Below are 57,671 nucleotides of genomic sequence, written 5' to 3' on the forward strand. Positions count from 1 at the left end.
AGCGGGTGCATGTGTACGCGTCGGGATCGGTGCCGGTGCCGGACGCGCGGGTGCGCTGCTGGCAAAACTGCCCACGCTGGAAGGCGCAGGCGTCGGCGCTGGCGCAGCGGCAGGCGTCGGAGCGCTGAAGTGACTGACACGACGATTACTGCGCGAGATGCTGAGAATCTTCTCGCACAGCAGCTGTTTGACCTTCTCGGGGTTGCGCGAGATGTCTTCGAAATTCTTCGGCAGGAAATCCACCGCACCGGCATCCAGCGCATCGAGGGTGACCCGGGCGCCTTCATGGGTCAGCGAGGAGAACATCAGGACCGGGGTCGGGCAGCGTTGCATGATGTGCCGTACGGCCGTGATGCCGTCCATCATCGGCATCTCGTAATCCATGGTGATCACGTCGGGCTTGAGGGCCAGCGCCTGATCGATCGCCTCTTTGCCGTTGGTCGCCGTGCCGACGACCTGGATATTCGAATCCGCTGAAAGAATTTCCGAGACGCGGCGGCGGAAAAACCCCGAATCGTCCACCACCAGGACTTTGACTGCCATAAACACTCCATTAGATGGAGCGAGGCCAGGCGCCCCGCTCCACCAGAATCAAATACGCCGTGTGGCGTAACGCTTGAGCATGCTCGGAACATCGAGAATCAGCGCGATGCGGCCGTCACCGGTGATGGTGGCGCCGGACATGCCCGGAGTTCCCTGGAGCATTTTGCCCAATGGCTTGATAACCACTTCTTCCTGGCCCACCAGTTGATCGACGACAAAGCCGATCCGCTGCGTGCCCACCGAAAGGATCACCACATGGCCCTCGCGCTGCTCTTCGTGAGCGGCGGAGCTGACCAGCCAGCGTTTGAGGTAGAACAATGGCAGCGCCTTGTCCCGCACGATCACCACTTCCTGGCCGTCCACGACGTTGGTGGTCGACAGGTCGAGGTGGAAGATTTCGTTGACGTTCACCAGCGGGAACGCAAACGCCTGGTTACCGAGCATGACCATCAGCGTCGGCATGATCGCCAGGGTCAGCGGCACCTTGATGACGATCTTCGAACCCTGGCCCTTGGCCGAGTAGATGTTGATCGAACCATTGAGCTGGGAAATCTTGGTTTTCACCACGTCCATGCCCACGCCGCGACCCGACACGTCGGAGATCTCGGTCTTGGTCGAGAAACCCGGGGCGAAGATCAGGTTGTAGCACTCGGTGTCGCTCAGTCGATCGGCCGCATCCTTGTCCATCACGCCGCGTTTCACCGCGATGGAACGCAGGACATTCGGGTCCATGCCTTTACCGTCATCGGAGATCGACAGCAGGATGTGATCGCCTTCCTGCTCGGCCGCCAGGATCACCTTGCCGCCACGGGCCTTACCCGAGGCTTCGCGCTCTTCCGGCGACTCGATGCCGTGGTCGACCGCGTTGCGCACCAAGTGGACCAGCGGGTCGGCCAGGGCCTCGACGAGGTTCTTGTCGAGGTCGGTTTCTTCGCCGACCAGTTCCAGGTTGATCTCTTTCTTGAGCTGGCGAGCCAGGTCGCGAACCAGGCGCGGGAAGCGCCCGAAGACTTTCTTGATCGGTTGCATCCGGGTCTTCATGACCGCGGTTTGCAGGTCGGCGGTGACCACGTCGAGGTTCGACACGGCCTTGGACATGGCTTCGTCGCCACTGTTGAGACCCAGGCGGACCAGGCGGTTACGCACCAGCACCAGCTCGCCGACCATGTTCATGATCTCGTCCAGGCGCGCGGTATCGACGCGTACGGTGGTCTCGGCTTCGCTCGCCGGTTTTTCCGCCGGCGGCGCGGCCGGGGCGCGGGCGGCAGCCGGTGCAGCGGCTGCCGGGGCTTCGGCTTTTGGCTCGGGGGCCTTGGCCACAGGTTTCGGCGCCGCCTTGGCTGCCGGTGCCGGTGTCGCAACCGCAGCGTTCGAACCGTTGGCCGCTGTCGCGGTGCCGACCTCGCTGAACTTGCCTTTGCCGTGCAATTCGTCGAGCAGCGCTTCGAACTCGTGATCGGAAATCAGATCGCTGCCAGCCGCCGCCGCGCTTGGGGCCGCAGGTGCAGGCACCGACGCAATGGCCGACTCCAGGGCCTCGACAGCAAAGTTGCCCTTGCCATGCAACTGGTCGAGCAGTGCTTCAAATTCGTCGTCAGTAATATCGGAACTGTCGCCCGGCGCTTTCGGTGCTTCTGGCGCAGCCGGAGCCTGCGCAATCGCATCGACGGCAAACTGGCCTTTACCGTGTAACTGATCGAGCAACGACTCGAACTCGGCATCGGTGATTTCGTCGCTTGCAGGTGCATCGCTTGCAGGTGCGTGGGCAACCGCCGGCGCCTCGGCCTGTGCCTTGACGGCATTGAGCGAGTCCAGCAATTGCTCGAATTCGTTATCGGTAATATCGCCTGAATCGACTTCGGCCACCGGCGCTTCAACCTCGACGGCAACAGGCGCAGCAACCCCTTCGTCAGCCGATTGCGGCTCGGCCAGACGAGCCAGCGCCGCCAGCAGCTCAGGTGTCGCCGCCGTGATCGGGCTGCGCTCGCGGACTTCGCTGAACATGCTGTTCACCGCGTCCAGCGCTTCGAGAACCACGTCCATCAGTTCCGAATCGACGCGACGCTCACCCTTGCGCAGAATGTCGAACACGTTCTCGGCGATGTGGCAGCACTCCACCAGCTCGTTGAGCTGGAGGAAGCCGGCGCCCCCTTTTACAGTGTGAAAACCGCGAAAAATTGCATTGAGCAAATCCGCATCATCCGGACGGCTTTCCAGCTCGACCAGTTGCTCGGACAGTTGCTCTAGAATCTCGCCGGCCTCAACCAGGAAATCCTGAAGGATCTCTTCATCGGCGCCGAAGCTCATCAGGGGGGGTGCTCCTAAAGGTCTAAAAACCCAAAAAACCTAAAACTCTAAAATCCCAGGCTGGATAGCAAATCGTCCACATCGTCCTGACCGGACACAACGTCTTCTCTTTTATCGGCATGAATCTGCGGACCTTCACCCTGAGAGAGATGTTTTTGTGGATCTTTTTCAGCAAGCATCGCTTCACGGTCATGCTCGATGCCCGCAAAGCGGTCCACCTGACTGGCCATCAACACGAGCTTGAGCAGGTTGCTTTCGACTTCGGTGACCAACTGGGTCACACGCTTGATCACTTGCCCCGTGAGGTCCTGATAATCCTGGGCGAGCAGGATGTCGTTGAGGTTGCCCGACACCGCGCGATTGTCCGTGCCGCTGCGCACAAGGAAACCGTCGACCCGCCGGGCCAGTTCACGAAACTCTTCAGCGCCGACTTCACGACGCATGAAGCGCCCCCAGTCCGTACTCAAGGCCTGGGCTTCATCCGCCAGGCTGTTGACCAGCGGCGTGGCATTCTCCACCAGATCCATGGTGCGGTTGGCCGCGGCCTCGGTCAGTTTGACCACATAACCGAGACGCTCAGTGGCGTCGGTGATCTGCGACACTTCTTCGGCTTGCGGCATGTGCGGGTCAATCTGGAAATTGACGATCGCGCTATGCAGTTCGCGTGTGAGCTTGCCCACTTCCTGATACAGGCCGCGGTCACGGGTCTGGTTGAGCTCATGGATCAATTGCACCGCGTCGCCGAACTTGCCTTTTTCAAGGCTCTCGACCAATTCGACGGCGTGTTTTTTCAGGGTCGACTCAAAATCGCCCAATGAAGTTTCGTTATTGCCCATAGCTCCCCCGTGGCGCAGTCATCAACCAATGCGTTCGAAAATCTTCTCGATTTTTTCTTTCAACGCCTGGGCCGTGAAGGGTTTGACCACATAGCCGTTAACGCCGGCCTGGGCCGCTTCGATGATCTGCTCACGCTTGGCTTCAGCGGTCACCATCAGCACCGGCAGGTGCTTGAGCTTTTCATCGGCACGCACGTGGCGCAGCAGATCGATACCGGTCATGCCCGGCATGTTCCAGTCCGTTACCAGAAAGTCGATGCTTCCGCTGTTGAGCACCGGAATGGCGGTAGTGCCATCGTCGGCCTCGACGGTGTTGGTGAACCCAAGGTCACGCAGCAGGTTCTTGATGATCCGCCGCATCGTTGAGAAGTCATCAACGATGAGGATTTTCATGTTCTTGTCCAATTCGACCTCCAAGCAGTCTTAAACGCGTCCAGCACCTGGACGCGCCATTTCAATCAATCCGGCAAAGCACTCAATGACTGTCTGGAGCACAACAGACCGGGACCGGCGCAGTTCAACACCACACCAGCCTCGTTCGCAGTGTCCCCCACACTGCCTTCAGCGCGCTCGCCACTCCCCCAAACGCCCCCGCAAGCGGGCCGCGCACTGGCTGTGTAACTGGCTGACCCGCGATTCGCTGACCCCCAGGACCTCACCGATTTCCTTGAGGTTCAACTCTTCGTCGTAGTACAGCGCCAACACCAGTCGCTCACGCTCCGGCAAATTGGCAATCGCATCCGCCAGCGCAGCCTGGAAGCGTTCATCTTCCAGATCGCGTGACGGCTCGGTATGAGCACTCGCGCCATCCTCGTGCAGCCCTTCGTGTTCGCCGTCCTGCAACAGATCGTCGAAACTGAATAACCGGCTGCCCAGGGTGTCGTTCAAAATTCCGTAGTAATCGTCGAGACTCAATTGGAGTTCGGCCGCAACTTCGTGATCTTTAGCGTCACGGCCGGTTTTCGCTTCAATCGAGCGAATGGCGTCGCTGACCATGCGCGTATTGCGGTGAACCGAACGTGGCGCCCAGTCCCCCTTGCGCACTTCATCGAGCATGGCGCCGCGGATTCGAATGCCCGCGTACGTCTCGAAACTGGCGCCTTTGCTGGCGTCATATTTGGTCGATACCTCAAGCAGGCCGATCATCCCGGCCTGGATCAGGTCTTCGACCTGGACACTGGCCGGCAAACGCGCCAGCAAGTGGTAAGCAATGCGTTTAACCAGCGGCGCGTAACGCTCGATCAGTTCGTACTGCGCATCACGAGCCGATTTTTTGTAGAGGTTGTAACCGCTGGCTGTCATAGCACAGGTCCTGCTGTTTGCTGCACGAGGCGCTCGACGAAAAACTCCAGGTGCCCGCGCGGGTTGGCAGGCAGCGGCCAGGTATCGACCTTCTGCGCAATGGCCTTGAACGCCAGCGAGCACTTGGAACGCGGGAAGGCCTCGTAGACGGCGCGCTGCTTCTGTACAGCCTTGCGCACGCTTTCGTCGTAGGGCACCGCGCCGACGTATTGTAGGGCGACGTCGAGGAAGCGATCCGTGACCTTGGTCAACTTGGCGAACAGGTTGCGCCCTTCCTGCGGGCTCTGGGCCATGTTGGCCAGGACGCGGAAGCGGTTCATGCCGTAGTCGCGATTGAGCAACTTGATCAAGGCGTAGGCATCGGTAATCGAGGTCGGCTCGTCGCACACCACCAGCAGCACTTCCTGGGCTGCACGAACGAAGCTGACGACCGACTCACCAATGCCTGCAGCGGTGTCGATCACCAATACGTCGAGGTTGTCGCCGATATCACTGAAGGCCTGGATCAGGCCTGCGTGTTGCGCCGGGCTCAGATGCACCATGCTCTGTGTGCCGGATGCGGCCGGAACGATTCGGATGCCGCCTGGCCCCTGCAGCAGTACATCGCGCAGTTCGCAGCGGCCCTCGATCACGTCGGCCAGGGTACGTTTGGGTGTCAGCCCCAGCAGAACGTCGACGTTCGCCAGTCCCAGGTCGGCGTCCAGCAGCATGACGCGCCGGCCAAGCTCAGCCAAAGCCAGGGACAAGTTCACTGACACGTTAGTTTTCCCGACGCCACCTTTGCCGCCGGTCACCGCGATCACCTGTACGGGATGCATGCTGCCCATGTTATTTCTTTACCTTGTCTTGCATAGACGGAGGCCACATTACTGGCTGCGCGTTCACAAACGGAACAATGCATGGCAGACCATCGATGTAGGTACAAAAACGATTCATTATTACCTTAGCCGACCTGCTTGGTCGGGCTGTGGTAGATGTCAGCGAACATGTCAGCCATGGCTTCTTCGCTGGGTTCTTCCTGCATTTGCACGCTGACGGCGCGGCTGACCAACTGATGACGGCGCGGCAGATGGAGATCATCCGGAATCCGCGGGCCATCGGTCAGGTACGCCACTGGCAGCTCATGACTGATGGCCAGGCTCAACACCTCGCCCAGGCTTGCCGTTTCATCCAGTTTAGTCAGGATGCAGCCGGCGAGCCCGCAACGCTTGTAACTGTGATAAGCGGCGGTTAGAACCTGTTTCTGGCTGGTGGTTGCCAGCACCAGATAATTTTTTGAGCGGATGCCACGACCGGCCAGGCTTTCGAGCTGCATGCGCAGGGCCGGGTCGCTGGCCTGCAGGCCGGCGGTATCGATCAGCACCACGCGCTTGCGCAGCAATGGGTCCAGCGCCTGCACCAGGGACTGGCCCGGATCGACGTGGGTCACCGGCACATTGAGAATGCGCCCCAGGGTCTTGAGCTGTTCCTGGGCACCGATGCGGAAGCTGTCCATGCTCACCAGCGCAATGTTCTGCGCGCCGTACTTGAGCACATAACGGGCAGCCAGCTTGGCCAGGGTCGTGGTCTTGCCCATGCCGGCAGGGCCGACCATGGCGATGACTCCACCCTCTTCCAGCGGTTCGACTTCCGGGGTAACGATCATGCGCGCCAGGTGCGCCAGCAGCATGCGCCAGGCCTGACGAGGCTCCTGGATTTCGGTTATCAGTGCCAGCAGGTCGCGCGACAGCGGGCCGGACAGGCCAATGCGTTGCAGGCGACGCCAGAGGTTGGCCTGGTCCGGACGGCTGCCTTGCAGCTGGTTCCAGGCCAGGGACCCGAGTTGTACTTCCATGAGTTCGCGCAGGCTGTTGAGCTCGAAGCGCATCGAGTCGAAAGCACGCGGGTCCACGCCACCGGACGCAGGCGCAGCAGCCGGTGCGGGGCGACGGGGTTCGGCGTAGGTCGGTTCGATCAGCGGCTCGGCGGCGGTCAACGGCAGGCCGGCGAACAACTGGCGGTTGGTCGCATTGTCGCTCTCGCCATCGCTGCGCAGGCTCAATTCGGCCTGGGCGGTGACGATCCGCGACTGAGTCTTGCGCAGCTCGTCTTCGAGCTCCATGTTCGGAACACGCGGTGCCAGCGCCGACAACTTGTAATCCAGCGCAGCCGTCAGTTCGACGCCCCCGGCAATCCGGCGGTTGCCGATAATGGCTGCATCAGCGCCCAGCTCATCGCGAACCAGCTTCATGGCCTGACGCATATCGGCGGCGAAAAAACGCTTAACTTGCATAAACCACTACCTCAGCCGTTGGGCCCTACTGTCGCAACGATGGTCACTTGCTTGTTGTCAGGGATTTCCTGGTAAGACAACACGTGCAAACCCGGGACTGCGAGCCGACCGAATCGCGAGAGCATCGCGCGAACCGGACCGGCCACCAGCAGAATCACCGGTTGACCTTGCATCTCCTGGCGCTGCGCCGCGTCGATCAGCGAGCGCTGCAGTTTCTCAGCCATGCTTGGCTCCAGCAGAACGCCCTCTTCCGAGCCTTGTCCTGCCTTTTGCAGACTATTGAGCAATATCTGTTCCAACCTTGGCTCCAGCGTGATAACTGGCAGCTCCGACTCAGTCCCTACAATGCTTTGGACGATTGCACGGGAGACGCCAACCCGCACGGCAGCCACCAGCGCGGCGGTATCTTGACTCTTGGCGGCATTGTTGGCGATGGCCTCGGCAATGCTGCGGATATCGCGAACAGGTACTTGCTCGGCCAACAGCGCTTGCAACACCTTGAGCAGTTGCGACAGCGAAACCACGCCCGGCACCAGCTCTTCCGCCAGTTTCGGCGAGCTTTTGGCCAGCAATTGCATGAGTTGCTGCACTTCTTCGTGACCGATCAGTTCACTGGAATGCTTGTAGAGTATCTGGTTCAAGTGGGTGGCCACCACTGTGCTGGCATCGACCACCGTGTAACCGAGGGACTGCGCCTGGGCACGCTGGCTGATTTCGATCCAGACCGCCTCCAGGCCGAAAGCCGGATCTTTGGCGGTAATGCCGTTGAGCGTACCGTAGACCTGCCCTGGGTTGATCGCCAGCTCGCGATCCGGGTAAATCTCCGCCTCCGCCAGGATCACCCCCATCAGGGTCAGGCGATAGGCACTCGGCGCCAGGTCGAGGTTGTCACGGATATGCACGGTCGGCATCAGGAAGCCCAGATCCTGAGACAGCTTCTTGCGCACACCCTTGATCCGCGCCAGCAACTGACCGCCCTGGTTGCGGTCCACCAGCGGAATCAGGCGATAGCCCACTTCCAGGCCGATCATGTCGATGGGCGTCACGTCATCCCAGCCAAGCTCCTTGGTTTCCTGGGCCCGGGCTGGCGACGGCAGCAGCTCCTGCTGGCGCTTGACCTCTTGCAGGGCCTGCACCTTGACGAGGTTTTGCTTTCTCCAGAACAGGTACGCACCACCCGCCGCCAGTGCAGCCATGGTCAGGAAGGAAAAATGCGGCATGCCGGGCACCAGACCCATCACCGCCATCAGGCCGGCCGAAACGGCCAAGGCTTTAGGCGAGGCGAACATCTGGCGATTGATTTGCTTGCCCATGTCTTCCGAACCGGAAGCACGGGTCACCATGATCGCCGCTGCTGTCGATAACAACAGTGATGGCAATTGCGCCACCAAACCGTCACCGATGGTCAACAGCGCGTACACCTTGCCGGCGTCGGCAAAGGTCATGTTGTGCTGGAAGATACCGACCGCCATGCCGCCGATCAGGTTGATGAACAGGATCAACAGGCCGGCAATCGCGTCACCACGGACGAATTTGCTGGCACCGTCCATGGAACCGTAGAACTCGGCTTCCTGGGCGACTTCCGAGCGGCGGGCCTTGGCCTGGGCCTGATCGATCAGGCCGGCGTTGAGGTCGGCGTCGATCGCCATTTGCTTGCCGGGCATCGCATCGAGGGTGAAACGCGCGCTCACCTCGGAAATCCGCCCCGCACCCTTGGTCACCACGACGAAGTTGATGATCATCAGGATCGCGAAGACCACGATACCCACTACGTAGTTACCGCCGATCACCACCTCGCCGAACGCCTGGATCACCTTGCCGGCGGCCGCGTGACCGTCCTGGCCGTGGAGCATCACCACCCGCGTGGAGGCCACGTTCAATGCCAGGCGCAACAGCGTCGCCACCAGCAGGATGGTCGGAAACACCGCGAAATCCAGCGGGCGCAAGGCGTAGACGCACACCAGCAGCACGACGATGGACAGGGCAATGTTGAAGGTGAAGAACACGTCGAGCAGGAACGGCGGCACCGGCAACATCATCATCGCCAGCATGACCAGCAGCAACAGCGGCACGCCCAGATTGCCTCGACTGAGGTCGGCAATGTTGCTGCGGGCACTGTTGATTAACTGAGAGCGATCCACCGGTTTTCCCCGTTCCTTTAAAGCAAACTTTTGACGCCTGAAGCAGGCGCAGGGCGGCTACTGCAAGAAGCTTTCCAACTTTTGCAAAGGCTTGGAATAGAGGTTTTCGCTGGTAAAAAAGATCGCAGCCTTCGGCAGCTCCTACAGGAGATCGGCCTGAACCTGCAGGAGCTGCCGAAGGCTGCGATCAGGCACAGGGCGGCTACGGCAAGAAGCTTTCCAACTTTTGCAAAGGCCTGGAATAGAGGTTTTCGCTGGTAAAAAAGATCGCAGCCTTCGGCAGCTCCTACAGGAGATCGGTGTGGACCTGTAGGAGCTGCCGAAGGCTGCGATCTTTTGATTCTCAAGAATCGCGGCGCAAATCCGGTGGAATCGGCAGGTCATCCTTGAGCGGATCAGGCCGCTTGCCCTTGCCCGCCCGGTACTGTCGAATCTGATAGACGTAGGCCAGTACCTGCGCAACCGCCAGATAGAGCCCGCCGGGGATTTCCTGCTCCAATTCGGTGGAGTAATAAATCGAACGCGCCAGCGCCGGCGACTCCAGCAACAGGATCTCGTTGGCCGCGGCGATCTCGCGGATCTTCAGGGCCAGGAAGTCACTGCCCTTGGCCAGCAACACCGGCGCATTGCCCTTCTCCGGATCGTACTTGAGCGCCACGGCGTAGTGGGTCGGGTTGGTGATGACCACATCCGCCTCGGGAATCGCCGCCATCATCCGCCGCTGGGACATCTCACGCTGCAGCTGTCGAATCCGCTGCTTGACCTCCGGCCGTCCTTCCTGATCCTTGTGCTCGTCACGCACTTCCTGCTTGGTCATCTTCAGTTTCTTGATGCTTTCCCACAGCTGTATCGGCACATCCACGGCGGCGATAATGACCAGCCCGCAGGCCATCCACAGCGTGCTCCAGCCAACCACTTGCAGGCTGTGGGTGATTGCCCGGTCCAGTGGCTCATGAGCGATACGCAACAGATCGTCGATATCCGCCGACAACACCACAAGGGCCACGAACAGGACGATGAAGAACTTCGCCAGCGCCTTGAGCAGTTCGGCCACAGCCTTGCCCGAGAACATGCGCTTGAGGCCGGCACCAGGGTTCATACGGCTGAACTTCGGCGCCATGGTGCCGGCGGAGAACAGCCAGCCGCCGAGGGAGATCGGCCCGATCAACGCCGCCAGGAGCAAGGTGATCATCACCGGCTGAATCGCCAGCAAGGCAATCTGTCCCGAGTGCAGCAGATAGGTTCCCATCGCACGCTGATCCAGCACCACGTCGCGCGACAGGGAAAAGTTCAGGCGCATCAGGTCCATCATCTCCTGGGCAAGTGCCCCACCGAAGACCAGCAGCGCACCGGCACCGGCGAGCATGATCGCCAGGGTGTTGAGCTCCTTGGAGCGGGCAATCTCACCCTTTTCACGGGCGTCCTTTTTCTTTTTATCCGTGGGGTCTTCTGTTTTGTCCTGACCGCTTTCGCTCTCAGCCATGACTCAGCGCGCCTTTGCCAGTTCGCGTAAAAACTGCAGGGCCTCGGTGGCCAGCGGTTGATACTGATTAACGATGTCCGCCAGCCCGACCCAGACGATGAACAGCCCGAGCACCAGGGTCAGGGGGAAGCCGATGGAGAAGATGTTCAACTGCGGTGCGGCGCGGGTCATCACGCCAAACGCGATGTTGACCACCAGCAGCGCGGTGATCGCCGGCAGCACCAGCAACAGCGCCGCGCCGAGCACCCAGCCGAGTTTGCCGGCCAGCTCCCAGAAATGATTGACCATCAAGCCGCTGCCGACAGGCAGCGTAGTGAAGCTTTCGGTGAGCACCTCGAACACCACCAGATGACCGTTCATGGCCAGGAACATCAGTGTCACCAGCATGGTGAAAAACTGCCCGATCACCGCCACCGACACACCGTTGGTAGGGTCAACCATCGAGGCAAAGCCCATGCCCATCTGGATCGCGACAATCTGCCCCGCCACCACGAAAGCCTGGAAAAACAGCAGCAGGGAGAAGCCCAGTATCGCGCCGACAAGGATCTGCTCGGCAATCAGCAGCAGCGCGCTCAAATCCAGCGCGTTCACTGGCGGCATCGGTGGCAGCCCCGGCGCGATGACCACGGTGATGGCAAGGGCGAAATACAGTCGGATGCGCCGGGGTACCAGGGAGGTGCCGAACACCGGCATGACCATCAGCAAGGTACCGATGCGGAACAGCGGCAACATGAACGTCGCGACCCAAGTGCTGATCTGGGTATCCGTCAACTGCAGCAGCGATGACATGGCTTAGCCGATGACCTGCGGAATACTGCCGTACAGCTGCTGGATGTATTCCATGAAGGTCTGCACCAGCCACGGGCCGGCGACGATCAGCGTCACCAGCATCACCAACAGACGCGGCAGGAAACTGAGAGTCTGTTCGTTGATCTGGGTGGCCGCCTGGAACATGGCCACCAACAGCCCCACCAGCAAACTTGGAATCACCAGCACGGCCACCATCAACGTGGTCAGCCACAGCGCTTCACGAAAGATGTCGACCGCAACTTCCGGCGTCATGGCGAGACACCGCCGAAGCTGCTGGCCAAGGTGCCGATGATCAATGCCCAGCCATCCACCAGCACGAACAACATGATCTTGAACGGCAGGGAAATGATCAGCGGCGAGAGCATCATCATACCCATGGCCATCAGCACACTGGCCACGACCAGGTCGATGATCAGGAACGGAATGAAGATCATGAAGCCGATCTGGAACGCCGTTTTCAGTTCGGAAGTCACGAAGGCCGGCACCAGGATGGTCAACGGCGCCTGATCCGGTGTCGCGATGTCAGTGCGCTTGGACAGGCGCATGAACAGCTCCAGGTCGCTGGTGCGGGTCTGGGCGAGCATGAAATCCTTGATCGGCACCTGCGCCTTGGCGACCGCATCCTGGGCCGTCAGTTTTTCCGCCAGATACGGTTGCAAGGCATCCTGGTTCACCCGATCGAACACCGGCGCCATGATGAACAGGGTCAGGAACAGCGCCATGCCGGTGAGGATCTGGTTCGACGGCGTCTGCTGCAGGCCCAGCGCCTGGCGCAGGATCGAGAAGACAATGATGATCCGGGTGAAGCTGGTCATCAGCATGACAAACGCCGGGATAAAACTCAGCGCGGTCATGATCAGCAGGATTTGCAGGCTGACCGAGTATTCCTGCGCACCCTGCGCATTGGTGCCCAGGGTGATGGCCGGGATCGACAGCGGATCGGCGGCGAATGCCAGCGGCGCGGCCAGCATCAGGGCCAGCGTCAAGACGATGCGTAGCGCACCCATTACTTCTTATCCTTCTGATCTTTACCCAGCATCTCCAGCAGGCGCTGCGCAAACTCCGGCGTCGGCTTCTCGGTGCTCGGCACCTGCACCGGCTCCTTGAGGACGTGCAGCGCAGTGATGCTGCCAGGGCTCAGGCCGAGCAGAATCTGCTCATTGCCGACCTGCACCAGCATCAGACGGTCGCGAGGCCCCAGCGCGCGGGAGCCGACAATCTCGATCACCTGTCCCTTGCCGGCCGGACCGGCCTGCTGGACCCGACGCAGCAACCAGGCGAGGAGAAAGATCAGCCCGAGCACCAGCAGCAGGCCGAACACCAGTTGCGTCAACTGGCCACCCACCCCGCTGCTCACCGCCGGCGCGGCAGCCGTGGCCGCCGTTGCAACCGGTTCGGCCGCCAGCACGCTGAACGACATGGTCAGCGCGCCCCCCAGCACAGCCCCGAGAAACTTTTTCACTCAGCGCAGCTTCTTGATGCGTTCGCTTGGGCTGATCACGTCCGTCAGGCGGATGCCGAACTTCTCGTTGACCACCACCACTTCGCCGTGGGCGATGAGCGTGCCGTTGACCAGCACGTCCAGCGGCTCGCCGGCCAGGCGATCCAGCTCGATCACCGAACCCTGGTTCAGTTGCAGCAGGTTGCGGATGTTGATGTCGGTGCTGCCCACTTCCATGGAAATCGACACTGGGATATCGAGGATCACGTCCAGGTTCGGGCCTTCGAGGCTCACCGGATCGTTGTTTTTCGGCACGCTGCCGAACTCTTCCATTGGCAGGCGGTTGGACGCGGAGTTGCCGGAATCGGCGGCGAGCAATGCGTCGATGTCGGCCTGCCCGGCATCACCGGTTTCTTCCAGGGCCGCGGCCCACTCATCGGCCAGGGCCTGGTCGTCTTGCGTGTTCATAGTGTCAGTGTCCTCGGCGAGCAAAAGTTCAGAATTCGGTTAATCGCGAATGGGGTAGGAGCGCCGGTCAACGGCGCTCGATCGGCTCGATCACTTGCAACGCCAGGTTGCCCTTGTGCGAACCCATCTTGACCTTGAAGGCCGGCACGCCGTTGGCGCGCATGATCATTTCTTCCGGCATGTCGACCGGAATCACATCCCCCGGCTGCATGTGCAGGATGTCGCGCAGGCGCAGTTGACGACGGGCCACCGTCGCACCGATCGGCACGTCGACGTCGAGCACGTCCTGGCGCAGGGCGTTGACCCAGCGCTCGTCCTGGTCGTCGAGGTCCGACTGGAAGCCGGCGTCGAGCATCTCGCGCACCGGCTCGATCATCGAGTACGGCATGGTCACGTGCAGGTCGCCGCCACCACCATCGAGTTCGATGTGGAAGGTCGACACCACAATGGCTTCGCTCGGGCCGACGATGTTGGCCATGGCCGGGTTCACTTCGGAGTTGATGTACTCGAAGTTGACTTCCATAATCGCCTGCCAGGCTTCCTTCAGGTCGACGAACGCCTGTTCCAGCACCATGCGTACCACACGCAGTTCGGTCGGGGTGAATTCACGCCCTTCGATCTTGGCGTGCCGGCCGTCGCCACCGAAGAAGTTGTCCACCAGCTTGAACACCAGCTTGGCGTCGAGAATGAACAACGCGGTGCCACGCAAGGGTTTGATCTTGACCAGGTTGAGACTGGTCGGCACGTACAGCGAGTGCACGTATTCACCAAACTTCATCACCTGCACGCCGCCGACCGCCACGTCTGCTGAACGACGCAGCATGTTGAACATACTGATGCGGGTATAGCGGGCGAAACGCTCGTTGATCATTTCCAGGGTCGGCATGCGTCCACGGACGATGCGATCCTGGCTGGTCAGGTCGTAGCTTTTGACGGTGCCGGGTTCGGCAGCGTTTTCGGTCTGTACCAGACCATCGTCGACGCCATGCAGCAGCGCGTCGATCTCATCCTGGGACAGCAGGTCCTGCACGGCCATGTCGTGTTCCTACTGCAGTACGAAATTAGTGAAAAGCAACTGTTCGACCACCACTTTGCCGAGCTCTTTCTGCGCCACTTCCTGGACGCTGGCGGTGGCCTTCTGACGCAGCATTTCCTGACCGACCGGCGACGCGAGGGTTGCAAAGTCCTGCCCGGAGAACAGCATGACCAGGTTGTTGCGGATCACCGGCATATGGACCTTGAGTGCATCCACATCTGCCTGGTTGCGGCCGAGCATGGTGATGCTCACCTGCATATAGCGCTGGCGGCCGTTCTGGTTGAAGTTGGCCACGAAAGCCGGCGCCATCGACTCGAAAATCGCCGGCTGTTTGCCGACGGGAGCGGTTTGCGCTACGTCGGCGGCAGGCTTGCTCTGAGCGCTGTGCATGAAGTACCAGGTCGCGCCCACGGACACACCGATCGCCAGCAGCAGGGCCACCACGATCAGGATGATCAGCTTGAGTTTGCCTTTCGATGCGGGGTCTTTTACTGCTGCGTCGCTCTTCGCCATGCCAATAATCCGTCACTATTCGGGGTTTCACAGTCGCACGGCAAGGCAAGAGCAAGTGTTATGCCAGAACGGCTGGAGGAGAAATGGGCTGCGGCTGGCTGAAGCCGGAAATCAAAAGATCGCAGCCTTCGGCAGCTCCTACAGGATGTACACATTCCAATGTAGGAGCTGCCGAAGGCTGCGATCTTTCAGAGGGCGCCGCAAATGATCAGGCGTAATAATCGACTGCGCTTGAACCAATAACGCTGGTCACGCTGGTCGCCACCTCAGCGACGCCCGCGGTCAGGTCGTCATCCATTGAATCGACGCGGCCGCCGCTGGCGCTGGTCCGTCCGGTCTGGCTTTGCCGGGCTTGTTCCTGCCCTTGTTGCGAACCACGGGACTGGTCCGAAACGTTGACATCGACCTGCCCCATGCCCTGCTGCGCAAACATGTCGCGCAAGCGATGGACCTGGCTATCCAGCGCCTCACGGACGCCCGGATGCGCACTCATGAACGTGACCTGGGTCTGCTGATCGGGAACCATGTTCACCCGAATGTCCAGACGCCCCAGCTCAGCGGGCTGCAACTGGATGTCCGCGGCCTTGAGGTTGGCACTGGAGAGGTACATGACCCGGTTCACCACATCTTCGGTCCAGCCGCTCTGGTGCATAGCGATCGGCTGGTTCACCGGCAAGGCATTGGCTGTCTTCGGTGTGGCCGCCTGGGTCAGCGCGGCCAGACGGTTGGCGAAATCATCGACACGGGTATCGCTGACGGCAGACTTGAGATCTTTCAGACCGTCGTCGATCAAGCCGCTGAAAGCCTTGTCGTCACCTTTGCCGGCACTGTCCTTGTCGGCCTGAACATCCAGTAGGGTCGACATGCCAGCGGCAAAGTTTTGCGCCGACGTCAGCTCACCGTCAGCCTGGACTTGCGCCTGTGTCGGTGCGGCCTTTGGCTGCGCCTGACTGGAAGCCGACACGTGACCGCTTTGCTCCATCGCCAAGCGTAACGCCGGCAGGGCGTCGAGTGGATCGGCCTCGGGATCGAAGTCGCCGTCAGCGCGGGTCGGCGCCGAAACGCTGGTAGCCGTGATCGCCGCAGCAACCGGCGCTTCAACCGTTGGCGGCACCGCATCGGCCACGGCAGGCGCTGTTGGCGCTGGCGTTACTGGCGCGGACACCACCGGCTGTATGGCTTGCTGCCATGTGGGATCAAGCGCCGGATCGATCGGCGCGGCATCGACGACCTGAGCCGGGTCGACCTCTGCCGTATCATCGCCGGCGGTCTTGTCGCCAGCCTGCACCGATTGGTCGGCAGGCAAGGATTTGCCGCCATCGGCAACCACCGGCTCCCCGGCGGCAGACTTGTCGTCGCCAGCGTCTTTCTTTGCGCCGACAGCGGAGGTCTTGTCACGATCAGGTTTGATCGGAGCATCTGCCGTCGCAGCGGGCTTGTTTTGGGCCTGATTGGCGTAGACATGGGCGAAGCTTGCGGCCTTGTCCCCGGGCTCTGCGGCCACTGCCGGGGGATTGGCGGAGGCAGCCTGAGTCTTGGCCTGGCTGGAGGCCTGAAGCAGGATATTGGGGGTAACGGGCATGAAACGGTCTCCGCTGCACAGGGCTCGAAAGTACAGTTGGGTTAGATAACTGCAAAGGTCGAGCCAGTTTCACTCGATAGAGACCAAAAGCAGCGTTTGCTCAGATTTTCGCCGGGCAACGCTGTCGTTCAGCTTCGTACAGAGGGCGGATACCGGCGAATTCGCGGTCAATTTTGCCGACCAGCTCCAGAACGGCCGCGCATGGCAAACTGGCGGCCTGCTGTTCAAGCTGGTGGCAGAGTTCGGTCAGCTTGAGGGCCCCCATGTTACTGCTGCTGCCCTTGAAGCTATGGGCGGTTTCAACGACCAGTGCAGCACTGTCAGCCGCTCTCAAGACTTTCAGGCGCTCTTCGGAGTCCGCAAGAAAGATATCCAGCAGATCCGGATAAGCCTCTTCCATCACTTCCCGCAATGCACTCAGCACGCTGCGATCCACATGTGTGTCGTCGTCCACTTGCTCACTCCTTGATCAAGAATGCGCGGATTATGCCAGAGCCTCCCAGATAAACTCCACGCGTGCACTTCGACCATTGTCGGTCCAGCGGGCATTACGCCCCAACTGGCGGATCAGACTGATCCCGCGTCCCGACAGGCGGATGGCGTCCAAAGGCCTTTCCATCACCCGCTCGACATCGAACCCTTCACCGCTGTCTTCGACCTGAATCGTCAGGCAACCGCCGTCGTCTGTCGGCACCACCTGCAAATGGACCCGCACATAGCCTTCCTGCAGTTCGCCGAGCCGGGCATTGCGCTCTTGATAATATCGTGCAAAACCCGAGGCATTGCGCTTGAGACTCGAATCCAGCCCCAGCACGCCGTGCTCCAGCGCGTTGCAATAGAGCTCCGCCAGCACACTATAGAGCGCACCGCTCTGAGCCCGCAGACCATGCACCTCAAGCAGCAACTGCAACAGATAGGGCAAGGGATTGAATCGCTTGAGCGTGGCGGCGCGGAACTCGAAGCTCACCGACCAGTCCAGCGGGCACGACTGGCCGCTGTCGGAGTAGACCAATGCCGGTGGCGTGATCTGTTCCGGCTCCAGCAGGCTGATTTCGACCATGCTGACATCGTCGCGCGCCTCACCACCGAAATCGCGCAGCGCCTGCTCGATCTCTTCGAACAGCGCATCCGGCTGACGATTGGCGGCAAACACCTGCTGCAATCGCTGCACGCCAAACAACTGTTCATTGGCGCCGCAGGTATCGATCACCCCATCGGACAATAGGAACACCCGATCCTCGAGCGCCATGGGAAACACTTCGGTGCGCTCATCGAAGGATTCCGGGCTCAGCACCCCCAAAGGCAGGTGCCGAGCCGGCAGAGGCGTACGCTCGCCACTGGCAATGCGATGCAGGTAACCGTCGGGCATTCCACCGTTCCAGACCTCCACCGCACGACGCTGAAAACTCAGGCACAGCATCGTGGCACAGCAGAACATGTCCACCGGCAGGATGCGCTTGAGCTTGGCATTCATTTCGCGCAGGGTTTCCGCCAGGCCATAACCTTTAGCGGTCATCCCGTAGAAGACTTCGGCCAGTGGCATGGCACCCACGGCCGCCGGCAGACCGTGGCCGGTGAAGTCACCCAGCAATACGTGCATGTCGCCGGCCGGGGTGAACGCGGCCAGCAACAGGTCGCCATTGAACAGCGCATAGGGTGATTGCAGATAACGGATATTTGGCGCGGCGTTCAGGCAGCCGGCGTGCGCCACCTTGTCGAAAACCGCCTTGGCCACGCGCTGCTCGTTGAGCAGGTAGTCGTGGTGCCTGGCGATCTGGTCACGCTGCTGCAGAACGGTGTCCTGCAAGCGCCGCAAGCGATCCATCGCCTTGATCTTGGCCGCGAGAATCACCTGGTTATAGGGTTTCGCCAGAAAGTCGTCACCGCCGACCTCCAGGCAACGGGCCAGCGCCTCGCTTTCGGACAAGGACGTGAGGAAGATGATCGGCACCAGGGTTTCCCCGGCCAGGGCCTTGATTTGCCGGGCCGCCTCGAAGCCGTCCATGACCGGCATCATCGCATCCATCAACACCAGGTGCGGTTGTTGCTCGCGAAACGCGTCGACCGCTTCGGCGCCGTTGGCCGCCGTCAGCACTTCGTGCCCCTGGCGGCGCAGGATGCTCGCCAACAGCAGGCGATCGGCGGCGCTGTCCTCGGCAATCAGGATCGTCAGCGGCTCCAGTGGCTGCATGGCAATCAACTGATGTCGAACAGTTTGTCGAAGTTAGAGATGGCGAGGATTTTGCGCACGTCGGTATTGCTGTTGACCACGCGGATGTCGGAGTCATCGCCACCGGCGTGATCGCGCAGTAAAAGCAGCATGCCCAGGGCTGAGCTGTCGAGGTAAGTGGCGTCTTTCAGATCAACCACAACCGCCGATAGCGCCTTATCTTCGTAGGACTGACGAAATTCCTGATGTTTGGCGAAATCGAAACGCCCCTTGACCGAGATCGTCAGCTTTCGCCCATCGGGTGAGACTTCTGTAACAACTGGCATGTCATGGCTTCCTTGTCATTTGTAAACCTGCTTGTACAAGGTTTAGCAGTTGGTAGAGGTTGGGGCAAGGCTGGAAATGGCGCAGATCCTGTGGGAGCGTGGCTTGCCCGCGATGAACGATAACGCGGCCCACCCGATTCAATACTGATCCTGCCGCGGCAAGCGCTGTGATAATTCGTCCAACAACTTTTGCTCGCGCCGGTCTTCGAGCGCCCGCGCCTCATCGGCATAGCGCTGAACCAGCTTGCGCAGACCTTCGACTCGGGCAAATGCCTGCTGCCAGGTTTCCCGGGCCTTGTTCAGGTTGTTTTGATGCCAGGCCAGGCTTTGCCGCTGCTGGTCGATGGCCGTGCCCAGTTGCGCCAGGAAGCCCTGATACCCCAGCAACCATTGGCCCGAGACGCCGCCGCTGCCGCGTACGATCCATTGTTCCTGATAGTCGAGGCGGAAGGCTTCGAGGTCGGCGAGCTTGCTTTCCGCCAGGCGAACCTGCCCTTGAAAGTGCCCCAGGCGCTGGACCGCGGTTTTCTCGGCCTTTTCGGCCATTTCCACCACCGGCGCCAGCCTGCCTGCCCGACTCTGGGCCATGACCGCTTACCCGCCCGCCGCGGGCGCGAAGATCGAGGCGAGATACGCTTCGCTTTCGCCCAGGCTGATGCTGTCGTTGAGGCCCTGCCGCAGGTATTTGACCAGTTGCGGTTGCAGTGAAATCGCCAGGTCGGTCTCGCGATCGCCGCCGGCGACATAGGCGCCGACGCTGATCAGGTCGCGACTCTGTTGATAACGCGACCACAGCTGCTTGAAATACTGCGCACGAACCATGTGCTCCGGCGACACCACCGCCGGCATGACCCGGCTGATGGATGCTTCAATATCGATGGCCGGGTAATGTCCTTCCTCGGCCAGGCGCCGGGACAACACGATATGCCCGTCGAGTACACCCCGTGCCGAGTCGGCAATCGGGTCCTGCTGGTCGTCGCCTTCGGACAGCACGGTGTAGAACGCGGTGATCGAACCACCGCCCTTCTCCGCGTTACCGGCCCGCTCCACCAGTTTCGGCAGTTTGGCGAACACCGATGGCGGATAGCCCTTGGTCGCCGGTGGCTCGCCGATGGCCAGGGCGATTTCCCGCTGGGCCTGGGCAAAACGGGTCAGGGAATCCATCAGCAACAGGACATTCTTGCCCTTGTCGCGGAAATATTCGGCGATGCGCGTGCAGTACATGGCGGCGCGCAGTCGCATCAGCGGCGCATCGTCCGCCGGGGACGCCACCACCACTGAACGCTTGAGTCCTTCTTCACCGAGGATGTGCTCGATGAATTCCTTGACCTCACGACCCCGCTCACCGATCAGTCCGACGACGATAATGTCGGCCTCGGTAAAGCGCGTCATCATCCCCAGCAACACCGATTTACCGACACCGGTACCAGCAAACAGGCCGAGCCGCTGACCACGACCGACCGTCAACATGCCGTTGATGCAACGGATGCCCACGTCCAGCGGCTCGCTGATCGGCTCGCGCTTGAGCGGGTTGATGGTCGGGCCGTCCATCGGCACCCAGTCTTCGGCCTTCATCCCGCCCTTGCCGTCCAGTGCGCGACCGGCACCGTCGAGCACCCGTCCGAGCATGCTCATGCCCATGGGCAGGCGACCGGTATCCGCCAGGGGCACCACTCGGGCGCCGGGGGCGATGCCGGCGACACTGCCGACCGGCATCAGAAAGACTTTGCTGCCAGAGAAACCCATGACCTCGGCTTCCACCTGCACCGGGTGATAGCTGTCGTCATTGATGACCATGCAGCGGCTGCCCATGGCGGCGCGCAGGCCTTCGGCTTCGAGGGTCAGGCCGACCATGCGCAGCAGGCGGCCTTCGAGGATCGGTGCGCCCTCCAGTCCCGTGGCCTCGGCGTAGCTGCCCAGGCGTTTGGCGAAACTGGTGCGTTCAAGGCGCATCGGGGACATCCGGAGCCGGAGCGCCCGCAGGCTTGCCTTCGATCGGCAGTTCCAGGCTCAGGTCCGGCGCAGCCGGGTGCAAGGCCTGCTCGTGCAGCTGATCGAACAGCTTGTCCATCACCCGCGCGACGCGGGTTTCCACCGTGGCATCGATACGGCTGTGTTCTGTCTCGACCCGGCAACCGCCGGGCAACAACGACTCGTCTTCGACGATGCGCCAGGTTTCTTCATGGCGTTCGCGCAGGGCTTTGACCTGTTCGAAATCCTGCGGGTTGATGTACAGCCGCACATTGCCCACGCCCAGCGGCAAGAGCTTCAGTGCATCGCGCATGACGTGTTCGATCTGCGTCGAGTCGATGGCCAGTTCGCGCTGGATCACCTGTCTGGTGATGTGTTGCACGAGGTCGACCAGGGACTTTTCGATCTGGGTGTCCTGTTCGGCGATGGGCTCGAACAGGTGGGTCATCAATTGCTCCAGCGCCGCGATCTTGGCGGTCAGGGCCACTTCGGCTTCCTGGCGGACCTTGAGCGTGGTGCTGTGGAAACCTTCCTTCTCACCCACCGCGAAACCTTCGTTGTAGGCTTCCTGGCGAATGCTTTCGAGTTCTTCGAGGGTCAGTGGCTGGACTTCCTCCAGCGGCACTTCCTCCATTTCCGGCGGCTCAGGTTCCGGTTCAGGCTCCGGCTCGGGTTCCGGCGGGTCGAAACTGGGCAGCGCCCAGGTATCGAAGCCACTGACATCCCTGGCCCGGATCAGGTCAGTGGGTGCATCATCATTCTTGACCATGGTGTTAGATCATTTCCTCGCCGCCCTTGCCGCCGAGAACGATTTCTCCGGCTTCGGCCATACGGCGGGCGATGGTGAGGATTTCCTTCTGCGCGGTTTCCACATCGCTGACGCGCACCGGGCCCTTGGCTTCCAGGTCGTCGCGCAACAGTTCGGCGGCACGTTTGGACATGTTCTTGAAGATCTTCTCCTTGACGCCTTCGTCCGACCCCTTGAGGGCCAGCACCAGTACATCGGAGGACACCTCGCGGAGCAGCGCCTGGATGCCGCGGTCGTCGACATCGGCCAGGTTGTTGAACACGAACATGAGGTCTTCGATCTGACCGGACAGGTCTTCGTCGACTTCGCGGATCGAATCCATGAGCTGGCCTTCGATCGAGCTGTCGAGGAAGTTCATGATGTCCGCCGCCCGCTTGATGCCACCCAGGGTGGTGCGCGAGGCATTCGAGTTGCCGGAGAACTGCTTCTCGAGAATCTGGTTGAGTTCTTTCAGGGCTGCCGGTTGCACGGTGTTCAGCGAGGACACGCGCAGGATGATGTCCAGTCGCACCTTGTGGTCGAAGTTGCCGAGTACTTCACCGGCCTGGTCCGGATCGAGGTAGGCCACCACGATCGCCTGGATCTGCGGGTGCTCATAACGGATCACGTCGGCGACGGCGCGCGGCTCCATCCACTTCAGGCTGTCGAGGCCGCTGGTGTTGCCACCCAGCAGGATGCGGTCGATCAGGCCGTTGGCCTTGTCTTCGCCCAGGGCCTGGGTGAGCATTTTGCGCACATAGTCGTCGGAGCCGACGCCCAGGCTGGTCTGGTCGCCGACGATATCGACGAACTCGCTCATCACCTGCTCGACCTGCTCACGGTGCACATTACCCATCTGGGCCATGGCCACGCCCACGCGCTGAACCTCTTTGGGGCCCATGTGGCGCAGTACCTGGGCCGCATCGGTGGAGCCCAGGGACAGCAACAGGATTGCGGCTTTGTCGACCTTGGACAGTTTGGCGGCAACGGCTCGGTTATCACTCATCTGCGTTAATCCACTCTTTCACGACCTGGGCCACACGACCCGGGTCTTCGGCCACCAGACTCTTGATTGCGTTCAACTGAGCGTCATAACCCTCGCTCGGGCTCGGCAGCAGAATGCTGGTCGGACCACCGAGGCTGACACGGTCGTTGGCCAGCTCACCATCCAGACCGCCCATGCCACCCAACTCGACGTCGCTGCCGATACCGGCCAGCTGCTTGCCTTTGCCGCCACCGGTGATGTTGTTGAGCACCGGACGCAGGACACCGAACACCAGCACCAGAATGAACAGCACACCCAGCACTTGCTTGACGATGTCCCAGAACCACGGCTGGGAGTAGAACGGAATATCGGCAATCACCTCGCCGCGCTCGGCGGAGAACGGCATGTTGATCACACTGACGCTGTCGCCACGGCTGGCATCGAAGCCGACCGCATCCTGCACCAGACGGGTGAAGCGCGCCAATTCATCGGCGGTCCACGGCGCACGGCTGGTTTCGCCGTTGGCCGGGTTGATCTTGACCTGATCATCGACCACCACCGACACCGACAGGCGATTCAACCGGCCCTGCTGCTGCTTGGTGTGGCTGATGGAACGGTCGAGTTCGAAGTTCTTGGTCGATTGTTGACGCTTGTCCGCAGGGTACGGAGCAAGCATCGGCTGGCCGGTGGCCGGGTCCATGATTTGCTGGCCGTTGGCGTCGATCAGAGGCTGCCCTGGCTGCACCATGCCGGCCGACGCAGTCGCGCCACCGGTGGTTTGCGGCGCGGAGGCCGGCGATGGCGGCTGGTTGCTCAAGGCACCCGGCACGCCTTGCGGGCCGTTGCTGGCGGTACGTTGTTCGTTGACCGACTGCTCGCTGCGTAACGCCGGTTGATCCGGATTGAACTGCTCGGACGTCGACTCGACCGCACTGAAGTCCACATCGGCGGACACTTCGGCTTTGTAGCGATCGTTGCCCAGCACCGGCTGCAGGATGTTGTGCACGCGCTGGGTGAGCATGCTTTCCATGCGACGGCTGTAGTCGAACTGCTTGCCGGCCATGGTCAGCTCGGAGTTCTCCGCCTGATCCGAGAGCAGGTTGCCCTTCTGGTCGACGACGGTGATCTGCGACTTGCTGAGTTCGGGAACGCTGGTCGCCACCAGGTTGATGATCGCCACGACCTGGCCTGGCTCGAGGGAGCGACCGGAATAGAGTTCAACCAGCACCGATGCACTCGGCTTGCGCTCGTCGCGCACGAACACCGAACTCTTCGGGATCGCCAGGTGCACGCGGGCTCCCTTGACGTTGTTCAGGCTGGAAATGGTGCGGGCCAGTTCGCCTTCGAGGCCGCGACGATAGCGGGTCGCTTCCATGAACTGACTGGTACCCAGCCCTTGTTCCTTGTCGAGGATTTCAAAACCGATGTTGCCGTCGCTGGGAGTGACACCAGCGCCCGCGAGTTTGAGCCGCGCACGGGACAGGTCATCGGCCTTGACCAGCAAGGCACCGGAATTGGGTTCGACGGTGTACGGAATATCGGCGGAGGCCAGGGTATCCATGACCTGCTTGGCGTCCATACCGGCAAGGCTGCCGTACAGAGGCCGGTAGTCCGGCTGTTGAGACCACAACACCACGGCAAAACCAATCGCCACGCTCGCCGCCAGACCGACCAACAGGCCCACCTGACGCAACATGGTCATCTCGGAGAGGTTTTCCAGGAAGGACAACCCGAACAGCGGCGGTTTGCCGTCTATTGGAGTGGCCTTGGCCGGAACATTATCGGCGACTGCTTCTGCCATGACTCAATCTCGTCCTTTAAACCGGCATCTGCATGATGTCTTGGTAGGCCTGTACCAGCTTGTTGCGCACCTGGGTCAACGCCTGGAATGACACACTGGCCTTCTGCGAGGAAATCATCACGTCTGTCAGGTCGACGCCGCTTTTGCCGATTTCGAAGGCGCTGGCCAACTGAGTGGAAGCCTGTTGGGTGTCGTTCACTTTATTGACGGCCTGGCCGAGCATGTCGGAAAAGCTGCTGCCCGACACTTCAGGGACAGCAGTCGCTTTCGGCGCAGACATGGCATCCATTTGCATGGCGCGCATATCCAGCATCAACCGATTGAATTCAATACCTTGGCTCATGGTCTCTCTCTTTGACGACCCGCAATTTTTTGACACTCACTCGGCGGGTTATGAGGTGTTAGCAACAAGGGTGCCAGCTCCATGGCTGCTCCAAACAAAAGCTCTTTGCCCCGCAAATCACTGCAAAAACTGTGGGAGCGAGCCTGCTCGCGAAGAGGGAGCGTCAGTCGACATTCATGTACCTGACACACCGCCTTCGCGAGCAGGCTCGCTCCCACAGTTTTAGATCGGCGTTGTGTGCATCTACTTTCAGGTGGCGAATAAATACGCTTCCACATCCATGCCGGCATCGCGCATCTGCGCCAGCTTGTAGCGCAGGGTTCGCGGGCTGATCCCCAGGCGCTCGGCTGCCTCTTTGCGCCGACCGCGCTCGGCGCGCAGGGTATCGATGATCATCTGGAACTCACGGCGACGCAGGTCATCACCCAGCGCACCGGCCGACTCGGACTCGACCTCCACAGGCCGCACCGGGGCCGCAACCGACACTGGCAACGGAGCGCAGGCCACCGGCCCGGCCAGGCAGAAGTCCTGCGGCTGGATCACACCGCCCTGTTGCAAAATCAGCGCGCGTTGAATCGCGTTGTCCAGTTCACGCACGTTACCTGGCCACGGATAACCGATCAGGCACGCCTGAGCCTCGGGCGACAGCCTGGCAGCCGAATGCTTCATCTTATTGACGTGTTTGGCCAAAAGACGCTCGGCCAACGGCAGAATGTCAGCGGTACGCTCGCGCAGCGGACGCCAGGCCAGCGGAAACACCGACAGGCGATAATAGAGATCTTCGCGAAAGCGCCCCGCCGCCACTTCACCCGCCAGGTCGCGGTTGGTGGTTGCGACCACGCGAATATCCAGCGCGATCGGTTTACGCGCCCCAACCCTCTCGACCTCGCGCTCCTGCAGTACACGCAGCAATTTGGCCTGGAGCCCCAGGGGCATTTCGGAAATTTCGTCGAGCAGCAGGGTGCCGCCGTCGGCCTGCTCGAACTTGCCGGCTTGCGCGGCAATGGCGCCGGTAAAGGAACCCTTCTCGTGACCGAACAACGTCGCTTCGAGCATGTTGTCCGGGATCGCGGCGCAGTTGATCGCAATGAACGGCTGACTGGCTCGATGAGAATGCTGATGGATGTAACGCGCCAGCACCTCCTTGCCCGTGCCCGACTCACCCGAGATCAATACCGTGGAATCACTGCGCGCAACACGCGCCGCCAGCTCGAGCAACTGCGCGCTCGCCGGCTCGAACGCTACCGGCCCCTCACCCTCGGCCAGGCCAAGACTGCCCAGGGCATGGCGCGCCACCAGATCGAGCAACGCCTTGGGTTCGAATGGCTTGACCAGGTAGTCCGCCGCCCCCTGGCGCATCGCATCGACCGCACGCTCGACCGCACCGTGAGCCGTCATCAGCAACACCGGCAACTGCGGCTGCCGCGCTCGCAGCATGCCCAGCAACTGGTGACCGTCCATGCCTGGCATGTTGACGTCGCTGATCACCAGGCTGAAGGCCTCGCCGTCGACAACCGCCAGTGCCTCTTGCGCCGAACCCACCGCCTTGTATTCGTGCCCCGCGAGCAACAGCGTATCAGCCAGTGCCTCGCGCAACGCACGGTCGTCCTCGACCAACAGAACCTTGATGCCCATCTCTGTCACTCCGCTCCCTGAGCGTTGCTGAACAGCGGCAGGATCACCTGCGCGCAAGTGCCGCGACCGAGCCGCGAACGCAGCTGCAATTCTCCCTGATGCGCACGGGCCACCGCCTTGACCACGGTCAGGCCAAGGCCGGTTCCGGTGGTCTTGGTGGTAAAAAAGGGTTCGCCCAATCGCGCCAGAACCGCAGCATCGATACCCGAACCACTGTCACTGACACACAGGCGCAGGGTGTTGCCGCGGGTGTAGAGGTGAATCTTCAGGCGCAGTTGACCGGCACCGGCCTGAATGGCGTTCTCGATCAGGTTGAGGATCGCGCCGACCAGGGTGTCGCGATTGCACAGCAACTCCCCCGAATGACTGTCGCACTGCCAGCGGATCGGCAGGTCCTGCACGTGGGTCAGTGCGGCCGCCTGTAGCGATTGCATCAGTTGGCCAGGGGTTACGCGGTCGGTCAGCGGCAACTCACCGCGAGCAAACACCAGCATGTCGCGCACCTGGTGTTCGAGCTCGTGCAGGCGCTCCTTGAGACGCCCGGCAAAACGCTGCTGGGTAGCGACCGGCAACGCTTGCTCGGTCAAATGACTGGCGTACAGCAACGCGGCGGACAACGGCGTGCGTATCTGATGAGCCAAGGAAGCGACCATGCGCCCCAACGACGACAGACGCTCATGACGAGCCAATTGATCCTGCAGATGGCGGGTTTCAGTCAGGTCATTGAGCAACACCAACTGGCCAGGCTCGGCGTCCAGCGAGCGCGTGGCAATCGACAGACGCCGGCCATCCTTGAGGGAGACCTCATGGCCATCGTCTTCGCGAGGTGCAAAACAGCGGGCAATGACGTGGCGCCACAATTCACCTTCCAGCGGCAGGCCCAGCAACTCGCACGCCGCCGGATTGGCTTCGCGCACGATGCCCTGGGCGTCGATGACGATGACACCGCCGGGTAACAGATCAAGGAGGTTTTGCAGACGGTTCGCCAGGCGTTCTTTTTCCGCCAGCTCCTGCATGCGCTGGGCGCTGACCACCGCCAGTTCACCCTTGAGCTCGGTGACCCGGGCTTCAAGCATGCTGTAGGAATCGGTCAACTGACTGGACATCTGATTGAACAGCGCGAATGTCTGCTCAAGGCCCAGCCGGCTCGCCTGCTCTACGGACGACGGTTGCCGCGAAGCATCCCCAAAAGCATCTGAGGCAGGCGATATCTGGGCGGATGGGGGCATGGTGCTCTCTCGCTTGGCTGACCGTCAGTGAAACGGAACGTTGCGAGGGACAAAGCAATACCCATGCCTAAAAAAAACTTCTTATAAATGAATGGATTGAAAAACAGGCGTCAATCATCCGCCTGTTCGTCTCCATCACGACGGCTCATGCCGTACTTGCGCATCTTTTCCACCAGCGTGGTACGACGAATACGCAGGCGCTCGGCTGCGCGAGCCACGATGCCGTTGGCATCATCCAGCGCCTGCTGGATCAACCCTTGCTCCAGGCCACCGAGGTAGTCCTTCAGGTCCAGGCCCTCCGGCGGCAACATGGCGTTGGCCGTGAAGTCTTGCGTATGACCGTTGATGGCCACGCGCTCTTCCAGATCGGTGCGCAGGCTGTCGACCATTTGCTCGTCTTCATCGTCGACGTAGCGGAATTTCTTCGGCAGCTCGACCACGCCGATCACGCCGTAGGGATGCATGATCGCCATGCGCTCCACCAGGTTGGCCAGTTCACGGACGTTGCCCGGCCAGCCATGGCGGCACAGCGACATGATCGCCGCCGAGTTGAAACGGATCGAACCGCGCTTCTCGTGCTCCATGCGCGAGATCAGTTCGTTCATCAGCAGCGGAATGTCCTCGACGCGCTCTCGCAGCGGCGCCATCTCGATCGGGAATACATTCAAGCGGTAGTACAGGTCTTCGCGGAAAGTGCCGATCTCGATCATGCTTTCGAGATTCTTGTGGGTCGCGGCAATGATGCGCACGTCGACGCTCTGGGTCTTGTTGCTGCCCACGCGCTCGAAGGTGCGCTCCTGCAATACGCGCAGCAGCTTGACCTGCATCGGCAGCGGCATGTCGCCGATTTCATCGAGGAACAGGGTGCCGCCATTGGCCAGCTCGAATCGACCGGCACGGCTGGTGATTGCTCCGGTGAAGGCGCCCTTCTCATGACCGAACAATTCGCTTTCCAGCAACTCGGCCGGGATCGCACCGCAGTTGACCGGCACGAACGGCGCTTCGCGGCGCTTGGAATGGTAATGCAGGTTGCGCGCAACCACTTCCTTGCCGGTGCCGGACTCACCGAGGATCAGCACGCTGGCATCGGTATCGGCGACTTGTTGCATCATCTGGCGGACGTGCTGGATCGCCCGGCTGGTGCCGACAAGACTGCGGAAAAGATTGGGCTCGCGATGACGACCACGCTCGCGGGCCTGGTCGTACATCTCGCGATAGACCTGGGCACGGTGCAGCGAATCGAGCAGCTTGCTGTAGCTGGGCGGCATTTCGAGGGTCGAAAGTACCCGGCGACGCTGGTCTTCTGGCAGGTCAATGGAAGAATTATCGCCCATTAACAAAACCGGAAGGAACTCATCCCAGGTCGAGAGTGTCTTAAGCAAGCCCAGAAGTGCACCAGGAGCGTTGACCGTCCCGATCAGGACACAGATTACTTCACGACTTGACGACAAAGAGCCGACAGCCTGCTGCCAGTCATGGCTACCGCAGGGTAAATTTTCTTCGCCGAGAAAATTTAAAATCACCGCCAGATCGCGGCGGCGGACGCTATCGTCATCAATCAGCAGAATTTTGGTTTCACGCCACATGCAATAGCAACTTCCCTAGTCAACTCAATGCCCAAAATGCTGGGGCAAGCTAAACGCTTGCAGGCCTGATATGCCTGAAGACGACTGAATTCTGGAACCAGCCACTAGTTAAGTCAAAAAACCGCGCACAGTCAAATTTATGGCGCATTATGTTTGGATTAACTGGCGTCAATTAACCAAACAGATGGTAAACCTTTGATGCCTTTTGTGCTTGGTTGATCTGCGACATCTCGTCGACTATCGCCTGACGCTCGCCCATCGTCGCCGTCAGCAACTCTTTGTACACCGCCAACAACCCTTCCAGATTGCTCCGCACCGCGTCTTCGTCGATCGGCGCCTCACTGAGCACCTCGTCGACGCATTCACGACAGGTCGAATCCAGTTCGCCGATCGCGTCCCAGTTACGCGCCGCCAGGGCGTCGATCAGGGCTTCGCGGGTTTCTTCTATGCGCCGCAGTGCTTGACTCATGACGTCTTCCTCAGACCCTCGGGCCTATTGATTGGCAATTGCATCCCAACCGCTTTTCAGGGTTTCAAGCAAACCCGATACCTCGTCGATGATCGCCGCGTTGTTATCGCGATTGGCTTCCATCAGACGGGTCATCATGTAGGCGTACAAATTGTCGAGCTGTTGCAGCGACGCCGGATCTTCGGTCTTTTCCGGGTTCAAGCCGTCACGCAGGCCGATGATGATGTCCACGGCCTTGCCCATCATCAACCCCTTGAGTGCGGTATCGCCCCGCTCCATGGCGCCCTTGGCCTGGGCCATGCGGTCCAGCCCGCCCTCCATCAGCATCTGCACCAGGCGATGGGGGCTGGCTTCAGAGATCTGGGCATGGGAATTGACCTTCTGATATTGGCGAAGGGCTCTCATGGGGTTCATGTTTCTACCTCGTGACAGACAACAGCTTGAAATTGGGAAGGCTCTGATCTTTATGTCGACTGGTCGACACAAAACTTTAATGCAGGCCCGCTCCCGTGAAAAAACCCTGGCGCTGCCTTTGCAGGCGGCCCGGGTTTTTCATGCCTGATCCAAATCAGCTGTCTTTGGGATTGTTCAGCGCATTGAGCGTGGTCATGATGCTGTCGCTCTGGGCGCGCAGCCTGGCCACCAGGGAGTCCATCGCGGTGTACTTGGCGGTCAGACTTGTTTGCAGGCTGGCCATCCGTGCATCGAGGGAGTCCTGCTGCTTCTTCAGGTCATTCAGGCTATCGCTCAAGCTCGCCGAACGCGCGGCAAAGACCCCGGTGGTTTTCTGCGCGAAGGTGTCGGTAGCGGACTTCATGCGCGCAAGCAAACCGGTATCGCCCGAAAAAATCCCGTTGATATCGGCGGCATTGGTCTGTGCCGCAGCACCAAACACTTTGTCGTCGATCGACAGCAATCCGGTCTTCTGATCGGTCTCGACACCAAACTGGGCGAGAGACTTCATCTGACCGGTGCCACCCATGGCGTTCAATTCGGTACGTACCGACGATAGCAACGAACGCAGCGACGCGTCGCCCGTGAGCGCGCCCGTCGTCAACGAACCATCGGCATTGGTCGTGACCTGGGTCTCGGTGTTGGCAGCCTTGATCAGCGCGTTGTAGGTGTCGACAAAACCCTTGACCGAAGACTTCAGCGTCGCCGTGTCGGCCGACACGGTGATAGTGGCCGGCGTTGCCGCACCGCCGCCAGAGGGCACCGGAGAAACCCCTGTCAATTTCAGCGTGATACCGCTCACGGCGTCGGCAATGGTGTTGCTCTTCGATTCCATCGCCACGCCGTCAAGCGTGTATTTGGCATTCTGCGGCGTGGCGAGGATCGAGGTGCCGGTTTCCAGACCGGAGTTGCCCGACAGGGTCAGGTCCGAACCGACCCCGGTTTTATTGGACGTCAGCACCATTCGAGAGCCGTTGGCATCGGTCAGGATGTTGGCGCTCAAGCCCTGATTCGCGTACTGGGAGTTGATCGAGTCGCGCACCTGCTGCAACGTCGCACCGGCAGGAATGCTGACGTCGAAGGTGTCGGCGCCCTGCTTGATGCTCAGCGTGGACGGCACCGCCCCGGCATTGACCACCGAGGAAGCGCCGCCGGCGAAGACCTTGGAGGAAATTTTCGATGCGGTTGCCAACTGGGTGACCAGCAGCGAGAAATTGCCCGCCGCTGCACCGTTTCCGGTGGTCACCGTGGCTACTTTTTCATCGGAGGACGTACCGCTCAACCCGCTGAAGCTGGACGCGGTTTTCATGTTGTCCAACGCGCCACGGAAAGCATCCAGCGCCGCCTGGATTTTGCCGATCGACGACAGCGAGGTGGTTGCTTTCAGCGTCTGATTGTTGATTTGCGTCTGTTTTGGCGCTCTTTCGGAGTCCACCAAAGACTTAACAATCGCCTGGGTATCGATGTTCGAACCAATACCGCTGACCGTTGTACCCGCCATCATCTCTCTCCTTATCCAGTGGCTGCCGTTTTCTTGACCGGGATCGTCTTAAACAGCGACAGCAACAAAATTCATGCCAGTTCAGACTTTGCCATCAAACAACAAACTACTGGCATCCGACAGGCTCTGGGCCAGCTTTAGTGCAGCTTCCGACGGAATCTGACGAATCACCAGACCCGTTTCGGTGGCAATGACCTTGACCACGACCCGGCCAGTGGAGTCATCAATGGAAAAATCCAGATTGCGCTGGGCAGCCTGGACAAATTCCTGAATATCGGTAACCGCTTTTTCCAGCTCGTCACGCTTTGGCTCGGGGTTCGAGGCCTTCAGCGTTTCAGTCTTGGGCTGCTCCGGCTTTACAGTGACATTCGGCGTTACGCCCTGATGGGCGACCGCGGGATAGGACTGGTTCAATTTGACGCTCATGTCCATGCCTTATCTCCTCATCATGAAAAAAACAAAAGGGCGCGTAAACGCGCCCTTCCGTCAGTTACCAAGCGCTGGAATCAACCCAGCAGCTTCAGTACAGCCGATGGCAGCTGGTTGGCTTGCGACAGGATCGCAGTGGAAGCTTGTTGCAGGGTTTGTTGCTTGGTCAGTTGAGCAGTTTCTGCTGCGAAGTCAACGTCCTGGATCACGCCACGAGCAGAAGTGGAGTTGTCCGAGATGCTGCGCAGGTTGGCTACGGTGCTGTCGAAACGGTTTTGTACCGCACCGAGGTCAGCACGCTGGGAGTCGATAGCCGAGATCGCCTGGCTGATCACGTCGATAGCGTTCTGAGCGTTGGCTGCAGTGGTAACGTCAGTGGCCGCAACAGTGGTTTTAACCGAGCTGGCAGCAGTACCGGCGTTGAACAGGTTGGTCACGCCCGCGCCGCTCATCGAGTAGCTGTTGGCGGAGTTCAGGGAAACAGCGCCAGTGATCTGCAGAGGGCCGGCCAGGGCGTTGACTGGCGCACCATAGACACCGGAACCATCTTTGGCTGCAACCGAGATACCGGCGATTGCATCGGCGTCACCGCTGTCCAGAGTGATGTTCTCACCGGTATCGGATTTAACCGACAGGGTACCAGCCTTGGCATCGTAGTTAACGCTGATGCCCAGTTTGGCAGCGTTGGATTTCAGTTGGTCAGCCAGTTCACCGGTGTTGGTCACACCCACCATGCTCACCGCGGCACCCGTGCCTACTTTGATGGTGAAGTTGGCGCTGGTAGTGATTGCAGCACTGTTGACAGTGAATTGTGCTTCAGTGCTGGCAGTCGCGGTCACGCCACCCACAGCGGCTTTGTTGATCTGCGAAGCGGTAGTCTTGGCCGAATCACCCGCTGTGATGGTGAAGTTTGCGGTCTGGCCACCACCAACGAGAGTCACAGCACCACCAGCTACACCGGTTGCGCTCGGCGCGATCGCCAGGCTTTTCAGCTGCTGGGAGCCGATGTTGTTGGCCGATACGTCGCCCAGAGTCATGTTGATGGTCTGGTTGGCGTTGGCGCCTACCTGGAATTGGGTAGTACCGAAAGAGCCGTCCAGCAGGTTACGACCACCGAAGGTAGTGGTGGTAGCAATACGAGTCAGTTCAGCGGTCAGTGCAGAGTATTCGGCGTTGTTCGACTTACGGTCGTCATCGCTTGGCGAGCCGTTCGCGGAAGCCAGAGCCAGGGTACGCATTTTCTGCAGGATGTTGGTGGATTCCTGCATTGCGCCTTCAGCTGTTTGCGCGATGGAGATACCGTCACCGGCGTTCTTGATAGCCGCGCCCAGGCCGTTGATCTGGCTGGTCAAGCGGTTGGAAATTTGCAGGCCGGCAGCGTCGTCTTTAGCGCTGTTGATACGCAGGCCGGAGGACAGGCGCTGCATGGAGGTTTGCAGATTACCGGAAGCTTTGTTCAGGTTGTTCTGAACGGTCAAGGAAGCAAGGTTGGTATTTACGGTTAAAGCCATGACGAAATCCTCGTTGGATGGATACTGCGGCTTCCGGCCCTGGCAACCGCCTGGTGTGGCCTAGAGAACCTACGTAATAGTTATCGTCGTGAAGAGGCTTTGCTTGAGAGGTTTTTTCGAATTTTTTAGTGGCAGCTTGCCAGCCCTTTATTTTCAAGGCTTTAGAGCCAGAAAGTCGGCGTCAGAAAAAACGCAAAACGCCCGGAAGTTTAAATTTCCGGGCGTTGTTTTTGAAGCGTCGAATCCGTCAATCAACCGCGATAGAGAATGGCCGAACCCCACGAGAGGCCCACGCCAAAGCCGCTGATGGCAACTCGGGTCCACTTGGAGTCGAAGACGTGGTTCTGCAACAACAGCGGAATGCTCGAGGAGACCGTGTTTCCGGTTTCGAGCATGTCCTTGACGAACTTCTCCGGTTCACCTTCTTCGAAGCGGCGCGCCACGGCATCGACAATGGCCGCACTGCCCTGGTGAATGCAGAAGGCATCGATGTCGCTCGCTTGCAAATTGGACTCATCCAACAACTCATGCAAATGCGCAGGAACTTTCAACAAAGCAAAGTTGAACACCTGGCGACCATTCATGAAGAACACACCGTCGCTGACCTTAAGGTGCGGCGCGCCGGAACCGTCGGTACCGAACTTCGACTTGCCCAGTTGCCAGACAGCGTTTTCGCCCATCCAGGTGGCGGTAGCGGCATCACCGAACAGCATCGTGGTGTTGCGGTCTTCCGGGTCGACGATCTTCGAATAAGGATCGGCAGTGATCAGCAGGCCATTTTTCAGCCCTGCCGCTTCCATGAAGCCTTTGATCGCATAGATGCCGTAGACGTAACCGGAACAGCCCAGGGAAATATCGAAAGCAGCGACATGGGTCGGCAAGCCCAGCTTGTCCTGAACAATCGCAGCGGTGTGCGGCAATCCTTCTTCATCACCGTTCTGGGTGACGACGATCAAGCAGTCAATGGATTCACGCTTGAGTTCTGGACTGGCGGCGAACAGCGCATTGGCTGCTTCGACACACAGATCGGACGTTTCCTGATCGGCATCCATGCGCGGTAAAAACGCAGAACCGATTTTGCCAAGGATAAAGGTTTCGTCCTTGTCGAACTTTGCACCCTGGGCGTAATTATCAATCCCGGCTGCCGGCACGTAACTCGCTATATTTTTTATGCCAATCATTATGGCTTCCCAATAATAAACAGCTGAACATCGCCGCTCGCTGAATCGAGGGCGTCTACAGTCAGGGCCTGGGCCCCAGAGGAGGCAACATCGGGGCTCAAGAACAACACCTTGAACAGCCCGCCACCTTCACCGCCCGCAGACAGGATACAGTGAAGATGCGCGTTTTGACTGACGGGTCACTCAGACATCGCTGCTTTATTTGATTTTGTGGTCCGGATCCCGCCCTGTCCGGCCTCGCCCTACCCCCAAAAAAAGCAAAAAAAAGCCAGCCCCCTGTGACAGGGGCTGGCCGCGAGCGGTCAAGACCGACTCAAAGCTTATTGAACAGGCTCAACTGGGAAACCCTGGCGAAGGCCAGTTGCGCGGCCTGCAGCATGGTTTGCTGCAGGGTCAAACGTGTCAGTACTTCTGCCGGGTCGGCGTTCTTGATCGAGTTGCCCGTCGATTCGTTGATCAGGCCCGCGCTGGAGTTCTGGTCCGTCTGCATGTCCATCACGTTACCCCGGGCACCGATCGCGCCACGCGCCAGGTCAACCTGGTTCTTGCCGTTGTTCAGGTTGGCAATGGACGAGGCTACCGTGTTCTCCAGAAAACGCTGGGCGGTCGGGTTGCCCTGGGTCGGTGCGTCGAGCGCCGAACGCAGCTGACTGATGGTGTCGAGTACGTTCTGGGTCTGGTGCGTATTGACCGCGATATCGAACTGATCACCCGGATTGAGCACGCCGGGAGGAGTGCCGCCACTCAGGGTAAAGTCGACACCGGCCGCTGTCGCCACGCCGGCTACCACAGTCCCGGAGGTTACCGGCGTGCTGCCGCTGGTCAACGGACGGGCGTACAGATCGAAGGTCCCGGGACCGGTGAACTTCAGGACCGCCCCGCCTTCAGGGAAAAAGCTGTTGTAATCAGCGGCGTTGCTCACCGCTGCATTACTCACGACAACCGTCGATACGTTGCTCGGGGCACGGTTGCTGACGAAGCTGTCCGGCTTGGCCGACAACTCGAAACTGTGCGTGGCGATGAAGCCATCGATGTTGGTGGCGTTATCGCCAGCCTGTGGGGTGATGTCCAGCTTGAACGTCACGCCGCGGAAGTTGATGTCGGAGCCGCCCTTGGCATTCGGGTCGAACACCCCGCCGCCAGTCGCCTCGGCGGTCCTGTCGGCGCCGGTGGCATCGGTGATTACGAATTGGGTGCTGCTGGTGAACTGCAACTTGTAAGGCTCGCCGCCGCGGAAGTTCGCATCGAAGGCCGGACCGGAGTTCACCAGGCCTGGCGACAGCCTGACGCGTCCGTCATCGACGGGTGGCGTGAGCATGGTGGTCGAGCTACGAGCGGCGTTGATTGCCTGCTGGAAAACGTCCCAGCCGGTATCGTTAAGGCCCAGCGACATCGAGTCACCGATCTTCAGCTCCAGCTGAGTCTGGTCACCCTGATAGCTGTAGGTGCCGTCACTGTTGCGCACAAACGGCTGGGTATTGTTGCTGGCGCCAGAGAAGATGTACTTGCCATTGGCGTCCTTGCTGTTCATCAAGCTCAGCAATTGCTCTTCGGACTGCTTGAGTTCTGCGGAAATGGATTTGCGGTCATCGTCGTTCAACGAACCGCCACCGGCACGTACCGCCAACTCGCTGACTTTCTGCAGCACGTTGTTGATGCTGTCCAGCACGCTCTCTTCCTGCGCTTGAGCCGTGTTCAACGAATTGATGTTGGTGGTGTACTGACCCAACATGGCTTTTTGCTGCTCAAGTTGCAGAAGGCGAGCCGCGCCGACCGGATCATCCGCTGCGGTCTCAAGCTTGACGCCGCTGCTGGCCTGCTCGGCGGTCTTCATCACGTTATTGAGGTTGCGAGAGTAGTTGGCAGCCGTCGTGGCGTAATACTGTGCTGTAGAAATGCGCATGTTCTACGGCTCCTTAAAGGGCATTGATCAGAGTGCTGAAAATTTCCTGCGCAGTCTTGATGATCTGCGAAGACGCCGTGTAGTACTGCTGATACTTGGTCAGGTTACCGGCCTCTTCATCGAGATCGACCCCCGACAGCGAGTCACGGGCGTTTCGCGCCCCGGTCAGGATGGTGTCAGTGGCTGTGCCGTCCAGTTGAGCCTGCTTGGCCTGGGAGCCGACGCTCGACACCAGGCCACCATAAGCCTCGGTAAAACTCACACCCGGGCTCGTGGCAGTGGCCCCCACCGTTGCCTTGGTTTGCAGACCGAGCAAGGCCGAAGCATTGCGGTTGTCGGTGCTGCCGGCCGCGGTCATGGCAATGTTGAAACTGTCACCCGAAGCCGGGCTGCCGCTGACGGTCATCCCCACGCTGAAGGTTTTGGCATTGCCACCGGCATCGGTGTAAGGCACGGCAATGTTCAGGTCGTTGTTCTGGCCTGGCACGATGTTGCCGGTACCGATGCTGTTGCCCTTGGCGTCGAACACTTCATAGGCCGTGGCGCTGGTCATGAGCATGCGAACCGGCATCGATGCCTTGACCGCCGTCTGCACTTCCAGACGCTGGACCGGATCGTAGATATCCAGGGCCGTGTTCAGTGTCGGCTGACTGACAGCACCGGTGCCGTCATTGCCCGAGGCCTTGGAAGAGGTTAGCGGAGCGGCCGTGGCCAGGGTTTTGGCGTCGGTCATGACCGCGGTCATGTCCGCGGCGGAGCTGCGCGTCGGGGTAATCTTGAAGCTGTCGCCAGCGGTGACCGAACCTGCGCTCAGGCTCAGGCTGAAGCCATCGATGACCGGCTCGGCAGCAGGAGGTGTAGCGAAAGCGAAGTTGCCCATGTCGGTGTTATCCGACAAGCGACGCACGTTGTAGCCCGTGGCCGTGACGGTCACCTGATAGTCACTGGCCTGCAGCTTGCTGGTGTCCTTGATGGTGACGTTCAGGTTGCCGGAGGCCGGGTTGTTGTTCGCATTGGCGATGCTGCGCTGACTGATGGCCGCCGCGCTGTTGATGTTGTTGAACAGAGCGGCGCCGAAGTTGCCGTTCTGGTCCAGGCCCTGCCCCAACTGCTTGTTGACCTGATCCGCCACAACCATGGCGATGCGACCCAGGCTATTGACCGCCGGCGTCAGCACTTCAGAGCGATAGCGCAACAGTCCACCCATCTGGCCGCCGCTCATCACACCGGTGATGTCGATCGACGAACTGCCACGATCCATGATGATCGAGGAACGGGTCGGGTCGGTCGGGTCTGCCGCCATGCGCAATTTATTGACCGTGTCGCCGACAACCAACGGCTGGCCGCTACCCAGGTAGATATCCAGTCGACCTTCGGTTTCGGTGACCTGAGTGCCGACCAGCTCGTTGAGCTGGCGAATGGTTTCGTTGCGCTGGTCCAGCAGTTCGTTGGGCGTGCCACTCGAACTGCTGACTTCACTGATTCTCTTGTTGTACGCCGCGACAGTCGACGCCAGCTTGTTGACCTGTTCGGCCATCGAGCCCAACTGATCGTTGATGTATGTGTTCTGCTGCGTCAACTGCTGGGACATGGCATTGAAGCGGCTGCTCAAACCCTGGGCATTGGTCAACAGCGCCTGGCGTGCAGCGTTGTCGTTGGAGTTCGCGGACAGCGTCTGCAACGACGAGAAGAAGGACTGCAGTGTTTTGGTGATGCCGGTGCCACTGTCGGACAGCAGTTTGTCCACCTGAGTGGCCTGCCCCAGATAAGCCTGCGCATCACCGTTGAGCGAGGTAGTGGTCTGCAACTGCGCATCGAGGTAGCTGTTGTACACCCGACGCACATCGGCCAGCGTCGTGCCGGTGCCGATGAACACATTGCCGTACTGAATAGAGCCTTTGGTGCCCTGTACAGTTTGTTGGCGCGAGTACCCGACGGTATCGACGTTGGAAATGTTGTTACCGGTAGTCACCAACGAAGCGTGGCTAGCAGAGAGCCCCGACATCCCGATATTGAGCAAACTCATGGTTCAGACCTTATTCCTTGTGCCTATAAAGGCGTAGTGGAAACGCCCGCCGCAGCGTAGTTCTGGTAACTCGTCATCTGCTTGGCTATCTGCGAAATCTTGCTCGCGTAGTCCGGGTCGGTTGCGTAACCGGCCTTCTGCAACTCGCGTACAAACTGTTCCGGGTTATCGGCCGACTTCACGACATCTTGATAGCGATTATTGGTCTGCAGCAAAGTCACAAGGTCATGGAAACTGTCCTTGTAGGAGTCGTAGGAACGGAACTCGGCCGTCTCCTTGACCATCTGCCCGTTCCTGAATTCGCTGGTGATCGCCCGCGCCGAATTTCCCTGCCAACTATTGCCGGCCTTGATGCCGAACAGGTTGTGGCTGCTGCTGCCGTCCTGCTGGCGCATGACCGATTTGCCCCAGCCGGTTTCCAGCGCCGCCTGGGCCACCAGGTAACGCGGATCGACACCAATCCGCGCCGCCGCCTCCTTGGCCATCGGCAACATGGTGTTGACGAACTGGTCGGCGGAACTGAAGGCTTTCTTCGGGGGCGCCAGCGGAATCTGCGCCATGGCGCGACCGTAGATCTGCATGCCGCCCGAGGAGGATTGCTGCGCGGTCGCCAGCCAGTCGCCGTTGTACAGCGGTCCCGTGCCGGTGCTTGTCGCGCGCTCAGGCAACGGTGTCTTGTTGATCGTCGTGGCAGCGGGCGTCGCCGAAGGCACCAGCCCGGCCAACAGACGATCAGCCAGCTTCGGCGGCAATGCCAGACGTCGCTGATTGATCAGCGCCATGTCATTGCGATGACCACCCTCACCCGCCTCTTGCGGCGCATGGACCGAGCGCGAAGCCCACAACGGACGCTGCCCATTGACCCGCGACAGCGGTCCGTTGATTGCCGTTGTGCCGGCTGCCACCGGCGTTTGCACGGCGACTTTCGCGGCCTCTTGCTTGGCCAGAGACGCTGCGGCGGCTTCACCCGGCGCCAGCGGTTTGTTCTTCGACATCTGGCGCATCAGCACGTCAGCCAGGCCGATACCACCGCCCTCGCGGGACATGGAAACGGCCAGTTGCTGGTCGTACATTTCCTGATATTGCTTGGCTGCCGGGGTGTTCATCGGATTGTCCTGGCCCAGCGCTTCAGTGGCCGAACGCATGGACTTGAGCATTTCCCCGAGGAACAGCGACTCGAATTCCTGCGCCACCTTGCGCAGGTTGCCGTCGCTATTCTTGTCGCCGACCTTGAGCTGATTCAGACGATTGAGGTCCGAGTAGGAACCCGAATCGCTGCTGCTGACCAGACCGCTCTTGCGCATATCCACGATGGCCGTCCTCAGATCACGATCAGGTCGGCTTGCAGGGCGCCGGCCTGCTTCAGCGCTTCGAGGATGGCCATCAGGTCACCCGGTGCCGCGCCGACCTGGTTCACCGCCCGCACGATCTCGTCGAGGGTGGTGCCAGGGCCGAACTTGAACATCGGCTTGGCTTCCTGCTGGGCATTGACCTTCGAACGCGGCACCACCGCCGTCGTGCCATTGGACAGAGGGCCGGGCTGGCTGACGATCGGGTCTTCGGTGATGGTCACGGTCAGGCTGCCGTGGGTCACGGCGGCCGGAGAAACCTTGACGTTCTGGCCGATCACGATGGTGCCGGTACGGGAGTTGATGATGACTTTCGCCACCGCCTGGCCCGGATCGATCTCGAGGTTTTCCAGGATCGACAGGTAGTCGACCCGCTGGCTTGGATCGAGCGGCGCGGTGACGCGAACCGAACCACCGTCGATGGCCTGGGCCACGCCAGGGCCGAGCATGTTGTTGATCTTGTCGACGATGCGCTTGGCCGTGGTGAAGTCGGAACGGTTGAGGTTCAGCGTCAGGCTGTTGCCCTGGTTGAAACCGCTCGGCACCGCGCGCTCCACCGATGCACCACCGGGGATGCGGCCGGCCGACGGAACGTTGACGGTGATCTTCGAGCCGTCACGCCCTTCCGCATCGAAACCGCCGACCACCAGGTTGCCCTGGGCCACCGCATAGACGTTGCCGTCGATCCCCTTGAGTGGCGTCAGCAGCAAGGTGCCGCCGCGCAAGCTCTTGGAGTTGCCGATAGAGGAAACAGTGATATCGACCTGCTGCCCCGGCTTGGCAAACGCCGGCAGATCGGCGCTGATCGACACGGCCGCCACGTTCTTCAACTGCACGTTGCCCGACCCCGGCGGCACCTTGATGCCGAACTGCGAGAGCATGTTGTTGAAGGTCTGCAGGGTGAACGGGGTCTGCGTCGTCTGGTCGCCGGTGCCGTTAAGCCCGACCACCAGGCCGTAACCGATCAACTGGTTGGAACGTACGCCGGAAATGCTGGCGATGTCCTTCAGGCGCTCGGCTTGAGCATTGAAGGCTGCCGACAGCATCAGGGCGGCCACCATAAGGTGTTTGAAGTTCAACATGCTCAACTGGAAAGCCACCTAGAAAGGGAACAGCGGGCTGAGGAAGAAACGGTCGAACCAGCCTGGCTGACTCGCATCGGCAAACGAGCCGGTACCCGAGTAGGTGATGCGCGCATCGGCGACACGGGTCGACGACACGGTGTTGTCGGTCGAGATGTCATCGGCGCGAACCAGGCCGGCGATCCGCACCAGCTCATCGCCGGTGTTGAGCGTCATCCACTTCTCGCCGCGCACCGCGATGATGCCGTTGGGCAACACATCGGCGACGGTCACGGTGATCGAACCGGTCAGGGTGTTGCCCTGCGCCGCCTTGCTGTCACCCTTGGTCGCGCGGTCACCTTCGTAGCTGGCACTCAGGCTCAGGTCGCCATCGCCGAACGGGTTGTTAGTGGTGGCGCTGCTGCCGAACAGCGAACTCAGGCCGATGTTGGCCTTGCTGTTCTTGCCAATTTGCGAGTTGGCGTTTTTGCTGGCCTGGGTCCTTTCGTTCAGGGTGATGGTGATGATGTCACCGACCCGGAACGCCTTGCGGTCGCTGTAGAGGTTCTGTTCGAAACCGGCCTGATAGATCGAGCCGTTGTTCGCGGCCGCCGGCAGCGGCGTGCGCGGCAACACCGGAGCGTAGTAAGGGTCATTAGGCTTGGGCGTCGAAGGGACGCAGCCTGCGAGTGCAGTGATACCACTCAGTGCCAGAACAGTTGCATAGCGATTCATGACCCTACCTCACGGTGTTGCAGGCAGCCTCATGGCCACCCCATAGACTTGATTACAGATTCTGCGTTACGAACGAGAGCATCTGGTCGGCGGTGGAGATCACCTTGGAGTTCATCTCGTAGGCGCGCTGGGTGGTGATCATGTTGACCATCTCCTCAACGGTGCTGACGTTGGACGTTTCCAGGGTGTTCTGCAGCGTGGTGCCGAAACCGTTCAGACCCGGTGTGCCGACTTGCGGCGCGCCACTGGCGGCGGTTTCCAGGAACAGGTTGTTGCCCACTGCCTGCAGGCCGGCCGGGTTGATGAAGTCGGCGGTCTGCAGGTTGCCGATCACCTGGGCAGCCGGGTTGCCGGCAATGGTGATGGACACGGTGCCGTCGCGGCCGACGGTGAAGGTCTGCGCGTCGTTCGGAATGACAATCGCCGGCTCCAGGGCAAAGCCGCTGGCATTGACGATCTGGCCGTTGGAGTCCAGGTGGAAAGTACCGTCACGGGTGTAGGACGTGGTGCCGTCCGGTTGCAGGATCTGGAAGAAACCGCGACCGTCGATGGCCATGTCCAGCGGCTGCTCGGTGGTTTGCAGGCTGCCGGCGGTGAAGTTCTTCTGGGTGCCGACGATGCGCACACCGGTACCCAGTTGCAGACCCGACGGCAGTTCGCTGTCCTGGGTCGACTGGGCGCCTGGCTGACGCTTGATCTGGTAGAGCAGGTCCTGGAACTCGGCGCGGTCACGTTTGAAACCCGTGGTCGACACGTTCGCCAGGTTGTTGGAAATGGTGGTCAGGTTGGTGTCCTGGGCGGACAGACCTGTTTTGGCAACCCATAGAGCCGGAAGCATTCGATTCTCCTCGTGCGCCTGTTTTACGGCGCGACGTTCTGGTGATTAGCTGATCTGCAAGACCCGAGCCATGGCCTGGTCATCGTCTTTGGCGGTGTTCATCATCTTGATGTGCAGCTCGAACTGCTTGGACAAGGCCAATACCGAGGTCATTTCTTCCACGGCATTGACGTTGCTCGACTCGAGGAACCCGGACACCAGCTTGACGCCGGCATCGGCCTGCGCCGGCTGGCCGTCCTTGGTGTGGATCGAACCATCCAGGCCCTTGGTCATGTTCTTCAGGTCCGGGTTGACCAGCTTGATGCGGTCCACTTCAGCCATCACCCGAGGCCCCTCGCCCATCGCGCGAATGCTGATGGTGCCGTCCTCGCCGACTTCGATCTGCTGCTCCGGTGGCACGGCAATCGGCCCGCCATTGCCCATGACCGGCATGCCGTTACCGGCACGCAGCACGCCCAGGGCGTCAACGTTCAGGCTGCCGGTGCGCACGTAGCTTTCACCGCCATCGGGATTTTGTACGGCGATCCAGCCGCCGCCTTGCACGGCAACGTCGAGGTCGCGGCCGGTTTCCACCAGTGAGCCCGGGGAGAAATCCGTGGCCGGGCGTTCGGACATGGCAAACGCACGCGCCGGAAAGCTGTCACCGAATACCGGCATCGAACGGGCCTGCTCCAGGTCTTTCTGGAAGCCGTTGGTGGAGATGTTCGCGAGGTTGTTGGCATGCGCCTTTTGCGCCAGTGCATTCTGGCTGGCGCCGGTCATTGCCACATAAAGGTACTTGTCCACACTCTTTCCTCTGCCTGCCGGACGTTTGCCGCCCGCTGCTGTGTTGCTGAGCCATAAGCAATTTGCAGACCAACTTGTTTTTGGCGGCGCGAGGCCCGGCAAACAGGGGACTTTGAGGAATCAGAGGGGGATGGGTGATTTGTATCAGAGACGAAAAACCGGCGGTGTCATGCCGCTTCGCGGCAATGGATCAAAAGATCGCAGCCTGCGGCAGCTCCTACAGAGATCAATGTAGGAGCTGCCGCAGGCTGCGATCTTTTGATCTTAAGTGCTGCTGTCCTTGCCCACCTCATAATCGCGCAACTTGTTGGCAATGGTCGTATGCGAAACCCCCAACCGCTTGCCCAGTTGCCGACTGCTCGGATGTTCGGAATACAGCCGTTCCAGCACAGCTTTTTCGAAACGCCCGACAATCTCGTCCAGCCCACCCTCCAGCGAAAAATCGCCAAGGGGCTGACGCACGCCATAATCCGGCAGGCGAATATGCTCGGCCTTGACCGTGCCGCCGTCGCACAGGGAAACCGCCTGGAACAGCACATTCTCCAGTTGCCGCACGTTGCCCGGCCAGTGGTAGTGGCTGAGGCGCTCCATGGCCGCCGGGGCGAGTTTGGGCAATGGGCATCCGATCTGCCGGCTGGCCTGATCGAGGAAGTGCTCCACCAGCGGCGTCAAACCGTCGAGGCATTCGCGCAGTGGCGGGATGTGCAGCGACAACACATTCAAGCGGTGATAGAGATCCTGGCGGAACTCGCCGCGTGCGCACAATTCGGACAGGTCGACCTGGGTCGCGCAGATCACTCGCACGTCGAGGTAGACCTCCTCGTCGCTGCCCACACGACGGAAGCAGCCGTCCTGCAAAAAGCGCAGCAATTTCACCTGCAAGCGCGGGCTCATTTCCCCGACGCCATCGAGAAACAGCGTACCGCCCGCCGTCAGCTCCAGTAGCCCGAGCTTGCCTTCGGCCCGTGCCCCTTCAAAGGCACCGGGGCCATAACCGAACAATTCCGTCTCGGCCATGGACTCCGGCAGCCCGGCACAATTGAGCGCCATCAACGGCGACTGTCCACGCGGACTGGCCAGGTGGCAGGCCCGTGCCAGCAACTCTTTGCCGGTGCCGGTTTCGCCTTCTATCAATAGCGGCGCATCCAGCGGTGCCATGCGCCGCGCTTCGCGCACCACCGCGGCCATCACTTTCGAGCTCTGGAAGATGCTGTCGAAGCCACGCAACTCCTGCTTGCGCACGTTGTAGATGCGCTCACCCACCCGGTCGGCGCGGTGCAGCGTCAGCACAGCACCGGCCATGGCCTCGCTGTCGTCGTGCTCCGACTGCAAGGGCGCGATGTCGGCCAGGAACACGTCACCCTTGACCTTGACCCGCAGCCCGTTGATTCGCGATTTGTTGGCGCGCACCAGTTCCGGTAAGTCGAAATCTTCGGCGTACCGCGACAGGGGAATACCCGGCACCTCGTCGACCCGCACCCCCAGCAACTGCGCCGCTGCCCGGTTGGCCGCGACGATGGAACCACCCATGTCGATCGACAGCACCGGAAACTCCAGCGCACCGAGCAAGGCATTAAGCTCCATGTGCCGACGCTCGCTGGGCATCAGCCCTACACGCTTGACGCCGAAGACCCCGGCAATCGCTTCGAATTTCGGTCGCAAGGCCTGGAACTGAATGTTGATGAGGTTCGGGCAATGCAGGTAGATGGCGTTGCCGTGCTCCCCCCCCACTTCACCGCGGGCCACGTTGATCCCGTACTCCACCAGCAGGTTGAGAATGTCGCGCAGGATGCCGATGCGGTTCTGGCAGTGGACTTTGATACGCATGAAAAAGGCCTGAAATGCAATGCGGTGAATAAAGTTGGTATCAACGCAATCCCTGTGGGAGCGAGCTTGCTCGCGATAGCAGATTCACATTCAACATCTATGTTGGCTGGTCTACCGCTATCGCGAGCAAGCTCGCTCCCACAGAGGGTATTGCGGTGGGCGCTCGATCGCATTTTTCTTTCGAGGCGTCCATATAGTCGTCAAGATTATGTGACAGCCAACGCGCTTTTCAAACCTGAAAATCCCACCACCTGCGCGACAGAAGCCAATACGTAACGAAAACTTTACGATTTTTGAGGGTTTTTCCTACTCGATGCGCCGATCACCTGCTGCAATGCCGCAATCCTTGGGGTATTTCTAGGTCAATAGCAGTACATAACAAGAACGACATCCCCTAGCAGGAGAGCAGTATGAAGCAGACGCAATACGTGGCTCGCGAGCCCGATGCGCAAGGTTTTATCGACTACCCCGCCGAAGAACACGCGGTGTGGAACACGCTGATCACTCGCCAACTGAAAGTGATCGAAGGGCGTGCGTGCCAGGAATACCTGGACGGTATCGAAAAACTCGGTCTGCCCCACGACCGCATTCCTCAACTCGGCGAAATCAACAAGGTCCTCGGTGAAACCACCGGCTGGCAGGTTGCCCGGGTTCCCGCACTGATTCCCTTCCAGACCTTTTTCGAATTGCTGGCCAGCAAGCAGTTTCCGGTGGCGACCTTTATTCGTACCCGCGAAGAACTGGACTACCTGCAAGAGCCGGACATTTTCCACGAGATCTTCGGTCACTGCCCGCTGCTGACCAACCCCTGGTTCGCTGAATTCACCCATACCTACGGCAAGCTCGGCCTCAAGGCGTCCAAGGAAGAACGCGTGTACCTGGCGCGCCTGTACTGGATGACCATCGAGTTCGGCCTGGTCGATACCCCGCAAGGCCAGCGCATCTACGGCGGCGGCATTCTGTCTTCACCGAAAGAGACCGTGTATTGCCTGTCGGACGAGCCTGAGCATCAGGCGTTCGATCCACTGGAGTGCATGCGCACGCCGTACCGCATCGACATCCTGCAACCCCTGTATTTCGCTCTGCCGAACCTCAAGCGCCTGTTCGACCTGGCCCACGAAGACATCATGGGCATGGTCAAGCAAGCGATGCAGATGGGTCTGCACACTCCGAAATTTCCGCCAAAACCAAAAGCTGCGTGAACCGCGACTTTTGCTGACAAGTGAGTCTGTCAGTCACCGTCGCTTTGGTTTAGCGTGACGGTACTGTCGACCGATATAAAAACACTCGATTACAGGAAACACACCATGTCCACTTTGAACCAAGCCCATTGCGAAGCCTGCCGCGCCGACGCCCCACAAGTCAGCGACGAAGAACTGCCGATCCTGATCAAGCAGATCCCGGACTGGAACATCGAAGTACGCGACAGCATCATGCAGCTGGAAAAGGTCTTCCTGTTCAAGAACTTCAAACATGCACTGGCCTTCACCAACGCCGTCGGTGAAATCTCCGAGGCTGAAGGGCATCACCCGGGCCTGCTGACCGAGTGGGGCAAAGTGACCGTGACCTGGTGGAGCCACTCGATCAAGGGCCTGCACCGCAACGACTTCATCATGGCTGCGCGCACTGACGAAGTGGCCAAGGACGCCGAGGGGCGCAAGTAATGCACTTCGACGCCATCGGCCGAGTGCCCGGCGACCCGATTCTGGGCCTGATGGAGGCCTACGCGCAGGACCCGAACCCGCGCAAGTTCGATCTGGGCGTGGGTGTCTACAAGGACGCCCAGGGCCTGACGCCGATTCTCGAGTCGGTGAAACTTGCCGAGCAGCGCCTGGTGGACGGCCAGTCCACCAAGACTTACATCGGTGGTCACGGCGAACCGGCGTTCGGCAAGGCGATCAATGAGCTGGTGCTGGGCGCCGATTCGAAGCTGATCAGCGCACAACGCGCCGGCGCCACCCAGACTCCGGGTGGTACCGGGGCCTTGCGCCTGAGCGCTGACTTCATCGCCCAGTGCCTGCCGGGACGCGGCGTCTGGTTGAGCAACCCGACCTGGCCGATCCACGAAAGCATTTTCGCGGCCGCCAAGGTCAAGGTCAGCCATTACCCCTACGTCGGCAGCGACAACCGTCTGGATGTCGACGGCATGCTGGCAGTGCTCAACGAAGCGCCCAAGGGTGACGTGGTATTGCTGCACGCCTGCTGCCACAACCCGACCGGTTTCGATCTGTCCCACGACGACTGGCAGAGGGTGCTGGAGGTAGTACGCAAGCGCGAATTGCTGCCGCTGATCGACTTTGCCTACCAGGGCTTCGGCGATGGCCTGGAGCAGGATGCCTGGTCGACCCGGCTGTTCGCCGCCGAGTTGCCCGAACTGCTGATCACCAGCTCTTGCTCGAAGAATTTCGGCCTGTACCGCGACCGCACCGGCGCGCTGATTGTCTGCGCGAAAAGCGCCGACAAGCTCACCGATATCCGCAGCCAGCTGGCCAACATCGCCCGCAACCTGTGGTCGACGCCGCCGGATCACGGTGCCGCCGTGGTCGCGACCATCCTCGGCGACCCGGAGTTGAAAAACCTCTGGGCTGACGAAGTGGAAGGCATGCGCTTGCGTATCGCCCAACTGCGCAGCGGTCTGGTGGAAGCACTGGAGCCTCATGGTTTGCGCGAGCGCTTTGCGCACATCGGCGTGCAACGCGGGATGTTTTCCTACACCGGTTTGACGCCGGATCAGGTCAAGCAACTGCGCGAGCATCACAGTGTGTACATGGTCAACTCCGGCCGCGCCAACGTCGCAGGCATCGATGCCACGCGCCTGGATCTGCTGGCCGAAGCAATCGCCAAAGTCTGCAAATAACACCACAAAACCCTGTGGGAGCGAGCTTGCTCGCGATGAGGCCACAACATTCAACATCTCTGTTGACTGTCAGGCCGCTATCGCGAGCAAGCTCGCTCCCACATTTGTTTTGTGTCGCTCTTCCAGTCATGTCTAGACAATCCCATCCGTCGAAACAAATGGATATAAAAGTCCGTTTGTCATTTTCAGTGCTGTATCCTGCCCAGGCTTTTTTAAAGCGCGGATCTACCAGATCTATCAACAGACTTAGCGAGGAGCGCGACTATGCACGAGATTCCTAATCTCCCCTTCCCAAGCCTGCACGTACCTGAGCAGACGACCACGCAACAAGCCGGCGCCCAGCCCGAGCCGAAAGAAGCCACTGACCGCCGCCAGGCTGACAGCGAAGACTGAAACACCCGCCGTACAGACCGTGTGGAAAGCGCTACCATGCGCTTTCCACACTGCCTGAAACGCGAGCACGCACCATGACCGATGAACTCAGCGAAACCTTTGATGAAAAGCAGGCCAGCGTCCTGATTGGCACCGCCGAGAAAATGATCGAGATCTGGAATCGCCTCTCCCCCGAAAAACAAGCCGCCTTGCTCGCTCGCTTCGGCACCCAGAAAAATGCGCTGGCCGCCCTGGTCACTACGCAACTGGTTGCTCCCGTCAAAGCTGAATGACGCCGCCCGGCCAATAGTTTTACTTTTTCACAACCAACGACCGTCCACACCGCTATCATAAGCAGCCTATCTATCCTGCTTTACCGTGGACCCTTTACCCATGCCTGAAAACCAGCGCCCCCTGGCGGTCACGCTGCAAGTCGTTTCCATCGTCCTTTTCACCTTCATCGGCTACCTGAACATCGGCATCCCCCTGGCCGTATTGCCCGGTTACGTCCACAGCGACCTGGGCTTCGGCGCGGTGGTCGCGGGCCTGGTGATCAGCGTGCAATACCTGGCCACCCTGCTCAGCCGCCCCTATGCCGGGAAGATCATCGACAACAAGGGCAGCAAACTGGCGGTGATGTATGGCCTGGCCGGTTGCGGCCTGAGCGGCGTGTTCATGTTGATCTCGGCCTGGACCCAGAGCCTGCCGACCTTGAGCCTGATCAGCCTGTTGATCGGCCGTCTGGTTCTCGGCAGCGCGGAAAGCCTGGTGGGCTCGGGCTCGATTGGCTGGGGCATCGGCCGGGTCGGCGCGGCGAACACGGCCAAGGTCATCTCCTGGAACGGGATCGCCAGCTACGGCGCACTGGCCGTCGGCGCACCCTTGGGCGTTTTGATCGTCCATCAACTGGGTTTGTGGAGCATGGGCGTGAGCATTGTGCTGCTGGCCGTGCTCGGCCTGCTGCTGGCCTGGCCGAAAACCGCCGCACCGATCGTTGCCGGTGAGCGCCTGCCGTTCATGCATGTGCTCGGGCGTGTCTTCCCCCACGGCTGTGGCCTGGCCCTGGGCTCCATCGGCTTTGGCACCATCGCCACCTTCATTACCCTGTATTACGCCACGCAACACTGGGATAACGCGGTGCTGTGCCTGAGCCTGTTCGGCGCCAGCTTCATCGGCGCGCGCCTGCTGTTCGGCAACCTGATCAACCGTCTCGGCGGCTTTCGGGTCGCCATTGCCTGCCTGTCGGTGGAAACCCTGGGCTTGCTGTTGCTGTGGCTGGCACCCGATGCGCATTGGGCATTGGCGGGTGCGGCGCTGAGTGGCTTCGGCTTTTCGCTGGTGTTTCCGGCGCTTGGCGTGGAAGCGGTCAACCTGGTGCCCGCCTCAAGTCGTGGCGCAGCCGTCGGCGCCTATTCGCTGTTCATCGATTTGTCGCTGGGGATCACCGGGCCGCTGGCCGGGGCCATTGCGGCCGGGTTCGGTTTTGCTTCGATCTTCCTGTTCGCGGCCCTTGCCGCGTTGAGTGGATTGATACTCAGCCTTTACTTGTACCGGCAGGCACCGAAGCAACGCGAAGCGCGGGACGCCCGCTAGAAGTCGACCTTGCCGCGCCCGGCCTTGATGTTGCCGCGCTTGCTCTTGGATTCGAGGCGACGGGTTTTCGAGCCGAGGGTCGGTTTGGTCGGACGGCGCTTTTTCTCGACCTTGGTGGCACTCTGGATCAACTCGGTCAGCCGCAACAGCGCATCGGCGCGGTTCTGCTCCTGCGTCCGGTACTGCTGGGCCTTGATGATCAACACACCGTCGCTGGTGATACGGCTGTCGCGCAGCGCCAGCAGCCGCTCCTTGTAGAACTCGGGCAAGGACGACGCCGGAATGTCGAAGCGCAGGTGCACCGCGCTCGACACCTTGTTGACGTTCTGCCCGCCCGCGCCCTGGGCGCGAATGGCCGTCAACTCGATCTCGGCATCCGGCAGATGCACGTTGTTGGAAATCACCAGCATGGAAAAGCGTCCGTATTCGATAGTGTTCAGGATACCGCGAATAGATTGAAGGAATGCGGACCTTGTGGGAGCGTGGCTTGCCCGCGATTCAGGCGCCACGGTTTTTCAGATACACCGCGTTATCGTTCATCGCGGGCAAGCCACGCTCCCACAGTTTTTTTGTATCGCATACAACAAACCCGGCGCATGGCCGGGTTTGTTGTTTTCGCGCGGAGTTACTTCACTGCCGCCTGCAACGCATGTTGAGCACTGCGCTTGTTCTTGATGCCGTAGCAGACCCACATGAACACGAGCCATACCGGAATCGCGTACACCGATGTCTGGATCCCCGGAATCAACAGCATCACGCCGAGAATGAACAAGACGAACGCCAGGCAGATGTAGTTGCCGTACGGGTACCACAGGGCCTTGAACAGCGGCGTCTGTTTGGTCTTGTTCATGTGCTGGCGGAACTTGAAGTGCGAGTAGCTGATCATCGCCCAGTTGATCACCAGGGTGGCAACGACCAGCGACATCAGCAATTCCAGCGCGTTTTGCGGGATCAGGTAGTTCAGCAACACCGCAATCAGGGTCACGGCCGCCGAGGCCAGGATCGAACGCACCGGCACGCCGCGCTTGTCGATCTTTGCCAGGCCTTTCGGCGCATCGCCCTGCTCGGCCATGCCCAGCAGCATGCGGCTGTTGCAGTAGGTGCCGCTGTTGTACACCGACAACGCCGCAGTCAGGACCACGAAGTTGAGGATGTGCGCCGCGGTGTTGCTGCCCAGCATCGAGAACACTTGCACGAACGGACTGCCGCTGTAGGAATCACCGGAGGCGTTCAGGGTGGTCAGCAAGCTGTCCCACGGGGTCAACGACAGCAGGATTACCAATGCACCGATGTAGAAAATCAGGATCCGGTAGATCACCTGGTTGATCGCTTTCGGGATCACGGTTTTCGGCTTGTCGGCTTCCGCAGCGGTGAAACCGAGCATTTCCAGACCACCGAAGGAAAACATGATGAAAGCCATGGCCATCACCAGGCCGCTGACACCGTTCGGGAAGAAACCACCGTGGGACCAAAGGTTGCTCACCGCCGCTTGCGGGCCGCCATTGCCGCTGACCAGCAGGTAGCTGCCCAAGGCAATCATGCCGACGATCGCCACGACCTTGATGATCGCGAACCAGAACTCGGCCTCGCCAAACACTTTGACGTTGGCCAGGTTGATGGCGTTGATCAGCACGAAGAAGCCCGCTGCGGAGACCCAGGTCGGGATGTCCGGCGCCCAGTAGTGGATGTACTTGCCGACCGCGGTCAGCTCCGACATGCCCACCAGGATATAGAGAATCCAGCAGTTCCAGCCCGACAGGAAACCGGCAAAGCCGCCCCAGTACTTGTGGGCGAAGTGGCTGAAGGAGCCGGCTACCGGATCTTCGACGATCATTTCGCCCAGCTGGCGCATGATCATGAAAGCAATGAAGCCGCAGATGGCGTAGCCGAGGATCATCGACGGGCCGGCGGACTTGAGTACCCCGGCCGAGCCGAGGAACAGACCGGTACCGATCGCGCCACCTAAGGCAATCAATTGAATGTGGCGATTTTTCAGGCCGCGTTTCAGCTCGCCTGATTGCGGGTTTTGTCCACTCATGAAAAGGGTCTCACGCAAGGTTTGATGATGTTCAGTAGACGTTGCTGCTCAAGAAAGGCGTTAAGCGGCACCGATCAAACCCCAGCGCAGGCACCAGGAGTTCAGCGTATTTACAACGGTCATGCGTCACCTGTTTGTTTTTATCTGTGACGAAATCGAACCCGACACGCTCGTGACGCGGCGGAGTGAACAAGGCGGATAGCCTTGAGGGTTGCGCAGATGCGCAGGAGGTCACAGGTAAAACGCGGCGCATTGTACACCTGTAACCCCCTGCTGCCAGACCCGCTGGACAAGCGTGTCTATGGCCGGGATTGCCTGTGTCCGCCCCGGGAGGCCCGGGCGGCTGCAAAAAATGGGTCAGATCCTTGCGGATCATCGACGGGAAAGGCAGGAAAACCGCCTCTCGCAGAGAGATGGAGATGGAATACGGCGTTCATTGCGCCTCCTTTTTGTTATGCACCTGCACGACAGGCATGGCGCGCATCTGACCCTGCATGGCGTGTTGAAACAAGCGGGCCAGAGCGCAGGAAGAGCGTTGGAAGGTAATGACGCGTAAGAGTTTTCTTACGGCATTCGACGAGGGGCGATTTCACGGGATTAATCTGTGGATTTCGTCATGTTTTCTTTACAGGGCGTAATTCTGGCTTTCCACTTCGGACGTCCCGGTGCGGCAACTGGCGCTTTCGCGGGCGAGCCCGCTCCCACAGTGGATCGCATTTCTCCAGAACAACCCGGCTTCCTGTGGGAGCAACTGTCTTCCCCCAGCCACTCGTCACCGCCACTCGGTGCCGTCCCGCAACATGGCATTCAGCCTGATCAGTAGGATCCGCATGCAGGCGATGAGCGCGACTTTCGCGCTCTTGCCTCGCTCCCGAAGAGCGTCATAACGTGCCTTGAAGTCTGGCTGATGACGGATCACGACCCAGCAAGACATGTAAAGCGCACGTCTGACGCGGGCTCTGCCTCCGTAGATTTGACGTTTTCCGCTGTGATTGCCACTGTCGTCGTTGTACGGCGCAATTCCCGCCAAGGCCGCCACTTCACGACGATCAAGCGCTCCCAATTCGGGCAGATAAACCAGCAAGCTGGCTGTGGCCACCGTACCGATGCCTTTAACGGAAATGAGTCGCTCGGCTTTTTCGGCATCCAGCTCATGCATGCTCTGATGGATGGTTTTATCGAGCTGCTTGATCTGCACTTGCAGGTAGTGAACAAGACCTTTGATCGCCACGGTAACAGCGGGTAGTTGAACTTGCTGAAGCCGGCGCTTGTTGTCGTCTCGTTGCTGAACAAACTGCTCGCGCAACTGGATCAGCTCGCGCAGCGCTTCACGTTCCGGCGAAATGATCTTGTCGCGGGATGCATGCAGCACTTCAGCGAAGTCCGCCAGCACGGCCGCGTCGATGGGGTCGGTCTTGGCATTCTTGCCCATGGCCACGGCGAAGGCTCTGGCCCGGCGGGGATTGATTCTAAGCACTTTGAAGTTGGCGCCTTGCAGCGCCGCCATGACCTTGCATTCGTACCCACCGGTGGCCTCCAGCAGAACCCGGTCAACCTCGTACTGGCTCAGGCGCTCAATCAGCTCAACAAAGCCTTCTGACGTATTGGGAAGGTCAAAACCTTCACCTTGAGGTTGAACCCATACAACCAGGTTTGATTTGGAGATATCGATGCCGACCCAGGAAATCATGGCAAAACCCTCTTACACTCAGGAGTGAGAGTGCTCTGGCTTTGCCCACGCTTGTGATTCGAGTGGCGCTCGTCCAACTGTTCGGGCTTATGGGCCAGAGTGGAAAGGTGGATGGCAGCTTGGCTCCCACACGTGCTTTTAGCACCGCGGACTCACAGCTTGCCATCCACCTCTCTCACCCCAGAGTTTATCCCTAGATCTAGACACAAGCGGGCTTGCCCGCGAAGAGGCCCTAAAAAACGACACAAACTGAAAGCCAGCCCCATAAAAAACGCCAACCCGAAGGTTGGCGTTTTTAACTTGTCGCTTGCAGCTTGAAGCTTACCGCTGCCTCATTCCGGCTTACGACGACCAAAGCCCGGACGCTGGCCGGAACCGGCCGGAGCGCCACGGCGCTTGCCCGATGGCGTGTCACCGTCGACCAGCTTGATCCCCGGACGCTTCGGCGCCGGCTTGGCCGGGCGCTTGGTGTCGGTCGGGCGATCGGCTACCGGCGTACCACGGCCTTCGCCACGCTCGGTACGGCCATTGGCCGGACGTGGCGTGCGTGGACCGCGTTCGCCGTCCTGGCGCGCAGCAGGCTTGCGACCTGGACGCTCGCCTTCGATCTGCGGCTCGCGGCTGGCACGTGGAGCAACAGGAGCGGCAGGAGCCCCAGCGGCTGGACGCAGGGTGCGTACACGCTCGGTCTTGGCCATCGGACGCGACGACTTGCGCTGCATACGGTCAAGCTTGTCTTTGCTCTTGGCGTTCATCTGCGGCATCGCGACCGGCGTCAGGCCGACCTCGGCACTCAGAATGTCGACTTCGTATTGGCTCATTTCGCGCCAGCGGCCCATCGGCAGGTCGGAGTTGAGGAACACCGGACCGAAACGTACGCGCTTCAGACGGCTGACCACCAGGCCCTGAGATTCCCACAGGCGACGAACTTCGCGGTTACGACCTTCCATCACCACGCAGTGGTACCAGTGGTTGAAACCTTCACCGCCTGGCGCCTGCTTGATGTCGGTGAACTTGGCCGGACCATCTTCAAGGACAACGCCAGCCTTCAGGCGCTCGATCATCTCGTCATCGACTTCGCCACGCACACGTACCGCGTATTCACGGTCCATTTCGTAGGAAGGGTGCATCAGGCGGTTGGCCAGCTCACCGTCGGTGGTGAACATCAGCAGACCGGTGGTGTTGATGTCCAGGCGACCGATGTTGATCCAGCGACCTTCTTTCGGACGCGGCATCTTGTCGAACACGGTCGGACGGCCTTCCGGATCGACACGGGTGCAGATTTCGCCGTCGGGTTTGTTGTACATGATCACGCGGCGCACCGATTCGGCGGCCTCTTCACGCTTGATCACCTTGCCATCGATGGTGATGGCGTCGTGCATGTCGACGCGCTGGCCAAGGGTGGCGTCTTTGCCGTTGACCTTGATGCGGCCGTGGCTGATCCAGGCTTCCACGTCACGGCGCGAGCCGACGCCGATACGGGCGAGGACTTTCTGCAGTTTTTCGCCTGCTGGGCCGATTGGCTGGTCGTCTTGCTGGTCTTTGATACTCATCTGGGCACCTCCCGGTGTGGTCTGAAATCTGGGTACTTTGGCGAAGGGATCGCCGAAGGGTCGCGAATCATACGCGCATGCGGGCGATTGCGCATCAGAGACTAGCTGATCAAGGCAAGGTTATTGGTTTTTGCGCCGAACGGTGGTTCGCTGTTTTGCTGTGAACACAATCCCCTGTGGGAGCGGGCTTGCCCGCGAAGAGGGCGTGTCAGTCGGCATCTTTATGGGCTGACCCACCGCATTCGCGGGCAAGCCCGCTCCCACAGGGAAATTCAGCGCCCAAAGATTTGTGATCAATCGTCGAACTGGTGACGCTCGGCCTCGATGGCTTCGGCCAGGGCCAAGGCTTCAGCCTCTTCGTCGGACAACTCCGGCTCGGGCTTCGGCTGTTCGAGGGCAGCGACGGCGGCCAAGAGTTTTTCCCGGGCCTCGGCCACGCCAAGGATGTCGTCTTCCTGCTCCGGTTCCATTTCCGGCTCAGGCTCGATCCGGGCAACTTCAACTTCTGGCTCGATGTCGGGCTGTTCCGAATCAAACTCAGTCACCGCGCCATCACGCAACAGATCATCGAAGTCGGTCTTGATCCCCTCCTCCATGCTGTCCAGCTCCAGCAACAGCGTGTGGAAACTGGTTTCTTCCTTCGGTTCTTCCGGCTCGGCGCTGGCGTCGGCCAGCTCTTGCAACCCGGCGGGTACAGGGGCGTCGTCGAAATCGAGCACCGGATCCGGTTCCAGCTCGCGCAGTTCCGCCAGCGGTGGCAAGTCGTCGAGGTTTTTCAGGTTGAAGTGATCGAGGAACGCCTTGGTGGTGGCGAACATCGCCGGTTTACCGGGTACGTCGCGGTAGCCGACGATGCGGATCCACTCGCGCTCCATCAAGGTCTTGACGATATTGCTGTTGACCGCCACGCCCCGCACGTCTTCGATTTCGCCGCGGGTGATCGGCTGACGGTAGGCAATCAGGGCCATGGTTTCGAGCATGGCGCGGGAATAGCGCTGCGGGCGCTCCTCCCACAGACGCCCGACCCACGGCGCAAATTTCTCGCGAATTTGCAGGCGATAACCCGAGGCAACCTCCTTGAGTTCAAACGCGCGGCCATCGCAAGACTTGGCGAGAATCGTCAGGGCCTTCTTGAAGACCGGTGGTTCCGGGCGCTCGCCCTCCTCGAAGAGTTCGAACAGGCTTTCCAGGGATTGCGGCTTTCCCGAGGCCAACAGAAAGGCTTCAAGCAAGGGTGCCAGGTCACGGGGTTCAGTCAGGTTCATGTTTCGACTCGTTATTCGGCTCGGGCTCGCACGTGGATCGCGGCAAATGGCTCATTCTGCACCAGCTCGACCAGGGATTCCTTGACCAGTTCAAGGATCGCCATAAAGGTCACCACCACGCCCAGGCGCCCTTCTTCAGCGGTGAACAACTCGACAAACGGCACGAAACCGCCGCCCTTGAGGCGTTCCAGCACATCGCTCATGCGCTCCCGGGTCGACAGCGCCTCGCGGCTGACCTGATGGCTTTCGAACATGTCGCCACGGCGCAATACCTCGGCCATGGACAACAGCAACTCGGACAGGCGCACGTCCGGCAACAACTTGCGTGCCCGGGCTTCCGGGGCGTCGAGTTTGGGCACCACCACGTCGCGACCGACGCGGCTCAGGCCATCGATGCCTTCGGCGGCGGCCTTGAAACGCTCGTATTCCTGCAAGCGGCGGATCAGCTCGGCGCGCGGGTCGTCCTCTTCGTCCTCTATGGTTTCGGCTCGCGGCAGCAGCATCCGCGACTTGATCTCGGCCAGCATCGCGGCCATCACCAGGTACTCGGCGGCCAGTTCCAGGCGCACCGACTGCATCAACTCGACATAGCCCATGTACTGGCGGGTGATTTCCGCCACTGGGATGTCGAGGATGTTGATGTTCTGTTTGCGGATCAGGTACAGCA

General features: G+C 60.4%; 55 protein-coding genes (2 of these 55 cut by a window edge). 6 read left to right on the plus strand and 49 right to left on the minus strand.

Annotation, left to right across the window (positions count from 1 at the left end; translation table 11 throughout):
• The 43 genes from CD175_RS18030 to CD175_RS18240 form a co-directional block, all read right to left on the minus strand.
• Window positions 1-543, minus strand: the 5' end (the start) of a protein-coding gene (locus tag CD175_RS18030; RefSeq protein ID WP_104449900.1) for a protein-glutamate methylesterase/protein-glutamine glutaminase. The gene continues 588 nt to the left of window position 1, outside the view; 543 of the gene's 1,131 nt are visible here — the first part of the coding sequence; it begins with the start codon at window positions 541-543; its stop codon lies off the left edge, out of view.
• A gap of 48 nt (window positions 544-591) precedes the next feature.
• Window positions 592-2,850 carry a chemotaxis protein CheA gene (locus CD175_RS18035; protein ID WP_104449901.1) on the minus strand — a complete coding sequence of 753 codons (2,259 nt, stop codon included), beginning with the start codon at window positions 2,848-2,850 and terminating at the stop codon, window positions 592-594.
• A 47-nt stretch (window positions 2,851-2,897) separates the two neighbouring features.
• Window positions 2,898-3,686 carry a protein phosphatase CheZ gene (locus CD175_RS18040; protein ID WP_104449902.1) on the minus strand — a complete coding sequence of 263 codons (789 nt, stop codon included), beginning with the start codon at window positions 3,684-3,686 and terminating at the stop codon, window positions 2,898-2,900.
• A 21-nt stretch (window positions 3,687-3,707) separates the two neighbouring features.
• Window positions 3,708-4,079, minus strand: coding sequence for a chemotaxis response regulator CheY (locus tag CD175_RS18045; RefSeq protein ID WP_003183998.1), 372 nt, complete (start codon window positions 4,077-4,079; stop codon window positions 3,708-3,710).
• Between the two features lie 168 nt (window positions 4,080-4,247).
• Window positions 4,248-4,988 (minus strand): RNA polymerase sigma factor FliA, encoded by a 741-nt coding sequence (fliA, locus tag CD175_RS18050; protein ID WP_007975362.1) that lies wholly within the window; start codon window positions 4,986-4,988, stop codon window positions 4,248-4,250.
• The gene (gene fleN, locus CD175_RS18055) at window positions 4,985-5,815 is read right to left on the minus strand and encodes a flagellar synthesis regulator FleN (protein ID WP_007975361.1); all 831 of its coding nucleotides are present in this window, start codon (window positions 5,813-5,815) and stop codon (window positions 4,985-4,987) included. The genes fliA and fleN overlap by 4 nt, the downstream gene beginning before the upstream one ends.
• Window positions 5,816-5,931: 116 nt before the next feature.
• On the minus strand, window positions 5,932-7,260 hold the full coding sequence (gene flhF / locus CD175_RS18060) for a flagellar biosynthesis GTPase FlhF (protein WP_104449903.1): 1,329 nt from the start codon (window positions 7,258-7,260) through the stop codon (window positions 5,932-5,934).
• Window positions 7,261-7,271: 11 nt separating this feature from the next.
• The gene (flhA, locus tag CD175_RS18065; protein ID WP_104449904.1) at window positions 7,272-9,401 is read right to left on the minus strand and encodes a flagellar biosynthesis protein FlhA; all 2,130 of its coding nucleotides are present in this window, start codon (window positions 9,399-9,401) and stop codon (window positions 7,272-7,274) included.
• A gap of 343 nt (window positions 9,402-9,744) precedes the next feature.
• The gene (flhB, locus tag CD175_RS18070; RefSeq protein WP_104449905.1) at window positions 9,745-10,884 is read right to left on the minus strand and encodes a flagellar biosynthesis protein FlhB; all 1,140 of its coding nucleotides are present in this window, start codon (window positions 10,882-10,884) and stop codon (window positions 9,745-9,747) included.
• Window positions 10,885-10,887: 3 nt separating this feature from the next.
• On the minus strand, window positions 10,888-11,673 hold the full coding sequence (gene fliR, locus CD175_RS18075; protein WP_104449906.1) for a flagellar biosynthetic protein FliR: 786 nt from the start codon (window positions 11,671-11,673) through the stop codon (window positions 10,888-10,890).
• A gap of 3 nt (window positions 11,674-11,676) precedes the next feature.
• Window positions 11,677-11,946, minus strand: coding sequence for a flagellar biosynthesis protein FliQ (fliQ, locus tag CD175_RS18080; protein WP_007975354.1), 270 nt, complete (start codon window positions 11,944-11,946; stop codon window positions 11,677-11,679).
• On the minus strand, window positions 11,943-12,701 hold the full coding sequence (gene fliP, locus CD175_RS18085) for a flagellar type III secretion system pore protein FliP (protein ID WP_090324267.1): 759 nt from the start codon (window positions 12,699-12,701) through the stop codon (window positions 11,943-11,945). The genes fliQ and fliP overlap by 4 nt, the downstream gene beginning before the upstream one ends.
• On the minus strand, window positions 12,701-13,156 hold the full coding sequence (gene fliO / locus CD175_RS18090) for a flagellar biosynthetic protein FliO (protein WP_104449907.1): 456 nt from the start codon (window positions 13,154-13,156) through the stop codon (window positions 12,701-12,703). Before fliO ends, fliP begins: the two co-directional genes overlap by 1 nt.
• Window positions 13,157-13,603, minus strand: coding sequence for a flagellar motor switch protein FliN (gene fliN / locus CD175_RS18095; protein ID WP_015096241.1), 447 nt, complete (start codon window positions 13,601-13,603; stop codon window positions 13,157-13,159).
• Between the two features lie 67 nt (window positions 13,604-13,670).
• Window positions 13,671-14,639, minus strand: coding sequence for a flagellar motor switch protein FliM (gene fliM / locus CD175_RS18100; protein WP_103394738.1), 969 nt, complete (start codon window positions 14,637-14,639; stop codon window positions 13,671-13,673).
• Between the two features lie 9 nt (window positions 14,640-14,648).
• Window positions 14,649-15,152 carry a flagellar basal body-associated protein FliL gene (fliL, locus tag CD175_RS18105; protein ID WP_104449908.1) on the minus strand — a complete coding sequence of 168 codons (504 nt, stop codon included), beginning with the start codon at window positions 15,150-15,152 and terminating at the stop codon, window positions 14,649-14,651.
• Window positions 15,153-15,360: 208 nt separating this feature from the next.
• Window positions 15,361-16,734, minus strand: coding sequence for a flagellar hook-length control protein FliK (locus CD175_RS18110; protein ID WP_104449909.1), 1,374 nt, complete (start codon window positions 16,732-16,734; stop codon window positions 15,361-15,363).
• Window positions 16,735-16,834: 100 nt separating this feature from the next.
• The gene (locus CD175_RS18115; protein ID WP_104449977.1) at window positions 16,835-17,134 is read right to left on the minus strand and encodes an Hpt domain-containing protein; all 300 of its coding nucleotides are present in this window, start codon (window positions 17,132-17,134) and stop codon (window positions 16,835-16,837) included.
• 84 nt (window positions 17,135-17,218) lie between these two features.
• Entirely contained in the window at window positions 17,219-18,925 is a 1,707-nt protein-coding gene (locus tag CD175_RS18120) for an ATP-binding SpoIIE family protein phosphatase (protein ID WP_104449910.1), read from the minus strand.
• A 5-nt stretch (window positions 18,926-18,930) separates the two neighbouring features.
• Entirely contained in the window at window positions 18,931-19,230 is a 300-nt protein-coding gene (locus CD175_RS18125) for an STAS domain-containing protein (protein WP_104449911.1), read from the minus strand.
• A gap of 138 nt (window positions 19,231-19,368) precedes the next feature.
• Window positions 19,369-19,818 (minus strand): flagellar export protein FliJ, encoded by a 450-nt coding sequence (gene fliJ / locus CD175_RS18130; RefSeq protein WP_102699429.1) that lies wholly within the window; start codon window positions 19,816-19,818, stop codon window positions 19,369-19,371.
• Between the two features lie 6 nt (window positions 19,819-19,824).
• Window positions 19,825-21,183 (minus strand): flagellar protein export ATPase FliI, encoded by a 1,359-nt coding sequence (gene fliI / locus CD175_RS18135; protein WP_104449912.1) that lies wholly within the window; start codon window positions 21,181-21,183, stop codon window positions 19,825-19,827.
• Window positions 21,173-21,970: a flagellar assembly protein FliH gene (fliH, locus tag CD175_RS18140; RefSeq protein ID WP_104449913.1), complete on the minus strand. Its 798-nt coding sequence runs from the start codon at window positions 21,968-21,970 to the stop codon at window positions 21,173-21,175. Before fliH ends, fliI begins: the two co-directional genes overlap by 11 nt.
• Window positions 21,971-21,974: 4 nt before the next feature.
• A complete protein-coding gene (fliG, locus tag CD175_RS18145) occupies window positions 21,975-22,994 on the minus strand; it encodes a flagellar motor switch protein FliG (protein ID WP_007983391.1) in 1,020 nt (339 codons plus the stop codon).
• Complete coding sequence (gene fliF, locus CD175_RS18150) at window positions 22,987-24,774, minus strand: flagellar basal-body MS-ring/collar protein FliF (protein ID WP_104449914.1); 1,788 nt, start codon at window positions 24,772-24,774, stop codon at window positions 22,987-22,989. Before fliF ends, fliG begins: the two co-directional genes overlap by 8 nt.
• A gap of 16 nt (window positions 24,775-24,790) precedes the next feature.
• Window positions 24,791-25,117 carry a flagellar hook-basal body complex protein FliE gene (gene fliE, locus CD175_RS18155; RefSeq protein WP_007975335.1) on the minus strand — a complete coding sequence of 109 codons (327 nt, stop codon included), beginning with the start codon at window positions 25,115-25,117 and terminating at the stop codon, window positions 24,791-24,793.
• Window positions 25,118-25,366: 249 nt separating this feature from the next.
• Window positions 25,367-26,752, minus strand: coding sequence for a sigma-54-dependent response regulator transcription factor FleR (gene fleR / locus CD175_RS18160; protein WP_104449915.1), 1,386 nt, complete (start codon window positions 26,750-26,752; stop codon window positions 25,367-25,369).
• Between the two features lie 5 nt (window positions 26,753-26,757).
• Window positions 26,758-27,963: a sensor histidine kinase gene (locus CD175_RS18165; protein WP_167399543.1), complete on the minus strand. Its 1,206-nt coding sequence runs from the start codon at window positions 27,961-27,963 to the stop codon at window positions 26,758-26,760.
• A gap of 128 nt (window positions 27,964-28,091) precedes the next feature.
• On the minus strand, window positions 28,092-29,567 hold the full coding sequence (locus CD175_RS18170; RefSeq protein WP_102699435.1) for a sigma-54 dependent transcriptional regulator: 1,476 nt from the start codon (window positions 29,565-29,567) through the stop codon (window positions 28,092-28,094).
• 172 nt (window positions 29,568-29,739) lie between these two features.
• Complete coding sequence (gene fliT / locus CD175_RS18175; protein WP_077045766.1) at window positions 29,740-30,036, minus strand: flagellar protein FliT; 297 nt, start codon at window positions 30,034-30,036, stop codon at window positions 29,740-29,742.
• A gap of 24 nt (window positions 30,037-30,060) precedes the next feature.
• Window positions 30,061-30,450: a flagellar export chaperone FliS gene (fliS, locus tag CD175_RS18180; RefSeq protein ID WP_104449917.1), complete on the minus strand. Its 390-nt coding sequence runs from the start codon at window positions 30,448-30,450 to the stop codon at window positions 30,061-30,063.
• A gap of 154 nt (window positions 30,451-30,604) precedes the next feature.
• Complete coding sequence (gene fliD, locus CD175_RS18185; RefSeq protein WP_104449918.1) at window positions 30,605-31,990, minus strand: flagellar filament capping protein FliD; 1,386 nt, start codon at window positions 31,988-31,990, stop codon at window positions 30,605-30,607.
• An 81-nt stretch (window positions 31,991-32,071) separates the two neighbouring features.
• Complete coding sequence (locus tag CD175_RS18190) at window positions 32,072-32,422, minus strand: flagellar protein FlaG (protein ID WP_104449919.1); 351 nt, start codon at window positions 32,420-32,422, stop codon at window positions 32,072-32,074.
• A 74-nt stretch (window positions 32,423-32,496) separates the two neighbouring features.
• Window positions 32,497-33,930 carry a flagellin N-terminal helical domain-containing protein gene (locus tag CD175_RS18195; protein WP_104449920.1) on the minus strand — a complete coding sequence of 478 codons (1,434 nt, stop codon included), beginning with the start codon at window positions 33,928-33,930 and terminating at the stop codon, window positions 32,497-32,499.
• Window positions 33,931-34,181: 251 nt separating this feature from the next.
• Window positions 34,182-35,111: a ketoacyl-ACP synthase III gene (locus tag CD175_RS18200; RefSeq protein ID WP_104449921.1), complete on the minus strand. Its 930-nt coding sequence runs from the start codon at window positions 35,109-35,111 to the stop codon at window positions 34,182-34,184.
• Between the two features lie 313 nt (window positions 35,112-35,424).
• Window positions 35,425-37,014, minus strand: a complete 1,590-nt coding sequence (locus tag CD175_RS18205) for a flagellar hook-associated protein 3 (protein WP_104449922.1) — start codon at window positions 37,012-37,014, stop codon at window positions 35,425-35,427.
• A gap of 13 nt (window positions 37,015-37,027) precedes the next feature.
• Window positions 37,028-39,040: a flagellar hook-associated protein FlgK gene (gene flgK / locus CD175_RS18210; RefSeq protein ID WP_104449923.1), complete on the minus strand. Its 2,013-nt coding sequence runs from the start codon at window positions 39,038-39,040 to the stop codon at window positions 37,028-37,030.
• A gap of 23 nt (window positions 39,041-39,063) precedes the next feature.
• Window positions 39,064-40,350, minus strand: coding sequence for a flagellar assembly peptidoglycan hydrolase FlgJ (flgJ, locus tag CD175_RS18215; RefSeq protein WP_104449924.1), 1,287 nt, complete (start codon window positions 40,348-40,350; stop codon window positions 39,064-39,066).
• Between the two features lie 11 nt (window positions 40,351-40,361).
• Window positions 40,362-41,471 carry a flagellar basal body P-ring protein FlgI gene (locus CD175_RS18220; protein WP_007975318.1) on the minus strand — a complete coding sequence of 370 codons (1,110 nt, stop codon included), beginning with the start codon at window positions 41,469-41,471 and terminating at the stop codon, window positions 40,362-40,364.
• A gap of 18 nt (window positions 41,472-41,489) precedes the next feature.
• Complete coding sequence (gene flgH / locus CD175_RS18225) at window positions 41,490-42,185, minus strand: flagellar basal body L-ring protein FlgH (RefSeq protein ID WP_104449925.1); 696 nt, start codon at window positions 42,183-42,185, stop codon at window positions 41,490-41,492.
• Between the two features lie 52 nt (window positions 42,186-42,237).
• Window positions 42,238-43,023: a flagellar basal-body rod protein FlgG gene (gene flgG, locus CD175_RS18230; RefSeq protein ID WP_015096282.1), complete on the minus strand. Its 786-nt coding sequence runs from the start codon at window positions 43,021-43,023 to the stop codon at window positions 42,238-42,240.
• 45 nt (window positions 43,024-43,068) lie between these two features.
• A complete protein-coding gene (locus tag CD175_RS18235; RefSeq protein WP_007975314.1) occupies window positions 43,069-43,809 on the minus strand; it encodes a flagellar basal body rod protein FlgF in 741 nt (246 codons plus the stop codon).
• A 264-nt stretch (window positions 43,810-44,073) separates the two neighbouring features.
• The gene (locus tag CD175_RS18240; protein WP_007975313.1) at window positions 44,074-45,636 is read right to left on the minus strand and encodes a sigma-54-dependent phenylalanine hydroxylase transcriptional regulator PhhR; all 1,563 of its coding nucleotides are present in this window, start codon (window positions 45,634-45,636) and stop codon (window positions 44,074-44,076) included.
• Window positions 45,637-46,046: 410 nt separating this feature from the next.
• Between CD175_RS18240 and phhA the strand changes: the two genes are divergently transcribed.
• From phhA to CD175_RS18270, 6 genes are all read left to right on the plus strand, one after another.
• On the plus strand, window positions 46,047-46,838 hold the full coding sequence (phhA, locus tag CD175_RS18245) for a phenylalanine 4-monooxygenase (protein WP_104449926.1): 792 nt from the start codon (window positions 46,047-46,049) through the stop codon (window positions 46,836-46,838).
• Between the two features lie 105 nt (window positions 46,839-46,943).
• Window positions 46,944-47,300: a 4a-hydroxytetrahydrobiopterin dehydratase gene (locus CD175_RS18250; RefSeq protein ID WP_007975310.1), complete on the plus strand. Its 357-nt coding sequence runs from the start codon at window positions 46,944-46,946 to the stop codon at window positions 47,298-47,300.
• Complete coding sequence (locus CD175_RS18255) at window positions 47,300-48,493, plus strand: amino acid aminotransferase (protein WP_104449927.1); 1,194 nt, start codon at window positions 47,300-47,302, stop codon at window positions 48,491-48,493. Before CD175_RS18250 ends, CD175_RS18255 begins: the two co-directional genes overlap by 1 nt.
• 264 nt (window positions 48,494-48,757) lie before the next feature.
• Window positions 48,758-48,886 (plus strand): hypothetical protein, encoded by a 129-nt coding sequence (locus tag CD175_RS31920; protein ID WP_276309770.1) that lies wholly within the window; start codon window positions 48,758-48,760, stop codon window positions 48,884-48,886.
• A gap of 74 nt (window positions 48,887-48,960) precedes the next feature.
• Window positions 48,961-49,158, plus strand: a complete 198-nt coding sequence (locus CD175_RS18265) for a hypothetical protein (protein ID WP_104449929.1) — start codon at window positions 48,961-48,963, stop codon at window positions 49,156-49,158.
• 100 nt (window positions 49,159-49,258) lie between these two features.
• Window positions 49,259-50,458, plus strand: coding sequence for an MFS transporter (locus CD175_RS18270; protein WP_007975306.1), 1,200 nt, complete (start codon window positions 49,259-49,261; stop codon window positions 50,456-50,458).
• Here the strand turns inward: CD175_RS18270 and arfB are convergent.
• The 6 genes from arfB to CD175_RS18300 all read right to left on the minus strand — a co-directional run.
• The gene (gene arfB / locus CD175_RS18275) at window positions 50,455-50,868 is read right to left on the minus strand and encodes an alternative ribosome rescue aminoacyl-tRNA hydrolase ArfB (RefSeq protein ID WP_007984117.1); all 414 of its coding nucleotides are present in this window, start codon (window positions 50,866-50,868) and stop codon (window positions 50,455-50,457) included. The genes CD175_RS18270 and arfB overlap by 4 nt on opposite strands.
• A 215-nt stretch (window positions 50,869-51,083) precedes the next feature.
• Complete coding sequence (locus tag CD175_RS18280; protein WP_104449930.1) at window positions 51,084-52,496, minus strand: amino acid permease; 1,413 nt, start codon at window positions 52,494-52,496, stop codon at window positions 51,084-51,086.
• A gap of 772 nt (window positions 52,497-53,268) precedes the next feature.
• Window positions 53,269-54,186 carry an IS110 family transposase gene (locus CD175_RS18285; protein WP_104447890.1) on the minus strand — a complete coding sequence of 306 codons (918 nt, stop codon included), beginning with the start codon at window positions 54,184-54,186 and terminating at the stop codon, window positions 53,269-53,271.
• Between the two features lie 332 nt (window positions 54,187-54,518).
• Window positions 54,519-55,739 (minus strand): 23S rRNA pseudouridine(2605) synthase RluB, encoded by a 1,221-nt coding sequence (rluB, locus tag CD175_RS18290; RefSeq protein ID WP_104449931.1) that lies wholly within the window; start codon window positions 55,737-55,739, stop codon window positions 54,519-54,521.
• Between the two features lie 293 nt (window positions 55,740-56,032).
• Window positions 56,033-57,004, minus strand: coding sequence for an SMC-Scp complex subunit ScpB (gene scpB, locus CD175_RS18295; protein ID WP_104449932.1), 972 nt, complete (start codon window positions 57,002-57,004; stop codon window positions 56,033-56,035).
• A gap of 11 nt (window positions 57,005-57,015) precedes the next feature.
• Window positions 57,016-57,671 carry the 3' portion of a segregation and condensation protein A gene (locus CD175_RS18300; protein WP_172435665.1) on the minus strand. The gene runs 103 nt beyond the window's last position, so the window shows 656 of its 759 coding nt (coding positions 104-759); its start codon lies off the right edge, out of view; it ends in the stop codon at window positions 57,016-57,018.

This window comes from Pseudomonas laurylsulfatiphila, assembly GCF_002934665.1.
Lineage (GTDB): Bacteria > Pseudomonadota > Gammaproteobacteria > Pseudomonadales > Pseudomonadaceae > Aquipseudomonas > Aquipseudomonas laurylsulfatiphila.

Bases quoted from the DNA above. Each gene is read 5' to 3' on its own strand.
- CD175_RS18255 (WP_104449927.1), top strand. From the start codon at position 47,300: ATGCACTTCGACGCCATCGGCCGAGTGCCCGGCGACCCGATTCTGGGC.
- CD175_RS18115 (WP_104449977.1), bottom strand. From the start codon at position 17,134: ATGGAAGAGGCTTATCCGGATCTGCTGGATATCTTTCTTGCGGACTCC.
- fliQ (WP_007975354.1), bottom strand. From the start codon at position 11,946: ATGACGCCGGAAGTTGCGGTCGACATCTTTCGTGAAGCGCTGTGGCTG.
- fliN (WP_015096241.1), bottom strand. From the start codon at position 13,603: ATGAACACGCAAGACGACCAGGCCCTGGCCGATGAGTGGGCCGCGGCC.
- phhA (WP_104449926.1), top strand. From the start codon at position 46,047: ATGAAGCAGACGCAATACGTGGCTCGCGAGCCCGATGCGCAAGGTTTT.
- CD175_RS18120 (WP_104449910.1), bottom strand. From the start codon at position 18,925: ATGCAGCCACTGGAGCCGCTGACGATCCTGATTGCCGAGGACAGCGCC.
- fliG (WP_007983391.1), bottom strand. From the start codon at position 22,994: ATGAGTGATAACCGAGCCGTTGCCGCCAAACTGTCCAAGGTCGACAAA.
- fleR (WP_104449915.1), bottom strand. From the start codon at position 26,752: ATGGGCATCAAGGTTCTGTTGGTCGAGGACGACCGTGCGTTGCGCGAG.
- CD175_RS18195 (WP_104449920.1), bottom strand. From the start codon at position 33,930: ATGGCTTTAACCGTAAATACCAACCTTGCTTCCTTGACCGTTCAGAAC.
- fliF (WP_104449914.1), bottom strand. From the start codon at position 24,774: ATGGCAGAAGCAGTCGCCGATAATGTTCCGGCCAAGGCCACTCCAATA.
- CD175_RS18045 (WP_003183998.1), bottom strand. From the start codon at position 4,079: ATGAAAATCCTCATCGTTGATGACTTCTCAACGATGCGGCGGATCATC.
- fleN (WP_007975361.1), bottom strand. From the start codon at position 5,815: ATGGGCAGCATGCATCCCGTACAGGTGATCGCGGTGACCGGCGGCAAA.
- CD175_RS18270 (WP_007975306.1), top strand. From the start codon at position 49,259: ATGCCTGAAAACCAGCGCCCCCTGGCGGTCACGCTGCAAGTCGTTTCC.
- rluB (WP_104449931.1), bottom strand. From the start codon at position 55,739: ATGAGTATCAAAGACCAGCAAGACGACCAGCCAATCGGCCCAGCAGGC.
- CD175_RS18190 (WP_104449919.1), bottom strand. From the start codon at position 32,422: ATGGACATGAGCGTCAAATTGAACCAGTCCTATCCCGCGGTCGCCCAT.
- fliM (WP_103394738.1), bottom strand. From the start codon at position 14,639: ATGGCCGTGCAGGACCTGCTGTCCCAGGATGAGATCGACGCGCTGCTG.
- CD175_RS18250 (WP_007975310.1), top strand. From the start codon at position 46,944: ATGTCCACTTTGAACCAAGCCCATTGCGAAGCCTGCCGCGCCGACGCC.
- flgK (WP_104449923.1), bottom strand. From the start codon at position 39,040: ATGAGTTTGCTCAATATCGGGATGTCGGGGCTCTCTGCTAGCCACGCT.
- arfB (WP_007984117.1), bottom strand. From the start codon at position 50,868: ATGCTGGTGATTTCCAACAACGTGCATCTGCCGGATGCCGAGATCGAG.
- fliI (WP_104449912.1), bottom strand. From the start codon at position 21,183: ATGCGCCTTGAACGCACCAGTTTCGCCAAACGCCTGGGCAGCTACGCC.
- CD175_RS18125 (WP_104449911.1), bottom strand. From the start codon at position 19,230: ATGCCAGTTGTTACAGAAGTCTCACCCGATGGGCGAAAGCTGACGATC.
- CD175_RS18200 (WP_104449921.1), bottom strand. From the start codon at position 35,111: ATGATTGGCATAAAAAATATAGCGAGTTACGTGCCGGCAGCCGGGATT.
- fliT (WP_077045766.1), bottom strand. From the start codon at position 30,036: ATGAGTCAAGCACTGCGGCGCATAGAAGAAACCCGCGAAGCCCTGATC.
- fliH (WP_104449913.1), bottom strand. From the start codon at position 21,970: ATGGTCAAGAATGATGATGCACCCACTGACCTGATCCGGGCCAGGGAT.
- CD175_RS18035 (WP_104449901.1), bottom strand. From the start codon at position 2,850: ATGAGCTTCGGCGCCGATGAAGAGATCCTTCAGGATTTCCTGGTTGAG.
- CD175_RS18110 (WP_104449909.1), bottom strand. From the start codon at position 16,734: ATGCCCGTTACCCCCAATATCCTGCTTCAGGCCTCCAGCCAGGCCAAG.
- CD175_RS18040 (WP_104449902.1), bottom strand. From the start codon at position 3,686: ATGGGCAATAACGAAACTTCATTGGGCGATTTTGAGTCGACCCTGAAA.
- CD175_RS18285 (WP_104447890.1), bottom strand. From the start codon at position 54,186: ATGATTTCCTGGGTCGGCATCGATATCTCCAAATCAAACCTGGTTGTA.
- fliJ (WP_102699429.1), bottom strand. From the start codon at position 19,818: ATGGCCCAGAGTCGGGCAGGCAGGCTGGCGCCGGTGGTGGAAATGGCC.
- flhF (WP_104449903.1), bottom strand. From the start codon at position 7,260: ATGCAAGTTAAGCGTTTTTTCGCCGCCGATATGCGTCAGGCCATGAAG.
- CD175_RS18205 (WP_104449922.1), bottom strand. From the start codon at position 37,014: ATGCGCATTTCTACAGCACAGTATTACGCCACGACGGCTGCCAACTAC.
- CD175_RS18280 (WP_104449930.1), bottom strand. From the start codon at position 52,496: ATGAGTGGACAAAACCCGCAATCAGGCGAGCTGAAACGCGGCCTGAAA.
- fliD (WP_104449918.1), bottom strand. From the start codon at position 31,990: ATGGCGGGTACAACGGTCAGCGGTATTGGTTCGAACATCGATACCCAG.
- CD175_RS18220 (WP_007975318.1), bottom strand. From the start codon at position 41,471: ATGTTGAACTTCAAACACCTTATGGTGGCCGCCCTGATGCTGTCGGCA.
- CD175_RS18265 (WP_104449929.1), top strand. From the start codon at position 48,961: ATGACCGATGAACTCAGCGAAACCTTTGATGAAAAGCAGGCCAGCGTC.
- fliR (WP_104449906.1), bottom strand. From the start codon at position 11,673: ATGTCATCGCTGCTGCAGTTGACGGATACCCAGATCAGCACTTGGGTC.
- CD175_RS18240 (WP_007975313.1), bottom strand. From the start codon at position 45,636: ATGCGTATCAAAGTCCACTGCCAGAACCGCATCGGCATCCTGCGCGAC.
- fliL (WP_104449908.1), bottom strand. From the start codon at position 15,152: ATGGCGAAGAGCGACGCAGCAGTAAAAGACCCCGCATCGAAAGGCAAA.
- flgH (WP_104449925.1), bottom strand. From the start codon at position 42,185: ATGAATCGCTATGCAACTGTTCTGGCACTGAGTGGTATCACTGCACTC.
- scpB (WP_104449932.1), bottom strand. From the start codon at position 57,004: ATGAACCTGACTGAACCCCGTGACCTGGCACCCTTGCTTGAAGCCTTT.
- CD175_RS18170 (WP_102699435.1), bottom strand. From the start codon at position 29,567: ATGTGGCGTGAAACCAAAATTCTGCTGATTGATGACGATAGCGTCCGC.
- flgG (WP_015096282.1), bottom strand. From the start codon at position 43,023: ATGCTTCCGGCTCTATGGGTTGCCAAAACAGGTCTGTCCGCCCAGGAC.
- fliE (WP_007975335.1), bottom strand. From the start codon at position 25,117: ATGAGCCAAGGTATTGAATTCAATCGGTTGATGCTGGATATGCGCGCC.
- fliP (WP_090324267.1), bottom strand. From the start codon at position 12,701: ATGGGTGCGCTACGCATCGTCTTGACGCTGGCCCTGATGCTGGCCGCG.
- flhB (WP_104449905.1), bottom strand. From the start codon at position 10,884: ATGGCTGAGAGCGAAAGCGGTCAGGACAAAACAGAAGACCCCACGGAT.
- fliS (WP_104449917.1), bottom strand. From the start codon at position 30,450: ATGAACCCCATGAGAGCCCTTCGCCAATATCAGAAGGTCAATTCCCAT.
- CD175_RS31920 (WP_276309770.1), top strand. From the start codon at position 48,758: ATGCACGAGATTCCTAATCTCCCCTTCCCAAGCCTGCACGTACCTGAG.
- fliA (WP_007975362.1), bottom strand. From the start codon at position 4,988: ATGACAGCCAGCGGTTACAACCTCTACAAAAAATCGGCTCGTGATGCG.